Source organism: Streptomyces sp. WG7 (assembly GCF_049975785.1).
Classification (GTDB): Bacteria; Actinomycetota; Actinomycetes; order Streptomycetales; family Streptomycetaceae; genus Streptomyces.
In genome coordinates, this window is sequence record NZ_JBNGGE010000027.1 from 56,795 (window position 1) to 108,935 (window position 52,141).

Sequence of the window (52,141 nt, forward strand, 5' to 3'; positions counted from 1 at the left end):
TGGCGCAGCAGGACGAGGCGTCCGTTCCTGGCGATCTCGGTGGAGCCTCTGGTGACCGACTTGATCAGTGTCGACCCCGACTTGCCGATTCTGGCGGTGATGGCGCCGGTCGATATGTCGATGGTGCCGCCGCGCTGGTCGACGGTGATCTTCTTCGCGGGTGCGGCGGGGGTGCCGGCGGTCAGGGTGAGCTCGCCGTTGCCCGAGCCGACGGCGTGCGCGGTCCACTTCAGGGAGCCGTCCGGCCAGTAGGCGAGGGGCCAGGACTGCGAGGGCACGGCCTTGCCGTCCGCGTCCGTGACGGCGAACGTCTGGTCCTCCCGGTACGTGCCCTTGGGCCACGGGACGCCGACGGTGGAGCCGGGTGCGGCGCCGAGGCCGCCGTCCTCCAGCCAGGTCAGGGTGACCGGGTCGGCGTCGCCGTCCTTGGCGGCGGGTGCGGCCTGGGCGGACTTCGCGCCCAGTGCCCAGCTGAACTGGGCGGCGGCGCCGGCGACGGCCGCCGCCTTGAGGAGGGACCTGCGGGGGATGGGGGACATGGCCTTTCCTTTCCGTTCCGTGCGGATGCGGGGGGTGTCAAGGGCATGGCTCTGACGCGTGGCGGACTGTCACGGGCACGGCGCTGACGTGCGGCGCGCCGTCACGGGCACGGCGCTGACGTACGACGGGCTGCCATGGGCATGGCTCCGAATGCGTGGGCGGGCTCTCACGGACATGACTCAGAACTCGTCAGGTGCTCGTAAGGGCGCTGTCACGGGCATGACAGCCGAGCCCCCGACGCCGGCGTGCCGGCTCGGGCGGGTGGGCGGGCGGGCGCCGCCGTCAGCGGCGCCGGTAGCGCTCCTCCACGGCGACGGCCGCCGCCGCGACGGCGCCGAGGACGGCGACCGCCAGCGGCGCGCTGAACCAGGCGGAGCAGACCACGACGGCCAGCCCGCCGACGATGAGGAAGGAGCCGGCGGGGTCGAGCACGGTGCGGCGTCCTGCCTGCGCGAGCAGCGACCGCCAGGAGGCGCCGGGCCGCCAGGCCGCCGTCGCGCGCAGTCCGGCCACGGCCGCGCCGATCAGGGCGGACACTCCGACGGCGCCCACGAACGGGCCGCCCGGCAGACCGCTGCGTACGGCCTGTACGTCCACCCAGACCGCGGCCAGGGCGGCCCACCCGGCGAGCCCGACGAGCCACCCGCGGCGCACCGCCACCCGGAAGTCGGCGGTGAACTCCCGCCAGCCGCCGCGCTCATGGGCGAGCCGGCGCCCGAGGTGCCGCGCGCCGGCCGCGAACGCGGCGGGGTAGGTGACCAGCGGCAGCGAGGCCACCGCGATCCATACTCCGGTGAGCAGGCACTCGGCGAACAGGGCGAACCCCTCGGCGAACCGTGACTCCCCCCGCTCGGCGCGGGCCTCGGCGCGTGCCTCGGTCATGATCGGTTCACCTCAGCCCTTCAGACCGGACGTCGCCATGCCGTCGATCAGGTAGCGCTGGAAGGCGAGGAAGAAGGCGAGTACGGGCAGCAGGGCGACGAGCGACATGGCGATCATGCCGCCGTAGTTCGCCAGGCCTTCCTGGTCCACGAACATCTTCAGGCCCAGGGAGACCGTGTACTTACTGGGCTCGTTGAGGTAGATCAGCGGCCCCATGAAGTCGTTCCAGGAGTTGATGAAGGTGAAGATCGCGCTGGTGATCAGCGCCGGCCGGCACAGCGGAAGCACGATCGACCAGTAGATGCGGAAGTGCCCGCAGCCGTCGAGACGGGCCGCCTCGTCGAGTTCCTTGGGCAGGTTGCGCATGAACTGCACCATCAGGAAGACGAAGAACGCCTCCGTGGCCAGGTACTTCCCCAGCAGCAGCGGGGTGTACGTGTTGATCATGTCCAGGTTGCGGAACAGCACGTACTGCGGGATCAGCAGTACGTGGTACGGCAGCAGCAGCGTGCCGATCATCAGCGTGAACAGCAGATTGCGGCCCGTGAACCTGATCTTCGCGAAGGCGTAGGCGGTCAGGGAGCAGGACACCACGATCCCGACCACCGAACCGACGGCGAGGAAGAGCGAGTTGAAGAAGAACGTGGAGATCGAGATGTCCGCGATGCCGTCGGCGAGGCTCGTGTAGTTGGAGACGATCGGATCGGCCGGGAAGAGATCCAGGCTGCCGACGATGTCGCCGCTCTCCTTGAAGGAGCCGCCGATCACCCAGAGCACCGGGTAGAGGATCACCGCGAGGATCGCCAGCGACCCGAGATGCCAGGCGAGCGACCCGGGCAGCTTGCGCCGGAACGCGGCCGCCCTGGTGGACGGGGCCGGTGTGACATCGGTGGCCTGCGCGCTCATCGGCCGCCCTCCTCGTAGTGCACCCAGCGCTTCTGGGACCAGAACAGCACGGCGGTGACCAGGGCGACCGCGACCAGCAGCATCCACGCCATGGCGGAGGCGAGGCCCATCCGGCTGTTCTCGAAGCCCTGGACGTACAGGTAACAGGTGTAGACCATCGTGCCGTCCGCGGGACCGCAGGCGTTGCCTCCGGCGCCGCCGCCGACGATGTAGGCCGAGCTGAAGATCTGGAAGGAGTGGATGGTCTCCAGCAGGACGTTGAAGAAGAGGACCGGGGAGATCATCGGCAGCGTGATGTTCCAGAACTGCCGCAGCCTGCCCGCCCCGTCCACGTCGGCCGCCTCGTACAGCTCGCGCGGCACCTGCTTCAGACCGGCCAGGAAGATGACCATGGGGGCGCCGAACTGCCAGACGGTCAGGGCCACCAGGCTGTAGATGATCAGGTCGGGGTCACCGGTCCAGCCGCCGGCGTCGATCCCGAAGAGTTGCTGCGTACGGTCGACGACCGCGTCGTCCGAGAAGATCGCCTTCCACACGATGGCGATGGACACGCTCGCGCCGATCAGTGACGGCGCGTAGAAGGCGGCCCGGTAGAAGGCCTGTCCGCGCCGCTTCTGCGCCAGCAGCAGCGCGACTCCGAGCGCCGCGATCAGCTTGATCGGCGTGCCGACGGCGACGTACCACAGGGTCACCTCGACCGAGTGGCGCCAGCGCGGGTCGCCGAACATCTCGGAGAAGTTGTCCAGGCCGATCCACGTGGGGGCGTCGAAGAGGTTGTAGTCGGTGAACGCGAAGTAGAGCGAGGCGACCATCGGTCCTGCCGTCAGCAGCAGGAAACCGGCGATCCAGGGGGACATGAAGAGGTAGCCGGCCAGGTTCTCCCGGCGGCCCCGCCGCTTCAGCTCGGCGGGGCGCGGGGACTTCACCGGACCGTGCCGCGGCTCGGAGTCCTTGACCAGGTCCTCCGTCGCAGGGGCGTGTGTCACGGCGCTTCCCATCAGCCGGCGAGAGCCGTCTTCGACTCGGTGAAGAACTGCTTGACTGCGTCGTCGACGGACCGCTCTCCGAGCGCCATCTCCTCGGCGACGCGTAGGAACGCGGCCTCACAGATGTCGGCACCGTTCGGGTGCGGGGTGATGGTCTCCAGGACGCCCGCCTCGACGAGGGACTCCTCGTAGGCGGCGATCGCCTTGTTGACCGGGTCGGTCGGCTGGTACGCGTCGTACTGGGCCTGCGTCGTCGGGACGCCGCGGTCATAGCCCATGATCTTGGCGACCTCGGGGTCGTGGACCATGAAGTCGATGAACTGGGCGACCTCCTTGGGGTGCTGAGTGCGCTTGGAGGCGCTGAGCATCAGGGAGCCCAGGTACTGGCCGGTCTTCTTGCCGTCCGTGGTGGGGATGGGCGCGAGACCGTACTCGCTCTTGCCCTCGGAGGTGTAGCGGACGGTGAAGTTGTCCCAGGTGAATTCGCTGCCCGCGAGCTCCGCGGCGACCGCCGACTTGGGCTTGACCTGGACGACCTTCTTCGGGTCGGCGAACAGCCCGGACTTCAGCCCCTTCTCCGCCTTGGTCCACCACTGGGTCAGGTCCGCCTCGGTGAAGCCGAGTCCGTCCTCGGTGAAGAAGGCCTTGCCGTTCTGGCGCAGGTACAGGTCGTAGAGGTACATGACGCCGTACATGCCGCTGTCCCCGGCCCGGCCGGTCCTGTCACGGATCGCCTTCATCGCCTGGTCGAAGTCGTCCCAGGTCCAGCCCTGTTCGGGCTTGACGCCGGCCCGGGTGTAGACGGGCTTGTCGATGACGATGGCCATCGAGTTCGAACCCACCGGCACCCCGAGGAGCTTGCCGTCGATCTCACCGAACTTCTCCAGGCCCGCCCGGAATCCGTCCATGGACAGGTTTCCGGCCTCGACCTGCTCGCTCAGGTCGAGCAGGACATTCTTCGCGTCGTATTTGCGGAGGAATCCGATGGCATTCTGGAAGACGTCCGGCGGATTCCCCCCGGAGGCCTGAGTGTTGAACTTCTTCCAGAAGTCGGTGTACTGCTGGAAGTCGGTCTTGACCTTGATCTTCGGGTACTTCTTCTCGAAGAGCGCGATGGTCTTGTTGATGCGTTCGGCCCGGTCCTCGGCACCCCACCAGGAGTAACGGATCGTCACCGTTCCGTCCCCCGAGCCGCTGCCGCCGCCGCACGCGGTGGCCGTCGCCCCCAGCCCCGCGACGGCCAGCGAGGCCCCCGCCGCTTTGAGGATCGTCCGCCTCTCCACATTCCCGCCCTGCTGCATATGAGCCTCCCCGCGACGTCGCGTCCGCCTCATGAATCGTTTCAAGTAAGCGCTTGCTGGCACAAGTTACGGAGGGCCCCGGGGCGCGTCAATGATTCGGACAGGAATTCATGGGCGCCGGGCTCGCACGGCGGAGTCCGCGACTCCGGCCTCACCGCCGACAGCGAGGGGAAACGACCAGGTCGGCGGGGCGTGACCGACGGGCCGAACACCGGCCGTGCCGCCGGGGCGGGCGGGACGGAAGGTCACGGTTGGGTGAAGACGGGCGGAAGCGGAACAGCGGCACGCCCGGCCGGGGCGGGCGGCAGAGCCGGCCCGGAACGCCCCGCGCGGACACTCAGGAGCCACCGCGCGGGCACCGCAGGGCTCACCGCGCGGGCACCGCAGAGCTCACCGCGCGGGCATCCAGGACCTGCCGCGCGGGCACCCGGGAGGCGGCCGCCCGGACACGCGTCGCGGCCGCCCGGACACACCCGCACGACAAAGCGGCCCGGCTCACGATGGTGAGCCGGGCCGCCTGATGATCCGGTGGGCGATACTGGGTTCGAACCAGTGACCTCTTCGGTGTGAACGAAGCGCTCTCCCACTGAGCTAATCGCCCGGACGCAGGAAGAACATTACCCCATGTCAGGGGGTGCCCGTGACCAGCGGGGGCCGGGGCGCCGGACCCCCGCCCGGGATCACTGGTCCTCGATCTTCCAGGGCATCTGAAGGCCGAACTTCCACAGGTAGATCCCCGCCAACGCGGCCACGATCACCAGCCCGATCGAGGTCAGGATGATGTTCCGACGCCGCACCTTGGGATCGAGGGCGCGCTGCGCCGCCTCGGTGACCTTGCGCTTGGTCCAGCGCAGGACCAGCTGGGCCCAGACGAACTCGGTCGCCCAGATCGCCATGCCACCGAAGATCACGACCCAGCCCGGTCCGGGCAGCACCAGCATGGCCGCGCCGGCGATGACCACCGCCAGACCGACGATGAAGACGCCGACCTGCCAGCTCAGATGGAGGGCGCGGCGCGCCCTGATGAATTCCGGCGCCCGCGAGCCGAGCACGCGGTCGACCGTGGCCTCGTCCGTCCCCGTACGGTCCTCCGCCACGACTGCTTCGCCGTGTTTGTCACTCCCCGTGTTCATACGGCCAAACACTACCGGAGCGAAACCTGTCACCGGAATGGGCGCACGACCCGAACGACCTCTCGGCCGGAAGAGTTACGTAAACACACGCAAAACACTCAGAGGGGTTTACAACGGCACCGTAGGTGGCATGTCGATTTCGCCGACGTGCGAATCCCCGAGCGCACACTGAGCGAAAGGCCCTGGCGCTTATGAACACCACGGTCAGCTGCGAGCTGCACCTGCGCCTCGTTGTGTCGAGCGAGTCCTCCCTGCCTGTCCCCGCAGGCCTGCGGTACGACACGGCCGACCCCTACGCCGTGCACGCCACCTTCCACACCGGAGCCGAGGAGACCGTCGAGTGGGTGTTCGCCCGCGACCTCCTCGCCGAAGGCCTCCACCGCCCCACCGGTACCGGCGACGTCCGCGTCTGGCCGTCCCGCAGCCACGGCCAGGGCGTCGTGTGCATCGCCCTGAGCTCTCCGGAGGGCGAGGCGCTGCTCGAGGCCCCGGCACGGGCCCTGGAGTCCTTCCTGAAGCGCACAGACGCCGCCGTGCCGCCCGGCACGGAGCACCGGCACTTCGATCTCGATCAGGAGCTCTCGCACATCCTGGCGGAAAGCTAGGGCGAGGCCCCGTGAAGCCGCCCGTCGCCGTCGACTCGGGGTGACGGCACGGGCCCGGACAACCGCATACGGCACGCACCGGCGTCGTCGCCGCGATCCCCGCGGCGGCGGCGCCGGTGCGCGTGCGGGCGGGCGGGCTGAGCCCCGACCGGCCTCCCCACCGCCCCCACGGCCTCCCACGGCCCCTGCCGCCTCCCCGCCGGCTCCCGCCAGCTCCCGCCAGCTCCCGCCAGCTCCCGCCAGCTCCCGCCAGCTCCCGCCAGCTCCCGCCGGGGAACGAAGGCCGGCCAGCCACCGTTGTTACGTGCAGCCGACGGCGGGGACCGGCGTGCGAGCCGGGTTCGCCCGCCGCGGAAGCCACTACCATCGGCCAGCATCGGCGGGCGCCCGCCCGACCCCAGCCAGGGAGCGAAATGTGCTGATCACCCACGATGCCCGGTGCGCCCTCGACACCGTGGTGGATCTGGTGAACACCGTGCCGGAGGACGAATCGGCGCCGGACGGACTGCCGGATGTCGCGGCCCTCCAGGAATTTGTGGGAAAGCACGAAATCAGCGACGTCGGCGTGCTCTCGGAACTCGACCTCTCGGCGGTGCGCAAGATCCGCGGCCGGTTCGCGGCGGTCTTCGCGGCACCCGAGGCGCGGACCGCGGCGGGACTGATCAACGACTTGGTCGCCGCAGCCGGAACCACGCCCCGGCTCACCGACCACGACGGCTACGACTGGCACATCCACTACTTCGCGCCCGGCGCCTCCATCGCCGACCACCTGGCCGCCGACTGCGGAATGGCCCTGGCGTTCTTCGTCGTCGCCGGGGAGCAGGAGCGGCTCCGGCGGTGCGAGGCCCCCGACTGCCGCCGCGCCTTCGTCGACCTCTCCCGGAACCGCTCCCGGCGGTACTGCGACAGCCGCACATGCGGAAACCGCTTGCACGTGGCCGCCTACCGCGCCCGGCGCAAGGAAGCGGCCGGCTGACTCGCCGTTCCCGGTCCGGCACGGACATCCGGTGCTCGATGGCGACGCGTTCCCCGGCGGGTGGCGCCGGGGAACGCGGGTACGGCTCACAGCAACAGCAGGTCGTGCAACGCGGCCATGAGCAGCAGACACCCGATCACCGCAAGGAAGATCATGAGCGGTGGCTGGGAAAGGGCGAAGAGGCAGCCGCGCGGTTCGCTCTGCGTTGGCGCGGTTTCGCTCTGTCTCGTGTCCAGCTGGGCATCCAGCTGAGTGGTGTCCTGCATCTCGCCGCGATCATGACGCAGCGTCCAGGGCCCAAGCGATCAACACGCCCGTTTCGACCGGGGGTTCCCTGAATTCCGTGATGTCCGGTTCATGTTGTGACCGTTCCGGAGCGCGCGATGACGCGCTCGGACCACTATGCCGTGGAGAAGGGCAGCCGACGGCGCGGGGTCAAATACCGTGCTTCTTCAGAATCGCCTCGATGTCGCTGAAGTCGTCCTCGCCGCGGGACGTGTTCGCCGGACGGGACGCGGGCCGGGGCGTCGGCCGGGTCCCGGGGCCGAGGGAGGGTTCCGAGGCCGCCGGGGCGACGGCGTCGCGCCGTGCCGCGGCGCGGGCCTCCTTGCGTTCCTTGCGGGTGCCGCCGCGACGGCGTTCCACGGTGCGCGTGGTCGTGAAGAGGAGCCAGGACACACCCAGCACCGCGAAGCCGGCCCAGGCCACCGGGCTGAAGGCCGTGTCGGCCAGCCACTCGACGACCCCGGTCATCACCAGACCGATCGGCACGAGTGAGTAGGCGGCGATACGGGCCGCGGTGAGGAAACGCCTGCGGTACGCGGTGATCGCCGCGATGCCCAGGCCGGCCGCGGACACCGCGGAGCAGACGGTCTCGGCAATCATCCGGTCCTCCAGGCTGGGCTCGGGTCGGCATGAGTACTTCTGTCCCTTCCATCCTGCACCGTCCGAGCGCCGTGAGGCCATGCTCCGGCCCGAGATCAGGGAGATCTAGGGGTCGGCTCCTCCCCAGGTGCCGGTGACCGCCGCACGCCGGTGGTCGGGGCGCCCTCCCGTGGGCTGGGAGAATGGGGGCCATGAGCGACTCCTCCCCCGCCCGTCCCGCCCCGCCCGTCCTCGACGTCTGGTGCGAGCTGCAGTGCCCGGACTGCCACACCGCCCTGGACGACCTCCGCGCGCTGCGCGCCCGCTACGGCGACCGTCTGGAGCTGCGCCTGCGGCACTTCCCGCTGGAGAAGCACAGGCACTCCTTCGCCGCCGCCCAGGCCGCCGAGGAGGCCGTGGCCCAGGGGCTGGGATGGCCGTACGCGGAGGCCGTGCTGGAGCGGGTCGCGGAGCTGGACCGCAAGGGCGAAGCCCTCCTGGTCGAGGTGGCCCGGGAACTGGGACTGGACGCCGAGGAGTTCGACACGGCGCTGATCGACGGCCGGCACATCCTGATCGTCGACGCCGACCAGGCCGAGGGCAAGGCGATCGGCGTGACCGGCACCCCCACGTACGTGATCGGCGGCGAGCGCCTCGACGGCGGCAAGAGCCAGGAGGGGCTGCGCGAGCGCGTCGAGGAGATCGCGGACCGGCTGCTGGCCGGGCAGCCGGACTGACGGCGGCCGCCTCCGCCCGCCGCCGCTACAACGGTTTGTAGAAGCTGTACCGCGTGGTCCCGTAACCGAGCGACTCGTAGAGCCGTTCGGCCGCGGTGTTGCCCGCGAAGACGTTGAGGCCGATCAGTGGCCGGCCCGCGGCGATCGCCTGGGTCTCGGCCAGCAGCATCAGCGTACGGCCGTGCCCCCGGCCCCGGTGGGCGGCCTCGGCCTCGACGTCGAAGACGTAGGCCCGGTCCTCGCTCAGCGCCAGCCACAGGACGCCGACCCGCGTCCCCTCGTGCTCCAACACGCTGAACAGCATGTTCTCGGTGTCCAGCCCCTGTGGCAGCAGCGTCTCGTGATCGCTGCGTGCCTTGGCGTACGCCTCGGCCTCGGGCACTCCCCGCTCGATCCAGGTCCGGGCGTACTGCTCCGACTCGTAGACACGCCAGGCCTCGAACTCGTCCGGTCGCATGGGCCGTGCGCGGCTGCCCTCGGGCAGGGCGGGCGGGGTGTCGCCGAGCGGCTTGGTCATGCCGCGGGTGCGCAGGACGTAGCCGAGCGCCGAGGCGAGTCGCCGGCCCGCCTCGGCGTCGGGGGCGACGCTCGCCTCGATCTGCCGGCAGCCCCAGCCGCGCGCGATCTCCTCGGCCGCGAGGGCGGCCACCGTGCCCCGGCCGCGCCGGCGGTCCGGTTCGTCGATGCGCAGCTTGTGGATGACGGCCACCGAGCCGCCGAAGGCGCGCGAGGTGCCGAGGTGTATCGCGCCGGCGGGACGGCCGTTCACGCACACCTGGTAGCGGCGTGAACGCGTCCCGTCGGCGGCGCGCTGAAGCGGCTCGGTCGGCCGCAGGGTCGTGGTCATCACGGGTGTTCTACCCGCCGGGGATGCGAAGTGCAGCCGAATATCCGCGGTTACGGATCCAGGTCGTCCCCGGACCGCTCCTCGAAGATCCGCATGGCCTTGGCGGTCACCGGGCCCGGGGCGCCCGGGAGTTCGCGGTCGTCGACGCGGTGCACGGCCTGGACGTCGCGGAGTGTGGAGGTCAGGAAGACCTCGTCGGCGCGGTCCAGGACGTCCAGCGGGAGGTCGGTCTCCCGGGCGCCGGTCCACTCGACGGCCAGGGCGCGGGTGATTCCGGCGAGGCAGCCGGAGGCGACCGGCGGGGTGTGGATCTCGCCGTCGAGGACGACGAAGACGTTCGACCCGGTGCCCTCGCACAGCTGCCCCACCGTGTTGCCGAACAGTGCCTCGGTGGCGCCCCGTTCGCGGGCACGGGCGAGGGCGACGACGTTCTCGGCGTAGGAGGTGGTCTTCAGGCCGGTGAGGGCGCCGCGCTCGTTGCGGGTCCAGGGCACCGTGACGACGGCCGTGGAGTCGGGGCGGCGGCCGCTCTCACCGAGGGCGACGACGAGGGTCGGGCCGTGCTCGCCGCGGTCGGAGCCCAGCGGGCCGTGGCCGCCGGTGTAGGTGATGCGCAGCCTGCCCAGGGGCATGGGGTTGGCCTCGAGGACGGCGGCGCAGGCGCGGCGCACCTCGTCGAGGTCGGGGTCGGGCAGACCCAGGCCACGGGCCGAGCGGGTCAGCCGGTCGAGGTGCCGGGTCAGCGCGAACGGCCTGCCGTCCACCGCCTTCACCGTCTCGAAGATGCCGTCGCCCACGGTCAGCCCGTGGTCGAGGACGGAGACGCGGGCGGACTCGAGGTCCTGCAGCCCGCCGTCGAGCCAGATCTTCACGTCAGTAGCGCCTCTCCGCTTCCGTTCGCCTCGTACGCGCCCGACGCTACCGCGAGCAGCCGGGACGCCTTGAGTTCGGTCTCCCGCCACTCCCCCTCGGGGTCGGACCCCCAGGTGATGCCGGCGCCGGTGCCGAAGCGCAGCAGCCCCGCGGCGCGGTCGATCCAGAAGGTGCGGATGCCGACGGCCAGCTCCCCGGTTCCCCGGTCGGCGTCGACCCAGCCGATTCCCCCGCAGTACGGGCCCCGGGGCGCGGTCTCCAGCGCGTCGATGATCCGCAGGGCGCTCGACTTGGGTGCGCCGGTGACGGATCCCGGTGGGAAGGCCGCGTCGAGCAGCTCCGGCCAGCCGACGTCCGCGCGCAGCTCGCCGCGCACGGCCGACACCAGGTGCACGAGACCCGGGTGCTTCTCGACGGCGCACAGGTCGGGCACGGTCACGGTCCCCGTGGCGCAGACCCGCCCGATGTCGTTGCGGACCAGGTCCACGATCATCACGTTCTCGGCGTAGTCCTTCTCCAGCAGGTCCGCCTCGGTCCGCCCGGTGCCCTTGATCGGCCCGGACTCGACGGTCCGGCCGTCCCGGCGCAGGAACAGCTCGGGCGACGCGGTGGCGATCTCGACGCCGTGCCCGGGCAGCCGGATCGTTCCGGCGTACGGCGCCGGGTTGCCGCGGGCCAGCAGGGCGGTGAGGGCGTCCACGTCGGCGCCGGCGGCGACGGGCGCCGAGAGCACCCGGCAGAGGTTGGCCTGATAGACCTCGCCGGCGGCTATGTGCTCGCGGATGCGCCGTACGGCCGCCGTGTACGCGGCGCGGTCGAGGGAGGTCGTCCAGTCACCGGCGGCCGGTCCCCGCCACCCGCCCGGGACCGGTGCCGGTACCGGCTCCGTCCGCACCTCCGCGAAGCGTGCGCAGGTCAGGCGGGACTCGAAGTCCGCGCAGACGGCCCAGAAACCCCTCGAGTCGAGGGCGGCGGGGTCGCTCGTGACGTCGAGGAGGCCGGTGGCGAGCCGGTCGCCGAAGCGGGCGAGGGGAGGGAGGTCGAGCACGTGGTCGAGTCTAGGCCGGTGACTCCCAGGTGGCCCGAACGTGTCCTTCCGGGTGCCCTGACCAGGTCCGCGAGCGGAGGCACCGCAGCACGCTGCACAAACGCGTTTTTGTGCTGGCCCCGGAATCCGCTAGAGTTCATGACGTCGCCGGGACGCGGAAGCGGACCGAACCGACAGGCGGACGTAGCTCAGTTGGTAGAGCGCAACCTTGCCAAGGTTGAGGTCGCGAGTTCGAACCTCGTCGTCCGCTCGCAGGAACAGGGGGCCTCCCGGGCCTTCTGCACTCCTGGTGGAGTGGCCGAGAGGCGAGGCAACGGCCTGCAAAGCCGTCTACACGGGTTCAAATCCCGTCTCCACCTCCAAGGACGATTAGCTCAGCGGGAGAGCGCTTCCCTGACACGGAAGAGGTCACTGGTTCAATCCCAGTATCGTCCACTGATCCGCAAGGATCCCCGCGCGATTAGCTCAGCGGGAGAGCGCTTCCCTGACACGGAAGAGGTCACTGGTTCAATCCCAGTATCGCGCACGCAGCACTCCCAGGACGATTAGCTCAGCGGGAGAGCGCTTCCCTGACACGGAAGAGGTCACTGGTTCAATCCCAGTATCGTCCACATCCAGCGAAGCCCCCGGCCGTCTCGTACGGTCGGGGGCTTCGTCGTGCCGTGCTCGGGTCGTACCCGGGCTGAGCCGGCGATCCGGATCAGCCCGGATCAGCCTGTACCAGCCCGGCTCAGCCGGATCAGTCGGGTCTGCCGGCTCAGCTGGAGAAGAGCATGCGGCCGAAGCCCTTCTGACGGTGGTGACCGTGGTGGCCGTGGCCGGCGTGCGGGGCGCCCCAGGCGGGAGCCGGAGCGGCCGGGTAGGCCTGCGGGGCGGCGGGAGGGGGCGGCGGAGCGGGCTGGGACCACTGGGCCTCCAGGCGGGTCAGCGACTCCAGCTCGCCGTAGTCGAGAAAGATCCCGCGGCAGCCACTGCACTGCTCGATCTGAACGCCGTTGCGGTTGTAGGTGTGCATCGGTGCGTGGCACTTGGGGCACTGCATGCTCGGCTCAACTCCTCGCCGGTCGGTCCTGCTTCGCGTGTCGCCAGGACAGACTCTGCCCGGCTGCGGGTCGGTTGCACCCTACGTCGCGGAACTTCGACTCGACCGCGCGGGGCTCAGGGGCGGACGGAAGCCATCCGCGCGCACGCGTCGACCAGTGACTGTTCCACCTCGTCCAGGCCGCGGCCCGCCGCGACCGCCTTGGTGACGGCCCGGGCGGCGGTCTGCGCGGTGAGGGCGCGGGCCGGGACGTCCAGTGCGGTCCAGGGGTCCGCGTCGGGCGGCACGGCCGGGCCGCCGGCCGTGCGGTAGGCGGTCAGGAAGCGGTGCCACTCGTCGGGCGCGAGCAGCCCGCAGGCGTACCAGGCCGCCGGGCGGGCCAGATCCCAGGCCGGAACGCCGGTGCCGAGGTCGTCGACGTCGATCAGCAGCCAGGGGCCTTCGGGCGCGGGGTGGCGTATGAGCTGGCCGAGGTGGAGGTCGCCGTGGCAGAGGGTGGTGGTGTCCGGCATGGCGGACTCGCCCCGGGCCCAGTCGGGGAGAGCGGCCCAGGCGTGCAGTACGGGAGCGGTGGCGGGGTGGCGCGGGGCGACGGCCCGGAGGCGGGCGACGGCATCGGCCGCCTTCGCGGGGCCCCGCATGGGAGGTACGGCGGCGGGGGCCGGCGTCCGGTGGAGGCGGGCGAGCAGGGTGGCCGCGGCCTCCCAGGGCGCCGCGTCCGGGTCCTCCGGGTCCACGGGGGTGCCGTACGGCCAATAGGTGACGAGCCGCCCGTGCAGGGTGACGGGCGTCGGGCCGAGCGGGGGCAGCAGGATGCCGGGGAGCCGGGCGGCGACGGTGACACGGAGGGCCAGCTCCGCGGGGTCGGCGTCCACCGCATGGGCCTTGGCCACGGTGCCGGCGTGCCGGACGACGGTGGCGTCGGGGCGGTCGGCGAGGGTGGCGTCGGCGAGGGCCGCGTCGGGCGGAGCCGGGTCCGAGAGGGTGGTCGCACCGCAGGGGCAGGCCGGGGTACGGGCGTGGGCCGCCGCCCTGACGCGGGCGGCGAGAGCGGGCAGGAGGGCGTCCGTGGTCACCGGGTGAGAGTACGCAGGGGTCCGCCCGCCCCTCCGCCGTCGGCCTCGGCGGCAAAAGCAATGCCGGCGCAGCTCCCCAGCTGCGCCGGCATTTTGCCGTCCGCCGCACCCCCGTCCCCACGGGGTTTCATGGATGGATGTCCCCGCCCGGACCGCTCTTCCGGGCCTGGGGTCGCCGCTCAGCGCCCCAGCATCACACCCACGGACGACGCCTGTGTGGCCACCGTCTCCCACCCGTCGAAGACGAGGAGGAGCAGGGCCGCCAGGGGCAGGGCCATGAGCGTCGCCACCAAGGGGTGACGGCGTCCCTGACGGCGGCTTTCCCGTGTGCGGACCAGCGTCCGCGGTACCGTCTGGGCCATGGTCCCTCTCCTGACCGATTCCGTTGTCTTGGGCAGCGGCGGGCGTCCGACCTCGGGGGACGAGTGCTGCACCCGCCGCTTGACCTCAAATCTAGGCGTCCGGCGATCGCCCGACGTCATGCCCTCGTACCGAATGCCGGGCCTCCCGGAGGATGAGCCATGACCTGCGGTGTACTCCCCTGGGTGGAGACCGGGGCCCGGGTCTCGGGGTCTTCCCGGAGAGGGCGCCCGCCGTGCCCCGGTATCTCCGCGCCGTCCGGTGACATCGCTCACTTCCGCCGACTCCCCGCGCGCCCCCGCCCCCGCCCGGCGCGGGGCCGCGCCCGCCACCACGCCGCGGGTGCGGGGCGTCTCCACGGCGTCTTCGACCGTGTCCTCTTGGACGTCCCCTCCTGGTCCAATGCCCGTCCCACGGAGGCCGATTGGACGCCCCGACGGGTCGGGGCCGGCCCGCTCCCCCGTTCCCCGGCCGCATCTCAACTCTCCCGTCCCGCACTGACAATCCGTCGCTCCGAGAGGGCGCGGCCTCTGCGCGCGGACGGCCGTGGAAACGTAAGCTGTGGCACGTCACAGGGACCGGGCAGCGGGGATGAACATGGCGATGATGCGCCTGAGGCGCGAGGACCCGCGCGTCGTCGGCTCGTTCAGGCTTCACAGGCGGCTCGGCGCGGGTGGAATGGGCGTGGTCTACCTGGGCTCCGACAAGAAGGGGCAGCGGGTCGCGCTGAAGGTCATCCGGCCTGATCTGGCCGAGGACCAGGAGTTCCGCTCACGGTTCGCCCGCGAGGTCTCGGCCGCCCGGCGCATCCGCGGTGGCTGCACCGCGCGGCTGGTCGCCGCGGATCTGGACGCGGAGCGTCCCTGGTTCGCCACGCAGTACGTGCCCGGCCCCTCCCTGCACGACAAGGTCGTCGACGGGGGGCCGCTCGGCGCGGCGGACGTCGCCGCCGTGGGCGCCGCCCTGTCCGAGGGACTGGTCGCGGTGCACGAGGCCGGTGTGGTGCACCGGGACCTCAAACCGTCCAACATCCTGCTGTCCCCGAAGGGACCGCGGATCATCGACTTCGGCATCGCCTGGGCGACGGGCGCCTCGACACTCACACACGTCGGCACCGCGGTCGGCTCCCCCGGCTTCCTCGCGCCGGAGCAGGTGCGCGGGGCGGCGGTCACGCCGGCCACGGACGTGTTCTCGCTCGGCGCCACACTGGCGTACGCGTCGATGGGCGACTCGCCCTTCGGTCACGGCAGTTCCGAGGTGATGCTCTACCGCGTGGTGCACGAGGAGGCCCATCTGCAGGGTGTCCCCGACGCCATCGCCCCGCTGGTGCGGGCGTGCCTGGCCAAGGACCCCGAGGAGCGCCCCAGCACCCTGCAACTGTCGCTGCGGCTCAAGGAGATCGCCACCCGGGAAGCCCAGGGCCTGGCCGACGTGCGGCCGCCCGCGCCGCGCAGCTCGGAGGCCGACCGGCCCACGGGGCGGCTCGCCGACACCTATCCGGAGCGTGGTCAGCGGCGTCCGCAGGGCCGGCCGGGCGCACCGGGCACGCCCGCACCGCGGAACACGTCCGGGGCGGGCCGGGGGCCGGGGTCCGCGCGCGGTGGCGACCCGTCACGCGGTGGCGCCCCCTCGCGTGGTGGCACGCCGTCGCGCAACGGGTCCGCCGCCCGGGGCACGGGCGCCTCGCGCGGCGGCGGAGCGGGCGCACGGTCCGGGTCACGGCCCACGCCCGCCTCCCGCAACAACACCGGCCGGAACACCTCCCGCAACGACAGCGGCGGCCGGCCCGCGCCGCGCGGCGGAGCCGGCCGTACGGCGCCGAGGACCACCGGGACCGGATGGCGGCGGCCCGCCAACCCGCGGCTGCTGCGGCAGCGCCTGTTCGTGTTCGTGGTCGTGACACTGCTGGTCGCGCTGGGCATCGCCGCCGCACAGGGCTGCCAGGGGCCGTCGCAGGGGCTCGGCGACGACCGGAACGGCGTTCGGACGCAGCAGGTACAGGTGGACGTACGGGGTGACGCTCCCGGACGGCAGGCTCCCGGGCTGTAGGACCTTGGGCTGTAGGGCCTTGGGGAACGCCGGGGGGGGAAGCCGCAGCGGCCGAGCGCGTTGCGGCTCCTGTGCTCGGGCGGTCGGCGGCGGCCTTCTAGGCCGAGGGCCGGCCCGTCGCCACCGCGTAGAAGGCGACCGCTGCCGCCGCGCCCACGTTGAGGGAGTCGACGCCGTGGGACATCGGGATGCGGACCCACGTGTCGGACGCCGCCAGGGCCCGCCGGGACAGGCCGTCGCCCTCGGCGCCCAGCATGAGGGCCACCCGGTCCATCCGGTGCGGGGCGACCTCGTCGAGAGGCTCGGCCCGTTCGTCGGGGGTGAGGGCGAGGAGCGTGAAGCCCGCCTCACGGACCGTCTCCAGACCGGCCGGCCAGGTGTCCAGGCGGGCGTACGGTACGGAGAAGACGGCGCCCATCGACACCTTCACGCTGCGCCGGTACAGGGGGTCCGCACAGTCCGGGGAGAGCAGGACCGCGTCCATGCCGAGGGCAGCGGCGGAGCGGAAGACGGCGCCGATGTTGGTGTGGTCGTTGACCGACTCCATGACGACGACCCGGCGGGCGGTGGGCAGCAGGCCGGCCACCGCGGGCAGCGGCTTGCGCTGCATGGAGGCGAGCGCGCCGCGGTGCACGTGGTAGCCGGTGACCCGTTCGGCGAGCGCCGGGTCGACGACGTACACCGGGGCGGGCGCCTCGTCGATGATGTCGCGCATGGTGTCGACCCACTTGGCGGAGAGCAGCATCGACCGCATCGCGTAGCCGGCCTCGCCGGCCCGCCGGATGACCTTCTCGCCCTCGGCGATGAACAGGCCCTCGGCGGGTTCGCGCCGGCGGCGCAGTTCGACGTCGGTCAGGCCGGTGTAGTCGTGCAGGCGCGGGTCGTCGGGGTCGTCGATCGTGATCAGATCGGTCATGTCACGCCGTCCCGTGCGGGCCGACGCCGACGACCTCGCCGACGACGATGACGGCGGGCGGCCTGACCTCCTGCGCGACGACCGTCTCGGCGACCGTGGCGAGGGTGGCGTCCACGCGGCGCTGGGCGGCCGTCGTGCCCTCCTGGACGAGGGCGACCGGGGTCTCGGGGGACTTGCCGTGCGCGACGAGGGTTTCGGCGATCCTGCCGATCTTGTCGACGCCCATGAGGATCACGAGCGTGCCGGTGAGTTTGGCGAGGGACGGCCAGTCGACCAGGGAGCGCTCGTCGTCGGGGGCGACGTGCCCGCTGACCACGGTGAACTCGTGGGCGACGCCCCGGTGGGTGACCGGGATGCCGGCCGCGCCCGGGACCGAGACGGAGCTGGAGATGCCGGGGACGACGGTGCACGGGATGCCTGCCTCGGCCAGTGCCTGCGCCTCCTCCATGCCCCGGCCGAAGACGAACGGGTCGCCGCCCTTCAGCCGTACGACCGCCTTGCCCTGCTTGGCGTGCTCGATCAGCGCGTTGTTGATGGCCTCCTGGGCCATGAAACGGCCGTACGGGATCTTCGCCGCGTCGATGACCTCGACGTGCGGCGGCAGCTCGGCGAGCAGGTCGCGAGGGCCGAGCCGGTCGGCGATGACGACGTCGGCCCCGGCGAGCAGGCGGCGGCCCCGGACGGTGATCAGGTCCGGGTCACCGGGGCCGCCGCCGACCAGGGCGACTCCGGCGGTGCGCGTGCGGTGGTGCGGGGCGACGAGGGTGCCGTCGCGCAGGCCCTCCACCACCGCGTCGCGGATGGCGGCGGTGTGGCGGGGATCCCGGCCGCGCGCGTTCGTGGTGAGCACGGCGACGGTGACGCCCTCGCTGTGGCCGGTCGCCGGGGTCCAGGCCGTGGCCCGGTCCGCGTCGTCGGACCGGACGCACCACACGCGGTGGCGCTCGGCCTCGGCGGACGCGGCGGCGTTGGCCTCGGTGTCGCTGGTGGCGATCAGGGCGTACCAGGCGTCCGCGAGGTCGCCTTCCGCGTAGGCGCGACGCTCCCAGGCGATCTCGCCCGCGTCCGCCATGGCCTCGACCGACGGGGTCGCCTCGGGCGAGACGAGGCGGATGTCGGCTCCCGCGGCGATGAGGGCGGGCAGGCGGCGCTGGGCGACCTGACCGCCGCCGAGGACGACCACGCGACGGCCGGTGAGGCGGAGGCCTACGGGGTAGGCGGGGTGTTCGGCCATGAGGGAGGGCTCCTCGTCCTGGCGGTGCGGTGGGCGCTGCGGCTCTGGAGCGGCCCTGACGTGCGGATTCTATGAGACGTGTGGATGCGCGGGTATCCGTGAGGCGCGCGGACGCACAGTGGCCCGGGGACCCGCGGTGCGCGGTGGGGCGGTTCGCCGTACAGCGGGGGCGGGGCGGCGCCGGTTCTGCGCCGTGCCGCCCCTCCCCCGCCGCGGGGCTACTTCTCGGTGACGCCCGCCGAGTCGAACGTCGCGACCTCGTGCATCGCCCGCGCGGTGCTCTGCACCATCGGCAGGGCGAGCAGCGCCCCGGTGCCCTCGCCGAGGCGGAGGTCCAGGTCGACCAGCGGGCGCAGGCCGAGCTTGTTGAGGGCTGCGACGTGGCCGGGCTCGGCGCTGCGGTGGCCGGCGATGCAGGCCGCGAGGACCTCGGGGGCGATGGCGCGGGCCACCAGGGCGGCGGCGCCGGCGCTGACGCCGTCCAGGATCACCGGCGTGCGCAGGGAGGCGCCGCCGAGCAGCAGGCCGACCATGGCCGCGTGTTCGAAACCGCCGACCGCGGCGAGGACGCCGATCGGGTCGGCCGGGTCGGGCTGGTGCAGCTCGATCGCCCGGCGTACGACCTCGGTCTTGCGGACCAGGGTCTCGTCGTTGATGCCGGTGCCCCGGCCGGTGACCTCGGCCGGGTCCGCGCCGGTGAAGACGGAGATGAGCGCGGCGGACGCGGTGGTGTTGGCGATGCCCATCTCGCCGGTGAGCAGCGCCTTGTTGCCGGCCGCGACCAGGTCGCGGGCGGTCTCGATGCCGACCTCGATGGCCTGCTTGGCCTCCTCGCGGGTCATCGCGGGGCCGGCGGTCATGTCGGACGTGCCCGCGCGGACCTTGCGGGGCAGCAGGCCCGGCGTGGCGGGCAGGTCGGTGGCGACCCCGACGTCCACGACGCACACCTCGGCGCCGACCTGGGTGGCGAAGGCGTTGCAGACCGCTCCCCCGCCCAGGAAGTTGGCCACCATCTGGGCGGTGACCTCCTGCGGCCAGGGGGTGACGCCCTGGGCGTGCACCCCGTGGTCACCGGCGAAGACCGCGACGGCCGCGGGCTCCGGGATCGGCGGCGGGCACTGGCGGGACAGGCCGGAGAGCTGGGCGGAGATGATCTCCAGCATGCCGAGCGCGCCGGCCGGCTTGGTCATGCGCTTCTGCCGCTCCCAGGCCTCACCGAGCGCCTTGGCGTCGAGCGGGCGGATCTGTGCGACGGTCTCGGCAAGCAGGTCGTGGGGGTCCTCTCCGGGCAGGGCGCGTCGGCCGTACGTCTCTTCGTGCACGACCCACGACAGCGGGCGTCGCTTCGACCAGCCCGCCTGCATCAGCTCGGGCTCGTCCGGGAACTCGTCGACGTAGCCCACGCACAGGTACGCGACGACGTCCAGGTGCTCGGGCAGGCCGAGGGCGCGGACCATCTCGCGCTCGTCGAAGAAGCTGACCCAGCCGACGCCGAGGCCCTCGGCGCGGGCGGCGAGCCAGAGGTTCTCGACGGCGAGCGCGGAGGAGTACGGCGCCATCTGCGGCTGCGTGTGCCGGCCGAGGGTGTGCCGGCCGCCGCGGGTCTGGTCGGCGGTGACGACGATGTTGACCGGGGTGTCGAGGATGGCCTCGATCTTCAGTTCCTTGAACTGCTTGGCCCGGCCCTTGGGGAGGGACTTCGCGTACGCCTCCCGCTGACGCGTCGCCAGTTCGTGCATGGTGCGGCGCGTCTCGGCGGAGCGGATGACGACGAAGTCCCAGGGCTGCGAGTGGCCGACGGAGGGCGCGGTGTGGGCGGCCTCCAGGACGCGGAGCAGCACCTCGTGGGGGATGGGGTCGCTGCGGAAGCCGTTGCGGATGTCACGGCGTTCGCGCATGACCTTCAGGACGGCCGCCCGTTCGGCGTCGTCGTAGGCGGGTGCCGCCGGGCCGGCGGACCTCCGTGCTTCCGCTACCGCGGCCGTGCTCATGTCGTGCGGGACTTCCTGGTTCTCGCCGGTTTCCTGGTGCGCCTGGCCGGCCTGCGCCGCCTCGGCCGCGAGGTCTTCCTGGTCGGCGGCGGCGTGGGTGTCCAGGTCGTCGGCGGTCTGGAGGAGTTCCGGGTCGGCTTCGCGCGGGGCGGGGACCGTGGCGACGGGGCCCGGCGCCTGCGCGGCCGCCTGGGCTCGCGGAGGGTGGACGAGGGCTTCGGCCTGTGTCGGGGCGAGGCGCGGGGTGGTGGGTACCTGACCGCCGTCGACCGGTACGAACCGGCCTGCGGAGTCGTCGGGGTGCTGCCCCACGGGCCGGTCGGGGCGGACCGCCTCCGGCCGGCCGGTGCCCGCGGGCGCCGCGTCGGTTTCCGCGGGCACGGGCGCACTGTGGTGCGGGTCCGCTTCCTGGGGTACACCGGCGTTCATCAGGGACTGGGGGCCCTGAGCGTGCTGCGGGACGGGCGGGTGGGCGGCGGGCGGGACGTCCGGCTGGTCCTGGGCTGCGGACGGGACGCCCGGCTGATCCTGGGCTGCGGGCTCGGCGTCCGGGTGCGGTGCGGTGACGTCCTGCGGGGCCGAGGGGACGTCCGGCTGCGGGGCGGCGGCATCCTGCGGGGCCGACTGGACGTCCGGCTGCGGCACGGCGGCATCCTGCGGGGCCGACTGGACGTCCGGCTGCGGCACGGCGGCATCCTGCGGCGCGGACTGCGGGACGGCTGCCTCCTGCGGGGCCGACGACTGCGCGTCCGGCCGCGGCTGCACGGCCTCCGCCGGGGCGGGCTGTGCCTCCGGCCCGGGCTGCACGGCCGCATCCCCTGCCGGTGCCGGCTGCTCGGTGGCGGCCGGTACCTCCGGGGAGGGCTCGGGTTCCGCGGGCTCCGGGGCGGCCACGTCGGGTGCCTGGACGTCCGGGGCTACGGCTGCGTCGGCGGGCGGGGCTTCCTGCGGCTCGGGAGCCTCGGCCGGCTCCACCGCCTGGACGGGCTCGGGTCCGGGTGCCTCGGTGGCCTCCTCGGCCGCCGCCGGGGCTTCCTCCGGCACCGGCTGCTCTGCGGCCTCCTGGGCGGGTGGGGCAGCCTGGACGGACTCGGTCGCGGGCTCCGGCGTGCCCGCTCCGGGGGCCGGAACGGGTTCCTCCGCCGGGGCGGGCCCGGCGGCCTGCTCCGCTTCGGCCGCGGGGGCGGGCGGCGCGACGGAGGCCGGTGCGGGCCCCTCGCCCGCCACCGCCTCGGCCACGGCCACGGGCTCGTGCGCCTCGTCACTGGCGGTCGGTGACTTCGGGCCGTACGTCACGTCGTTGGCCGGCACGGCATCGGAGCCGTCGCCGCCGCCGTCGGCCACGGTCTCGGGCTGTGCCTCGGCAAGGGCAGGTGCGTCCCCGGCCCGGGCCTCGGCCTCGCCGGCCGCCCCGCCCGTCGCCGCCACGGCCTCGGTCGCCACGCGGGTCACGAGCGCCTGGGCCGCGCCCACCGGCTCGGGCACCTGTACCGACGCCGGTTCCGGTACCGGAGCAACCGTTTCCGCATGCACGGCCCCGGCGTTCACCGGAGCCTCCGCGGCCTGCGGAGCGGCCTGCGGAGCGGCCTGCGCGCCCCACGGAGCCGCCCCCTGCGGCGGCATCGCGGCGGCCTGTGGGGCGTCGAGGTACTCGGGACCGGCGGTCTGCGGCCCGGCATGCCGGACCGGCGCGTCGGCCGGGCCGCGGTCGGCGAGGGAGCGGACCGGGCTCGCGGAGGTGTCGGGGATCGGCGGGCCGAGGTGCAGGGGCCTGCGCGGCGGAACCGGGGCGGACGCCGGCGCCGGGTCGGGCAGGCGGACACCGCCGAGGTCGACCGAACCGCTGTCGCGGCCGGACATCTCGTGCGGGCCCGGCTGGTGCACGGTCTCGACGACCGGCTCCGGCGCGGGTGGCGCGACCTCGTTGCCCCAGGCACTCTGGGCTCCCGGCAGCAACAACAGGTCCTCGTCCTCGGCGGTGGTCTCGGAGAGGTAGGTGTACGCGCCGGGTGCGGGGACGCCCGGCTGCTCCACCATGCCTGCGTTCTCCGGCAGCCCCTCGCCCGGGATCTGGCCGGTGTCGGTCATGCGTAACCCCTCGCCCATCGGTTAGTGCTTCTACGACCAGCTACACCCGGGACGGCGCACCGACCGCCCCGCAGTGAAGAACGAGCGTGCGTGCCCAGCGGCACGAACGACCCGCCGGAAAAGACGACAAAGCCATTGAGTGGCATTGTCGCGGTCCTTCCCCCGTCACGACAGCTTGATCCGCGACGGCCCGCTGTGGACTGCGCCACGTTGCGCGTCCTCCGGTTCTGCCGTACCGCTCCCAGCCCGGAACGGACCGGTTTCTACGGACATTGACCGGCGAGTGGCCGGGTGTCCGAGTGCGGTACAACAATCCGCCAGCCTACCCCGCGCGGTACGACAACCCGATCACGGGGCGCGGTCCGGGAGGACCCCGCTGAGCAGGAACGCGACGCTCCGCTCCGTCTCCGTCCAGGCCCGGGTGTCGAGCCCGACGGACTGCAGCAGAGCGCACTCGACCCGGTAGCCGTGCTCCGTCAGGTCCCTGCCGACGAGTTCGGCCGCGTCACGGGTCGCGGCGTGCGCGACGATGCGCTGCGGCCGCCGGTCGGCGACCGCGGAGACCACGGCCGCGCCCCCGCCGCCGACGCGGACGACGTCGGGTTCGGGGAGGTCCTCCAGGACGTGCGGGGCCGTCCCGTGCACGATCTGGAGCTGGGTACCGAAGTGACGTGCGGTGGCCTCGGTGCGGGCGCAGGCGTCCGCGTCGCGGTCGACCGCGATGACGGCGGCGCCGCCGCGGGCGGCCTCGGTGGCGAAGGCGCCGCCGCCGCAGCCGATGTCCCACACGAGGTCGCCGAGGCGCGGCCCGAGCCGGGCGAGTTGGGCCGTGCGGAGCAGGTCGGTCTCGCCCTCGCCGAGTTCGCCGCCGTACGTCTTGGCCGGCAGGGCCCAGCCGCGCGGCCCGGCGGCGGGGTCGCGGCCGGCGATCCAGCCGGCGCCGTCGGTCGCGGTTCCGGGACCGACGCTCCCGCCGACGACGATGACGACGTTCGGGTCGCGCCAGGTGTGGTCGGCGGCCTTGTCGGAGGTGACGACGGTGACCCGTTCGCGGATGGTGCCGAGTTCCTCGCAGATGACGAACGTGCGGTGGACGCCGTCCATCAGCAGGCCGAGTTCGGCCGGCCCGGCGCCGGGGGAGGTGAGGACCGCGACCTTGGTGTGGGCCCGGCATACGTTCACCGCGCGTCGCAGGGTGCGGGGATGGGCGACGACCACATGGGCGTCGTCCCAGGGCATACCGGCGCGGGCGAAGGCGGTGGCCACGGAGGAGACCGCCGGGACGACCTCGACCTCCAGGCCGAACTCGGGGGCCCGCAGGGTGCGTACGACGCCGAAGAAGCCGGGGTCGCCGTCGGCGAGGACGACCGCCGTGCCGCGGTGGCCGGCGATGCGGCGGGCGGCGAGGGCGACGCTGCCGAGGCGGATGCGTTCGGCGGCGGGCGGTACCTCGGGAAGTGCCAGGTGGTGGGCCGCTCCGGCCACCAGTGTGGCGGCGCCCAGTGCGGAGCGTGCCGCGGCGGTCAGCGGCGAACCGTCCCAGCCGATCACCGTGACCCGGTCGGCCATCGTCGTCAGTCTCCAGGGTTTTCGCAGGTCGTGGTCGCGGAACCGTACGCGGCGCGCCCCGTGAGGGTACCTGGTGCGGCCTGGGAGCGGGGCGGTGGCGGAGTCGGCCCCCCGTGGATCAGTTCCAGATCAGTTCCAGATCAGTTCCAGTCGGTGAACGTGGTGAAACCATCTGTGTCGGTCAGGTGCCCGGCCGCGCCCTCGAGGTCCTCCGGCAGCAGGCTCCACACGATGAAGTCGGTGCGTATGTCCGTCCAGACACCGTCGTCGGTGCGGACGCGGGCTATGCAGGCGTTGCGCAGGACGCCCTCGCTGATGCAGCCGATCTTCTGGGCGACCTGCTGGGAGGCGGTGTTGTCGGCGGCGGTGCGCAGCTCGATACGTTCGAACTTCTGGTCGCCGAAGAGCCACTGGGCGGTGGCGAGCGCCGCCTCGGAGGCGTAGCCCTCGCCCCTGGCCCAGGGGGCGACGATGTACGACAGCTCGGTGGACCGTACGTGCCAGTTGGTCTTGGTCAGCTGGACGATGCCGACCAGCCGCTGGGTGAGGAACTCGGTGACCGCGAGGTCGAGTCCCCGGCCGGCCGTGCGCTCGGCGGGGGCGTACTCGCCGATCCAGGTGTGTGCGCCCTGCTCGGTGAAGGGCTGCGGGACGTGGGTCCAGGCGGCGACCTGCTCGTCGTTCATCATCGCGGTGAGGGCGGGGACGTCGTCCTCGTCGAGGGGGCGCAGCACCAACCGCTCCGTGCTGATGGAGATGTTGGGGAAGGTGCTCGTCATGCGCCGCTCCGTAACCTGTGTGACCGTCAGGGCCTGCTCGAACTGCCCAGCATGCAGCATGCGAGCACTCAACCACACCACGGGGTCCGCCCCGGTTCGGAGCGGACCCCGTACCGAGTGGACCCCGTGGGGCGCGGGCGGTGCGGTGCCGGCGGTGCGGTCAGAAGGAGGGCAGGACGGCGCCGTCGTACTTGTCCTCGATGAACTTCTTCACCTCGGGCGACGTGAGCAGCTCCGCGAGCTTCTTCACCCGCGGGTCGTCCTCCTGGCCCTCCTTGACGGCCAGCAGGTTGCTGTTCGGGTTGCCCTTGGCGGATTCCAGGAGGAGGGCGTCCTCGGCCGGCTTGAGGTCGGCCTCGATGGCGTAGTTGCCGTTGACGACCGCGGCGTCGACGTCGTTCAGGGAGCGCGGCGTGGTGGCCGCCTCCAGCTCCTTGAACTTGAGGTTCTTCGGGTTCTTGGTGATGTCCGCGGGGGTCGCCGTGGTGCCGACGCCGTCCTTGAGGGTGATGAGCCCGTTGGCGGCGAGGAGCTGGAGGGCGCGGCCCTCGTTGACGGTGTCGTTCGGGACGGCGACGGTCGCACCGTTCCTCAGGTCCGCGGCCTTGTCGACCTTGTTCGAGTAGAGGCCGAGGGGCTCCAGGTGCACGTCGACGACGGACACGATGTGCGTGCCGCGCTTCTGGTTGAAGTCGTCGAGGTAGGGCTTGGTCTGGAAGAAGTTGGCGCCCACCGAGCCGTCCTCCGTCGACGTGTTCGGCGTGACGTAGTCGGTGACCTCCTTCACCTCCAGGTCGAGGCCCGCCTCCGACGCCAGGTTGTCCTTGACGTAGTTGAGGATCTCGGCGTGCGGGACCGGGCTGGCGGCGACGACCAGCGGGCCGGAGGTGTCGGAGGCGGCGTCCTTGTCCGAGCCGCAGGCGGTGAGCCCGAGGGTGAGGGCTCCGGTGGCGAGGACGGCGGTGGTGAACTTGGCGGTGTTACGCACGAAAAGTGCCTTTCCTGAGGTGGTGCGACCCCGTCTCGGGTGGTACGGGGGGTGTGGGGGGACGTGGGTGGCGGCTTACGCGACCTTGCTCACGTCGGCCGCCGACGGCTCCTTGGCCTTCAGCAGCCGCAGCCGGGGCGCGGCGCCCGAGCGTCCGCCGCGGCGGTGCAGCGCGCGGGCCGCGGCGTCGCCGGCGAACTGGATCAGCGAGATGACGACGGCGAGGATCGCGACGGTGACCCACATCAGGCCGGACTCGAAGCGGTTGTATCCGTAGCGGACGGCGAGGTCGCCGAGTCCGCCGCCGCCGACGGTGCCGGCCATGGCGGAGTAGCCGATGAGGGCGATGATCGTGGTGGTGGTGCTGGCGATCAGTGACGGGAGCGCCTCGGGGACCAGGACCTTGCGTACGACGGTCCAGGTGTTGCCGCCCATGGCCTGGACGGCCTCGACGAGCCCTCCGTCGACCTCGCGCACGGCGGTCTCGACCAGGCGCGCGAAGAAGGGGATGCCGCCGATGGCCAGCGGCACGATCGCGGCCTCGCTGCCGATGGTGGTGCCGGTGATCCAGCGGGTGAAGTTCATCAGGGCGACCATGAGGATGATGAACGGCAGCGAGCGGCCGATGTTCACGACCTGGCCGATGACCTTGTTCACCACGGTGTTCTGCAGCAGGCCGCCCCTGTCGGTCAGCACCAGCAGGATGCCGAGCGGGAGTCCGCCGACCACGGCGATCAGGGTGGACCAGCCGACCATGATCAGGGTCTCCTGACAGGCCTGCTCCAGCAGGGGCCGCATCTCGGACCAGGTCACTTGGCACCTTCCTTCACCAGCGGGGACGGCTCGTCGTTGATCACGTCGATCTGGAGGCCCTGTTCGCGCAGGAAGCCGACGGGCACGACGTTGTCCTCGTAGCCGCCGGGCAGTTCGATGCGCATCCGGCCGACCTGGAGGCCGCCGACGGTGTCGATGGCGGCACCGAGGATCGATATGTCGATGTTGTAGGTACGGGACAGCTGGGAGATGACCGGCTGGGTGGCCGCCTCGCCGTGGAAGGTGACGTCGAGGACGGTGCGGTCGTCGCCGGACGCGTCGCCGCCGACCGGGAAGAGGGCGGCGGCCAGCTCGGAGCCCGGAGTGGCGAGCAGCTCGCCGACCGTGCCGGACTCGACGATGCGGCCCCGGTCCATGAGGGCGGCCGAGTCGCAGACGCTCTTGACGACGTCCATCTCGTGGGTGATCAGCAGGACGGTCAGGCCGAGCTCCCGGTTCAGGTCGCGCAGCAGCTGGAGGATGGAGCGGGTGGTCTCCGGGTCGAGGGCGCTGGTGGCCTCGTCGGAGAGCAGGACCTTGGGGTCGCCGGCCAGGGCGCGGGCGATGCCGACGCGCTGCTTCTGGCCGCCGGAGAGCTGGGCGGGGTAGGCCCCCGCCTTGTCGGCGAGACCGACGAGGTCGAGCAGTTCCAGCGCCTTGCGGGAACGTTCCTGCCCGGACTTGCCGAGGATCTCCAGCGGCAGTTCGACGTTGTCCCGCACCGTCCGTGAGGAGAGCAGGTTGAAGTGCTGGAAGACCATGCCGATACGGCTGCGCGCCTGCCGCAGCTCCTTGCCGGCGCGGGGGCCGCGGCCGGCGAGCGCGGTGAGGTCCTGCCCGGCGACGGTGACCGTGCCGGCGGTGGGACGCTCCAGGAGGTTGACGCAGCGGATGAGCGAGGACTTGCCGGCGCCGGACTGGCCGATGACGCCGTAGACCTCGCCCTCGCGGACGTGCAGATCGACGCCGTCCAGGGCGGTGACCTCGCGGCCGCCCGAGCGGTAGACCTTGGTGAGGCCCGATGTGGTGATCACGTGGGTTTCCGTCACTGTCGAGTGCGCGGCGCGGTGATGTGCGCCGGGCACGGGGCGTTGTTCTTCGGGGTCTTGGGTCCTTCGGAACGCGGCACGGTTCTCGCGGTGGCGATGCACGGTGGCGACGCGGTGGGGTGGTGATCCGGGGAGAAACGTGTGCGCGGGGCGTGACTCAGCCGCGGGCGCGGGGCGCGGGCGCGGACATGAGCGGGCGCTCGCTTCGGGGCGCGAGGCTCAGGTGGTGCAGGGGCCCTCTAGAAGGCGCACATTCGACACATACAACGAGCACCGGGCGTCATCGTCGCCTCGGTCGCAGGGGTGCGGTCGCTCGTCGTGCTCATGCGATCAGTAAAGCAGACGTACGGTCCGGACCGGACACCGCTGTCCGAATAGTGGACAGCGGTGGATGGTGGCCGGCCGGTGGCCGGCCACCGGGGGCGCGAATCAGCCCCGGACGGAGATCTCGACTCCCGCGTCGGTGACCAGGGCCGACAGGTCGGACAGGTCGGTGATCACCAGGTCGGCGTCGAGTTCGTCGGCCCGGTGGGTTGTGGCCAACGCCACGGTGGTCATGCCGGCGGCGCGACCGGTCCCCGCCGGACGGGGCCGGGGGCGGCGGGGCTTTTCGGGCGTAATAGGGTCGCTGCCATGCTTGACGTCCTGACGCTGGTGACCGGCGTCGCCGCGCTGCTGCTCGCCGCCTGGTGCGGCTGGGCGGCCTACCGTGACCAGCCGACCAAGGACTGGCACTTCATCGGCATGGCTGTGGTCTCGGCGCTGGCGCTGGTCCAGCTGGTGGTCGGGATCGTGCGGCTGGCGGGGGGCGCGGAGCCGGAGCAGGGCACGACGATCTTCGTGGCGTATCTGCTGGGCGCCTTCGCCTGTGTTCCGGCGGCGGGGTTCATGTCGCTGGCCGAGCGCACCCGCTGGGGCTCGGTGACGGTCGCCGCCGGCGGTGTCGTCCTCGCCGTCCTGGAGGTGCGGCTGTATGACATCTGGGGAGGCTGAGACGGTGGCCGCGCGGGAGAGGCCGGACCGGACGCGCCTGATCGGCGGGCCCGGCATCCTGCTGGTGTGGCTGTACGGGGTGATGGTCGTGGGCGCCGTGTCCCGGTCCGTGTACCAGATCGCGACCGAGTTCGACCGGGCGCCGATCCCCTACACCTTGTCGGCCGTCGCGGGCGTCGTCTACGGCTTCATCACGTACACGCTGGTGCGCGGCGGCGAGACGGCCCGCAGGGCGGCGCGGGTCTGCTGCGCGGCCGAGCTGGTGGGCGTGCTGGCCGTCGGTACGTGGTCCATGGCCGAGCCGTCGGCGTTCTCCGACGCGACGGTCTGGTCCGACTTCGGCATGGGCTACGTCTTCATCCCGGTGCTGCTGCCGCTGTCCGCGCTGTACTGGCTGCGGAAGGGTGCGCGGGACGGGGAAGCCGCCTGAGGCCGTCAGGCGGCTGCTGCTCCTCCGCGGCCGTTCGCACCCACGCGGCGGGGACCGCGTCTCGGCACGGTCCCCGCGCCCCGGGAGCGCCCGGCCCTCACGCCGTCGCCGCGTACGCCCCCGCCTGCTTCTCCAGGACGATCATCGGGACGCCGTCCGCGCCCTCGGCCGTTCCCACCGTCTCGTAGCCGACCCGCCGGTACAGCCGCAGGTTGCCTTCGCTGCGGTGCCCGGTGTGCAGACGGAAGCGCTTGGCGCCCCGGCCCTCGGCGAGCGCCGACTCGGCGGCCCGCAGCAGGCGGGCGCCGATGCCGTGCCCCTGGAGCCGCGGATGGACGCACAGCTTTCCGATGGACGCCGCCCCGTCCTCGGTCAGCCGGCCGCGCACCGAGCCGACGACCTCCTCGCCGAGCCGCGCCACGAAGACGCAGTCGGCCGCGACCTCCTCGCGCACGGAGTCGAGGGTCTGGACGAGCGGGTCGATGCGGTAGTTGCCGTACAGCGCCGCCTCGCTCTGGAAGCAGAGGTACTGCAACCGGAAGATCTGCTCGGCATCCTGCTCGGCCGCCGCCGAGATGGTCACGCTCATGCCCATGTGCGCATGCCTCCCGCTCACCTGATCAGCTGTGGTCCCCCACTCCTATCCCCGTCCTCAGCACGCCGCAACCTCCGGTGACAGCAATCGCCGCAGACATTCCAGACATCGGGAACGTTCCGGGCCAAGACTGCCCTGTGAGATACCCAACTCCCCCGCGATCTCCCGGTATGTGAGGTCCTTCGGCGACAACAGGGCCTCCATCAGCCGGGGGCAGCGGCCGGGCAGCCGGTGCACGGCGTCCCGCAGGGTGCGGCGGCGGGCCGCGGCGAGCGCGAGCTGCTCGGGCTCGTGCTCGGCGGCGCCGGCGGGTTCGGTCTCGTACGGCTGCTCGTCGCGGCTCGTACGGCGGGTGCGGCGGGCCTCGACGCGGACGGCGCTGCGCAGCCAGCGGTGCGGGTCGCGGGGCGGGCCGTCGGCCTCCAGGCGCTCCAGCAGGCGCAGCCAGACCGCCTGTTCGAGATCGCCGGGTTCGACTCCGGACGCATATGCCTCGGCCGAGGCCTCGGCGGTGAGCAGTGGGTGCAGGGAGGTGACCAGGTCATGGGTCATATGCGGGTCGACGCGGCCGCCCGGACGGCGGTTGCCCGGGCGGCCGAAGGTCACCCCAACCGGGGGTGGTGGCTCAGCTGTTGACGAAGTCCTCGCGGGCCAGCACGCCGGTGTCCGGGTGGTCGGTGAAGACGCCGTCGATGCCGGTGGCGAAGTAGGCCCGGAACGCGCCGAACACGTCGCCGTAGGCGTCGGGGTCGCTGCCCTTGCGGAAGTCGGCGGGCAGGAAGGGGTTCTCGTTGCGCATCGTGTACGGGTGCAGGATCAGGCCCGCGCGGTGCGCGTCGCGGACGAGCCTGGTCGGCTCGGTGAGCCGGCCGGCGGAGTCCCGCGGGATGATCAGGTCCAGGGTCGGGCCGATGCCCTGCGCGTAGGAGGCGATCTCCTTCAGGCCCTTCGGCGTGATGAGGTCGGCGGTCGTGCGCGGGTCCCCGGTCTCGACGAAGTCCCAGGGGCGGCTCTTGGCGCCGGACAGCAGGACGGCGAGGGGGTTGCCGACGAGCCGGTTCATCCGCTGGATGCTGGTGGGCTCGAAGGACTGGATGATGACGGGCGAGTTCTTCCGGTCCTTGCCGTACTTGCGCAGGAGCCGCGCGAGGCGTTCCTCCGTACCCAGGCCCAGCTTGCGGAAGTAGGTCGGGTGCTTGAGTTCGGGGTAGATCCAGACCTGCTTGCCGCGCCTGCGCGTCTGCTCGTTCTGCCAGCGGAGCACCTCTTCGAAGGTGGGGATCTCCCAGCGGCCGTCGTAGAGGGTGTTGTGCGGGCGGTTGGCCGGGATGCGCTCGGTGGCGCGGAGGGTCTTGAGCTCGGCGAGCGTGAAGTCCTCGGTGAACCAGCCGGTGACCGAGACGCCGTCGAGCAGCTTGGTGCGCTTGCGGTCGGCGAACTCGGGGTGGTCGGCGACGTCCGTGGTGCCGCCGATCTCCGGCTCGTGCCGGCAGACGAGGTGACCGTCCCTGGTCGGGACCAGGTCGCCCGCCTCGACGATGTCGGCGCCCATGTCGAGGGCGAGTTCGTAGGCGCCGAAGGTGTGCTCGGGGCGGTAGCCGCTGGCGCCGCGGTGGCCGATGACCGTGGGGACGGGCAGGCTCTCGACGCCGCCGCCGCGTCCGCCGCCGTGCCGCGGGTCGGCGGCTCTCGCCGTGCCGGACAGGCCGAGCACGGCTCCGCCCGCACCGAGCACCGCTGCTCCGAGGAGCGCCCGCCGTCCGGTGCCGCCCGCCTGCTCGTCCGACTCCTGCGTTCCCATCAGGGCCTCCTGCCGTTGACCGTCGGTGCGGGCCGATCGTAGGGGCGCGTACATGACGAGCGGGAGACCGCGACCGGAACACGCGGGTGCCGGGGCATGTCGTATGAGTCGTACGGGCCTGGAGGGGCCGTCGGGACGGGACGTCTGACGTGCCGTCGGCTTCGTGTCGGCCGGGCGGGGTACGCGGTCGGTGGCCGCGTTCGTCGTGGCGGTGCCCGACGAGCCCCGTGGCCACGGAGAAGGGGTCGCGGCACGGCTCCAGCGGCGCGCCTCGCGCGGTCCGCTCGTCGTCCGTGTTTCGATCCGGTCGGTGTCCCGGTCCCCCGGACCGACGACGCCGGTCCCTGCGGACCAGGACGGTGACGGCGGCGGCCATGACGGCACGGAGCACGGCGAGTACGGCGAGGACCGGCACGCGTCGCCTTCCCCGGTGGACGCGACCTGCCTCACATCCTCGTGCGGGCGTCACGGCCCCGCGACACCCTGCACCGCAGGTGAACGCGCGTCAACACCGCGTAGGACCCGGACGGCCCGACGTGCGTGATCCCGTCGGCCGCGAGTAATGTCCTCACCTGCACAGACTCATACCGCATCCCCGACACCGGAGGACCCGTTGTCCCGCTTCGCGCTCATCAAGGCAGTGCTCGGCCCGATCATGCGCCTGATGTTCCGCCCACGGGTGGAGGGCGTGGAGAACATCCCGGGCGACGGCCCGGTGATCCTGGCCGGCAACCACCTCACCTTCATCGACTCGGTGATCATGCCCCTGAAGTGCGACCGGCAGGTCTTCTTCATCGGCAAGGACGAGTACGTCACCGGCAAGGGTCTCAAGGGCCGGCTGATGGCCTGGTTCTTCACCGGCGTCGGCATGATCCCGGTCGACCGGGACGGCGGCCGGGGCGGGGTCGCGGCCCTGATGACCGGCCGCCGCGTGCTGGACGAGGGCAAGGTCTTCGCCATCTACCCGGAGGGCACCCGCTCCCCCGACGGCCGCCTCTACCGCGGCCGCACCGGCATCGCCCGGCTCACCCTGATGACCGGCGCTCCCGTCGTCCCGTTCGCCGTGATCGGCACCGACAAGCTCCAGCCGGGCGGCGCCGGCCTGCCCCGGCCGGGCAAGGTCACGGTGCGCTTCGGCGAGGCGATGGAGTTCTCCCGCTACGAGGGCATGGACCGCGACCGCTACGTCCTGCGGGCCGTGACCGACTCCGTGATGACCGAGGTCATGCGGCTGTCCGGCCAGGAGTACGTGGACATGTACGCGAGCAAGGCGAAGGCGGCGTAGGGCCGCGACGACGGAGAAGGACGGCGGGCCGCTCGGTGAGCGGCCCGCCGTCCGTACGTGGTGGGCGCCTGACGGCGTCCCTGTCGCACCGGTGTCTCGAAGGACGCGGTGATGAGCGGAAGCATCGGCGCCGGCGCGCAGCCGACGGTCACGGCGGGTGTTCCCGCGCAGCCGGTCCGGCCGGCCGGAGGGCACGCCCCGGCCGCTCCCTACGGGTGCTCCGCCCCGTCCTCCAGGCGCTGGCCCCGCAGCAGGAACCAGGAGGCCACGGCGGCGGCCAGGAGGACGGTGGCGCCGACGCCCGCCGCGAGGGCCAGGCCGTCGACGAAGGCCTGGCGGGCGGCGTCCAGCAGGGCCTCGGCCGACGGGGCCGGGAGGCCGGAGGCCGCCTCCACCGCGCCGCCCAGCGACTCGTGCGCCGCGGCGGGGGTGCCGTCAGGGCCGGTGAAGTCGCGGTAGACGCCGGTCACGATGGAGCCGAGCACCGCGATGCCGAGGGCGGCACCGAGTTCGTACGCCGTCTCGGAGACCGCGGAGGCGGCTCCCGCCTGCTCGCCCGGCACGCTGGACAGGATCACGTCGGCGGTGACGGTGAACGAGAACCCGGCGCCCACGCCGACGACGAGCAGGACCGCACCGAGCAGCGGGTAGCCGGTGTTCTGGCCGATGACGGTCAGCGCGGCCAGCGCGAGGCCGACGGCGGCGAGTCCGCCGCTGACCACGGCACGCACCGAGAAGCGCCGGGCCGCGCGGCCGGCGATCAGGCCCGCCACCACCGCGCCGACGGCGGCGGGAAGTTCGGCCAGGCCCGCCTCGAACGGCCGCCTGCCCTGCACGAGTTGCAGGTACTGGGAGAGGAAGAACACCAGCCCCGACAGGCCCAGGATGGTCAGCAGGTCGGCCAGCACCGCGCCGCTGAAGCCGCGGCTGCGGAACAGCCGCATGTCGAGCAGCGGTGTCGGCATGGTCAGCTGGCGGCGGACGAACCCGTACAGCGCGGCGGCGCCCAGCAGCCCCGCGGCGAGGGTGGCCCACGCGAAGCCGTGCGCGGCGGCCTCCTTGACGGCGTACACGAGACCGACCATGCCGATCAGTGAGAGCACGACGCTGAGCAGGTCCCACGGCCCCGGGTTCGGGTTGCGGGACTCGGGCAGCAGCTTGATGCCGACGACGACCAGGACGGCCATCACGGGCAGGTTGATCAGGAAGACCGAGCCCCACCAGAAGTGCTCCAGCAGGAAGCCTCCGACGACCGGGCCGACCGCCGCGCCGGCCGAGGCCGTGGCGCCCCAGATGCCGACGGCGAGGCTGCGTTCGCGCGGGTCGTGGAAGAGGTTGCGGATCAGGGCGAGGGTGGCGGGCATCAGGGTGGCGCCCGCGACGCCGAGCAGGGCCCGGGCGACGATCATCAGCTCGGGCGTGGACGCGTAGGCGTTGAACACCGATATCGCGCCGAACGCCGTGGCGCCCACGAGCAGGATCCGCTTGCGGCCGATGCGGTCGCCGAGGCTGCCCATGGAGACGAGCAGACCGGCGATGACGAAGGAGTAGACGTCGCCGATCCAGAGCAACTGGGTGCCGGAGGGGGCGAGATCCTCACTGATGTAGGGGGTCGCGAGACCGAGCACGGTCGCGTCGACGGCCACCAGCAGCACGGCCAGTACGAGGACGGACAGCGCCAGCCAGCGGCCGGGGCGCTTCACCGCCTCGGTCGACCGGGCCGGCTGCAGGGTGCGGGTCATGGTTCACTCTCTCCGAAGTGCGCCGCCGAGCAGCAGCTCGACGATCATGTGGGTCAGGTCGTTGCGGGCCACGCGGCCCTCGGTCACCGCCCAGGCGCCGGAGGCCAGCAGCCCGTAGAGCGCCTCGGTGAGCCAGGCCGGGGTGAGGTCGATGCGGAACTCGCCGCTCTCCTGGCCGCGGCGGAACACCGCGGCCATCCGGGCATCGATGCGGGCCCAGCCCGCGTTCTGCTCCTCGCCCTCGAACAGCTGGTTCTCGGTGTAGAGGAAGGCGAGCAGACCGGCGGAGGGCTCGATCTCGCGCACGAGGCGGCGCACCGCGTCGGCCGCCGGCCCGTCGTCCAGACGGGCCGCGTCGAGGGCGGCCTCGCACTCGGCGATGCCGAGCGACTCCAGCGCCCGGACGAGGGCGTCGCGCCCGGCGAAGTGCCGGTGCAGCGTGGCACGGCTCAGCCCGGCCGCCCTGGCGACCTCGTCCATGGTCGCGGTGGCTCTGCGGGTCAGCAGGGCCGCCGCACTGCGCAGTACCTGGTCTCGATCAACAGCCATGAGACAACGATAGCCCGCATGAGACATGTTTGTCTCATGCGGGGCATGCGTGACTCACCCCACAAGGCAGTGCGTCACGGTTCGCCGACGTCGGTACGGAGCAGTTGCCCGCCCCCCGCGGTGGGGGCTCAGTGCCAGGGCAGCCGCCCGCGCCGCTCCCAGTAGGCGTGCGGGTCCTCGACGAGTGCGTCGAGGCGGGCCACCTGGTCGTCGTCGAGGTCGACGACGGCGGCGTGCAGGTTCGAGCCGAGCTGGTTCACGGTCGCGGCGCCGGAGAGGACGACGCCCGCCCAGGGCCGGCGCAGAACCATGGCGAGGGCGACCGCGTCACAGCCCAGGGCCGTCTCCTCCGCGACGGCCGCCAGGGCACTGGGCGCGTGGGGCTCCGCGAGACGGCCGTTGGCCATGCCCTCCTTGACGATCACGGTGAGCCCGGCCTCGTGCGCCTCGGCCAGCGCGGGCCCGGCGGAGGTCTCCAGCACGTTGTACGTCGACTGCACGGTACGGAAGAGGGGTTCGCCGTCGACGGTCACCGCGAGCGCGGCGCGGATGGTGTCGGCCTGGGCGGGGCCGCTGGTGGAGAAGCCGACGGTGACACCGCCCGCGGCGGCTTCGGCGAGCTTCGCGTGCAGTTCCTTGTCGGTGAGCGCCGGGCTGTCGGGGGTGAGGGAGTGGATCTGGTAGAGGTCGAGCCGGTCGCCGAGCAGGGCGCCGGTCTCGGCGTGCTGGCGCTCGTACGTCGCGACGCCGTGGTCCTTGACCTCGTGCCGCTCGGCGTCGGCCGACCAGTCGGCCGTGTAGGTGTAGCCCCATTTGCTGCCGACGACCACGTCGTCGACGTCCGGGCGGCCCCTGAGCCAGTCGGCGAGGAACTCCTCCGAGCGCCCGTAGGAGCGGGCCGCGTCGAAGTACCGGACACCCTGCGCGTAGGCGGCGTCGAGCAGGTCGTGGGTGCGCTCGCGCATCACCTCGACGCCGCGGTCGGCCGGCAGGTCCCGGTCGCGGCCGAGGTTGATGTAGCCGGGGCGGCCTACGGCGGCGAGCCCCAGGCCGATGTGGCAGGTGGGGGTGGTCGCCGCGGCCAGGCGGGCGAAGGGCATCGCGGGCTCCGTTCGGTCGGGTGCTGAAGCCGGGGTCCGTCGGGCGGACAGGCCCCGGCGACCAACGTAACCGCGATGCCCTGCCGGCACACCGGCGGCTATCGCTCGGCGTCCGCCCACGCGTGCTGGCCGGCCACGTCGGCCTTCACCTCGGCGAGCTGGACGGCGACCGCGCTGGGCGCCGTACCGCCACGGCCGCTGCGGGAGGCCAGGGCTCCGGGGACGTTGAGGACGGTACGCACCTCGGGGGTGAGATGGGCGGAGATCTTCGCGAACTGCTCGTCGGTGAGCTCGTCCAGCTCCTTGCCCTCGGCCTCGGCCGCCTTCACGCACTCGCCGGCCACCTCGTGCGCAACGCGGAACGGCACGCCCTGCTTGACGAGCCACTCGGCGATGTCGGTGGCGAGGGAGAACCCGGCCGGGGCCAGTTCCTCCATGCGCTCGCGGTGCACGGTGAGGGTGGCCATCATGCCGGTGAAGGCGGGGAGCAGGACCTCCAGCTGGTCGATGGAGTCGAAGACCGGCTCCTTGTCCTCCTGGAGGTCGCGGTTGTACGCGAGCGGGAGGGCCTTGAGGGTGGCCATCAGGCCGGTGAGGTTGCCGATCAGGCGGCCGGACTTGCCGCGCGCCAGCTCGGCGATGTCGGGGTTCTTCTTCTGCGGCATGATCGACGAGCCGGTGGAGAAGGCGTCGTGCAGGGTCACGAAGGAGAACTCCTTCGTGTTCCAGATGATGATCTCCTCGGCGATCCGGGAGACGTTCACGCCGATCATCGCGGTGATGAAGGCGAACTCGGCGACGAAGTCGCGGGAGGCCGTGCCGTCGATGGAGTTGCCGGCGCTGCCGTGCTCGAAGCCGAGGTCCTTGGCGACCGCCTCCGGGTCCAGGCCGAGGGAGGAACCGGCCAGGGCGCCCGAGCCGTACGGCGACACCGCCGTGCGCCGGTCCCACTGGCGCAGCCGCTCCGCGTCCCGGGACAGCGCCTGGACGTGGGCGAGGACGTGGTGGGCGAAGAGCACCGGCTGGGCGTGCTGGAGATGGGTGCGGCCGGGCATCGCCACGTCCGGGTGGGCCTCGGCGAGGCCGATCAGCGCGTCCTGGAGGTCGGCGATCAGACCGCCGACGGTCCGGGCGTGGTCGCGCAGGTACATGCGGAAGAGGGTCGCCACCTGGTCGTTGCGGGACCGCCCGGCGCGCAGTTTGCCGCCGAGGTCGGGGCCGAGCCGCTCCAGCAGGCCGCGCTCGAGGGCGGTGTGGACGTCCTCGTCGGCGATGGTGCCGGTGAAGGAGCCGTCGGCGACGTCCGCTTCGAGCCGGTCGAGGCCGGCGGTCATCCGGGTCAGCTCGTCCTCGGTGAGCAGCCCGGCCGCGTGCAGCACGCGCGCGTGGGCCCGCGAGCCGGCGATGTCATAGGGGGCGAGCCGCCAGTCGAAGTGGACGGACGCGGACAGCTTCGCCAGGGCCTCGGCGGGGCCGTCGGCGAAACGGCCGCCCCAGAGCCGGACGTCACCGCTGTTGCTGCTCACTTGGGTCGCTCCTCAGGGCCGTTGATGTGCCACCGCCTCCGCACGGTTACCTCCGGCGGCATGCATGAGTATGCAGAGCTATGCATGATTCGTCAATTCGACGGGGCCGTGAACGCACGGACCCTCTTCCCCGTACCCCCGGCCGGGCGCAGGCGCCGTGGCCGCCCCGCGAAACGCCGGCCGGGGCGGCCACGGCTTCGTCCGGCGGAGGCGCGGCGGCGGCGTCCGGATGACGGGAACGTCAGAGCTTCTTCGGACAAGCGCACGAACAGCACCCATAATCGTTAGACATGGGAAAGACTTACGAGCGCATAGACGGCAGACTCCGCTCCTTCATCGAGGCACAGCCCCTTTTCTTCACCGCCACCGCGCCCTTGTCCGGCGACGGCACGGTCAACCTGTCCCCGAAGGGTCTCACCGGCAGCTTCGCCGTGCTCGACGAACTCACCGTGGCCTACCTCGACTTCGCCGGCTCCACCGCCGAGACCGTCGCCCACCTGCGCGAGAACGGACGGATCACGCTGATGTGGTGCGCCTTCCAGGGGCCGCCGAACATCGTCCGGGTGCACGGCCGCGGCGAGCCGGTCTTCCGCGACGACCCCCGCTTCCCGGAGCTGCTCACCCACTTCCCGGACATCGACACCAGCGCGCACGGGCTGCGCGCGATCATCGTCGTGACCGCCGAACTGGTCCGCGACTCCTGCGGCTACGCCGTCCCCTTCATGGCGTACGAGTCCGACCGGGACCTGCACGGCAAGCGTTTCGCGCGCGAGGACGACGCCTCGCTCAGCGCGTACTTCACCAAGAAGGAGCACATCGCCACCAGCCTGGACGGCCTCCCCGGGCTGCCGTTGCCGCTGCCCCCGTCTACCGTCTGAGCCATGCGCCCCGGTGTCGTCGCCGCCCTCGTCTCCGCCTCCCTCCTCGTGCCCGGTGCCGCGCCCCCCGGCGGGCCCCCGCCCCGGCCGCTGCCGGCCCGGATGGCGGACACCGGCGGCGGCAGCCAGCTGATCACCGCGGTGGCACCGGGGACCGGCTCGACCGAGGGCCGGGTCACCTGGTGGGACCGCAGGGACGGTGGCCGGGGCGGCGGCCGGTGGGTGAAGGCCGGTTCCGCGCCCGCCCGCTTCGGCGCCGGCGGGCCGGCCGACGGAGCGACGCGCGAACAGGGCACGAACACCACACCGACCGGGCTGTACGACCTGCCGTACGCCTTCGGTGTCGCGGCGGCGCCGCGCGGGACGTCGTACCCGTACCGCCCGGTGCGCCAGGACTCCTGGTGGTGCCAGGACACCGCCTCCCGCTCCTACAACCGCTGGGCCGAACCGCGCCCCGCGGACTGCCGCGCCGCCGAGGCCGAGCACCTGATCACCTACCCGGCGCAGTACGCGCACGCCCTGGTCGTCGGCTTCAACTACCACCGCCCGGTGCGCGGACGCGGCGCCGGGATCTTCCTGCACGTCAACGGGCGTGGGGCGACGGCCGGTTGCGTGTCGGTGCCGGCGGAGGCGATGCGCCGCATCCTGCGGTGGTCCGACCCGGCCGCCCGGCCGCACATCGCGATCGGCACGGCCGGCGGGGCGACGGCGATCACGCGCTACTGAGCGGCGGCAGGAGTACCGGGAGCACCGAGCGGCGGCAGGAGTACCGGGAGCCGGCTGAACGCCGGGGCGGTGCGGCGCGTATCCGTGGGTCAAGGGCCGAGTCCCCACGGAGGAACCGTGACCACCACGCTCGCCGGCGGCCGTGCCGCCCGCCGCCAGACCATGCGGCGCATCCGTCCGCGCCGCTCCCCCGCCGTCCCCCTGCTGCTCGCCGTGTGGGCGGGCGCGGCGGGCGTGTTGTGGCTGTGGTGGCACAACACGCCCGCCGTCTCCGACCGGACCGGCATGATCCTGAACGCGGGCCGGATCACCGGCCTGCTCGCCGGGTACCTGATGGCGCTCGTGGTGCTCCAGATGGCGCGGGTGCCCGCGCTGGAGCGGCGGGTGGGCTCCGACCGGGTCGCCCGCTGGCACGCCATGACCGGCCGCTACACCCTCTGCCTGGTCCTCGCCCACGTCGTCCTGATCATGTGGGGCTACGCCGCCCAGGCAGGCAGGGGCCTGGGCGGCATCGTGCAGCAGACGATCGACTCCGTGAACCAGCTGCCGGACATGGGCAAGGCGGCCCTCGGCACCGGGCTGCTGGTCCTCATCGGCCTGTCGTCCATCGGCCCGCTCCGGCGCCGGATCCCGTACGACGCCTGGTACCACGTGCACCTGCTCACCTACGTGGCGGTGTTCCTGACCTTCTGGCACCAGCTGACCACCGGCAACGACTTCGCCGTCGAACCGGTCGCCAGGACCGTCTGGTACGCGCTGTACGGGTCGGTGACCGCGCTCGTGCTCTGGTACCGCGTCCTGACCCCCGTCCGCCTCAACCTGCGGCACCGGATGCGGGTCGAGGCGGTGATCGAGGAGACGCCCGGGATCGTGTCGGTGCTGATCGGCGGGCGCCGGCTGCACCGGATGGGCGCGGAGGCCGGGCAGTTCTTCCGCTGGCGGTTCCTGGCGCCCGGGATGCGGTTCAGCTCCCACCCGTACTCGCTGTCGGCGGCGCCGCGCCCGGACATGCTGCGGATCACCGTGAAGGCGATCGGCGACCACAGCGCCCGGCTGCGCGAGCTCGCGCCCGGCACCCGGGTGTGGGCGGAGGGCCCGTACGGCGCCCTGACCGCGCGGCGCCGCAGCCGCGGCAAGGTGCTGCTGGTGGCGGGCGGGGTGGGGATCACCCCGATGCGGGCGCTGTTCGAGACGCTGCCCGGGGCACCCGGTGACATCACCCTGCTCTACCGGGCCAACAGCACCCAGGACCTGGCGCTGTGGGACGAGCTCGCCGGGATCGCCGACGAGCGCGGGGCCCGGCTGATGTACGCCGTCAACAGCCCGGACGGGGAGCGTCCCGACATCTCCGCCCAGACCCTGAGCCGCAAGATCCCGGACGTCGAGCGTCACGACGTCTTCCTGTGCGGGCCGCCCGGCTTCGCCCGGTCGGTGTACGAGGCACTGCGCGCGGCGGGGGTCCCCGCCCGCCGTATCCATCACGAGTCGTTCGAGATGTGAGCGACGGACGTCAGGAGTCCAGGACAGATGAGGAAGAGCCACCCCGTCCGGCGTGCCGTGCTCGCCGGCGCCGCGACCGTGTCCGGCATCGTGCTGCTGCTGTCGCTGAAACCGGCGTCCGACCCGGGTTCCGCCTCGGCGGCGGGCGGCGCGGCCCCGCCGGTGGCCGCGCGGTCGCCGCAGGGCGGCCGGGACGCGGGGGCCGGCACGGTCACGGGGGACGCGGCCGGCACCCCGTACGGGCCCGTGCAGGTCCGGCTCACGGTGAACGGCGGGAAGATCACCCGCGCCGAGGCCGTGCGGGCACCCGAGGGCGGGAAGAGCGGCCGGATCACCGCCGACGCCGTACCCAGACTCAACCGGGCCGCCGTCACCGCCGGCAGCGCCGACATCGACACCGTCTCCGGCGCCACCTACACCAGCGCCGGATACAGGCAGTCGTTGCAGTCGGCACTGGACCGGGCCGGCGGCTGACACCGTGGCCGGATCCGCGCGGGCTCCCGCCCCGGTGCGTCACGTGGAGGAGACGATGGGGACCGTCTTCTCCTTCGACGTCCGCGGCGGGGAACCCGCGTCCGTACGGACGGCACTGGACGAGGCGGTCGCGGGGCTGCGCCGGGCCGACGAGGTGTTCAGCACCTACCGGGAGGACAGCCAGGTCTCCCGTCTGGCGCGCGGTGAACTGACCGTCGACGCGTGCGCGCCCGAGGTCGGCGAGGTGCTGGAGCTGGCGGCCGAGGCGGAGCGGGTGAGCGGCGGCTGGTTCAGCACGTCGTACCGGGGCCCGCCGGACCCGACCGGGATCGTCAAGGGCTGGGCCGTGGAGCGTGCCGCCCGGCGGATCGCGGCGGCCGGTGCGCTCGGCGTCAGCGTCAACGGGGGCGGGGACGTGCAGGTGCTCGGGACGCCGGGGGCGGGGCGGCCGTGGCGGGTCGGTGTGTCGGACCCCCTGCGTCCGGGCGGACTGGCGGCCGTCGTCTCCGCCGCGGGGGCGGCCGAGCTGGCCGTGGCGACGTCCGGCAGCGCGGAGCGGGGCGCGCACGTCGTCGATCCGCGCACCGGGCGCTCCGCGGTGACCGACCTGGTGTCCGTGACGGTGGTGGCGCCCCGGCTGACCTGGGCGGACTGCTGGGCGACGGCGGCGTTCGCGATGGGGTCGAGGGAGGGGCTGCGGTGGCTGGAGTCCCTCGGCGGGGTCGAGGCCCTGTTGGTCACGGCGGGGGACGAGGCGCTGTGCACGAGGGGTCTGGCGGGGTGGCTGGGATGAGTGGCGTCGGCGAGCGACCGGCGGTGCCGCCCGGCCGGACGCCTTCGCCCGCGGCCGCGCCCGCGGCGGCACCCGACGGCCCCGGCCGGGGCGCCCTGGAGGGCCGCGGGGAACCGCGCGACCAGCCGCGCACGGTCCGCGGCCGACGGACAGGAGAAGCCGCCGCGGCGCTCAGTGCCCGTTCTGAGCCAGCCGCAGCAGATGGTCCGCCAGTGCCTGACCGCCCGTCGGCTCCCTGCTGATCAGCAGCAGCGTGTCGTCACCCGCGATGGTGCCCAGGATGTCGTGCAGCTCCGCCTGGTCGATCGCCGAGGCGAGGAACTGCGCCGCACCCGGAGGGGTGCGCAGGACCACGAGGTTCGCCGACGCCTCCGCGGAGATCAGCAGCTCCGCGGAGAGCCGCCGCATCCGCTCCTCCTTCGCCGACCCCCCGAGCGGGGCCCGCGGGGTGCGGAAGCCGCCCTCGCTGGGCACCGCGTAGATGAGGTCGCCGTCGGTGTTGCGGATCTTCACCGCGTTCAGCTCGTCCAGATCCCGGGAGAGCGTCGCCTGGGTGACGGTCAGCCCGTCGTCGGCGAGCAGCTTCGCCAGCTGGCTCTGCGAGCGCACCGCCTGCCGGTTGAGGATGTCCACGATCCGGCGGTGGCGTGCGGTGCGGGTCTGCGGAAGGGCGGGCCCGGCCGTCTGCTCGTGCTCCTGCGCATGGCTCATCGTCGTCTCATTCTCCGGATCGTCCGTCCCCGTGGGCCGCGTGGGCCTGGTCAAGGATGCCGGGAAGCGCCCCGAGGAACGCGTCCACCACGTCGTCGCCGAGGTTCAGCGCGGGCATCAGCCGTACGACATCGGGTGCGGGCGCGTTCACCAGGATTCCGGCGTCCTGAGCCGCCTGCTGCACCCGGGGTGCGAGCGGCTCGGTGAGCACGATACCCAGAAGGAGTCCCGCGCCCCGGACGTGGCCGACCAAGGGGTGGCCGAGCGCCTCGACCGCACCGCGGATCTTCTCGCTCTGCCGCTTGACGTTGTCCAGCAGTCCCTCGTCCGCGATGGTGTCGAGGACGGCGAGTCCGGCGGCGCAGGCGACCGGGTTGCCGCCGAAGGTCGTGCCGTGCTGGCCGGGCCGGAGGAGTTCGGCGGCGCGTCCGAAGGCGACCGTGGCGCCCAGCGGCAGTCCGCCGCCGAGGCCCTTGGCGAGGGTGACGACGTCCGGCAGGACGCCCTCGTGGGCCTGGTACTCGAACCAGTGCCCGGTCCGGCCGATCCCGGTCTGCACCTCGTCGAGCACCAGCAGCGCCCCGGTGGCGGCGGTGATGGCCCGGGCCGCCTTCAGGTAGCCGGGCGGCGGGACGACGACGCCGTTCTCGCCCTGGATCGGCTCGATGACGACGAGGGCGGTGTCCTCGGTGACCGCGGCGGCCAGCGCCTGCGGGTCGCCGTACGGTACGTGGGTGACGTCGCCGGGCAGCGGCCGGAACGGTTCCTGCTTGCCGGGCTGGCCGGTCAGCGCCAGGGCGCCCATGGTCCGGCCGTGGAAGCCGCCGTCGGTGGCGACCATGTGCGGCCGCCCGGTCAGCCGGCCGATCTTGAAGGCGCCCTCGTTGGCCTCGGCACCGGAGTTGCAGAAGAAGACCCTGCCGTCGCGGCCGAAGCGCTGGAGGAGCCGTTCGGCGAGCACGACGGGCGGCTCGGCGATGAAGAGGTTGGAGACGTGGCCGAGGGAGGCGATCTGCCGGCTCACCGCCTCGACCACCGCCGGGTGGGCGTGGCCGAGCGCGTTGACCGCGATGCCGCCGACGAAGTCCAGGTACTCCTTGCCGTCGGCGTCCCAGAGCCGGGAACCCGCACCGCGCACCAGGGGCAGGCGCGGGGTGCCGTAGTTGTTCATGAGCGCGCCCTGCCACCGCTCGGTCAGCTGTTCGTTGCTCACGGTCGCCCCTGTGCTGCTCACGACTCCCCCTGTTCGTCCGGCACGACCATCGTGCCGATGCCTTCGTCGGTGAAGATCTCCAGCAGGATCGAGTGCTGGACCCGGCCGTCGATGACCCGGGCGGTGGTGACGCCGCCCCGTACGGCGTGCAGGCAGCCCTCCATCTTCGGCACCATGCCGCTGGACAGCTCGGGCAGCAGTTTCTCCAGCTGGGACGCGGTGAGGCGGCTGATCACCTCGTCCGAGTCCGGCCAGTCCTCGTAGAGGCCCTCGACGTCGGTGAGGACCATGAGAGTCTCGGCGCCGAGCGCCGCAGCGAGTGCCGCAGCCGCCGTATCAGCATTGACGTTGTAGACATGTCCATCGTCCTGGGAACGGGCGATCGACGAGACGACCGGGATACGGCCGTCGGCGAGCAGCGCCTCGATGGCGCCGGTGTCGATCTCGGTGATCTCACCCACCCTCCCGATGTCGACGAGCTCGCCGTCTATCTCGGGCCGGTGCCTGGTGGCGGTGATGGTGTGCGCGTCCTCGCCGGTGAGGCCGACGGCGAACGGGCCGTGCTGGTTGAGCAGTCCGACCAGCTCGCGCTGCACCTGCCCGGCCAGCACCATCCGTACGACGTCCATGGCGTCCTCGGTGGTGACGCGCAGGCCGGCCTTGAACTCGCTGACGATGCCGTGCTTGTCGAGGGCGGCGCTGATCTGCGGGCCGCCGCCGTGCACGACGACGGGCTTGAGGCCGGCGTGGCGCAGGAAGACGACGTCCTGGGCGAAGGCGGCCTTCAGGTCCTCGTCGATCATGGCGTTGCCGCCGAACTTGATGACGACGGTCTTCCCGTGGTGCCGGGTCAGCCAGGGCAGTGCCTCGATGAGGATCTGGGCCTTGGGGAGCGCGGTGTGTTTCCTCGTCGTGCTCATGAGCTGTACGCGCTGTTCTCGTGGACGTAGTCGGCGGTGAGGTCGTTGGTCCAGATCATGGCGGTGGCGTCACCGGCGGCCAGGTCGGCGACGATGTGGACCTCGCGGTAGCGCATGTCGACCAGGTCGCGGTCCTCGCCGACGCCGCCGTCCTTGCAGACCCAGACGCCGTTGATGGCGACGTTCAGGCGGTCGGGCTCGAAGGCGGCGGAGGTCGTGCCGATCGCGGAGAGCACGCGGCCCCAGTTGGGGTCCTCGCCGTGGATGGCGCACTTGAGGAGGTTGTTGCGGGCGATGGTGCGGCCGACCTGGACGGCGTCGTCCTCGGTCGCGGCGTTCACGACCTCGACCCTGATGTCCTTGCTGGCGCCCTCGGCGTCCCGGATGAGCTGCTGCCCGAGGTCGTCGCAGACGGTGCGTACGGCCTCGGCGAAGTCTGCGTACTCCGGGGTGACGCCCGCGGCGCCCGAGGCGAGCAGCAGCACCGTGTCGTTGGTGGACATGCAGCCGTCGGAGTCGACGCGGTCGAAGGTGACCCGGGTGGCGTCGCGCAGGGCGCGGTCGAGCACCCCGGTCTCCAGGTCGGCGTCGGTGGTGAGGACGACGAGCATGGTGGCGAGGCCCGGCGCGAGCATGCCGGCGCCCTTGGCCATGCCGCCGACGGTCCAGCCGCCCTTGGTGACGACGGAGGTCTTGTGCACGGTGTCGGTGGTCTTGATGGCGATGGCGGCCTTCTCGCCGCCGTGCTCGGAGAGCCGGCCGGCGGCGGTCTCGACGCCCGGGAGCAGCTTGTCCATGGGCAGCGGTACGCCGATCAGTCCCGTCGAGCAGACGGCGACCTCGCCCGCGCCCACGCCGAGCACCTCGGCGGCCTTCTCGGCGGTGGCGTGGGTGTCCTGGAAGCCCTTGGGGCCGGTGCAGGCGTTGGCGCCGCCGGAGTTGAGGACGACCGCGGACAGCTGCCCGCTCTTGAGCACCTGCTCGGACCACAGGACCGGCGCGGCCTTGACGCGGTTGGAGGTGAAGACGCCCGCGGCGGCGCGGCGGGGGCCGGTGTTGACCACGAGGGCCAGGTCGGGATTGCCGCTCTCCTTGATTCCGGCGGCGATACCGGCCGCCGTGAACCCCTTTGCTGCCGTCACACTCACGGCGCGACTCCGATCGTCGTCAGTCCGGTGGTCTCGTCGAGACCGAGGGCGATGTTCATGCTCTGGACGGCACCGCCCGCGGTGCCCTTGGCCAGGTTGTCGATGGCGCTGATGGCGATGATGCGGCCCGCGGCGGCGTCGTACGCGACCTGCACCTGAACGGCGTTGGAACCGTAGACGGACGCGGTCGCCGGCCACTGGCCCTCGGGCAGGAGGTGCACGAAGGGCTCGTCGGCGAAGGCCTTCTCGTAGGCGGCGCGGACGGACTCGGCGGTGACACCGGGCTTCGCCTTGGCGGTGCACGTGGCGAGGATGCCCCGGGGCATCGGCGCGAGGGTGGGGGTGAAGGAGACGGAGACCGGCTCGCCGGCGACCGCGCCGAGGTTCTGGATCATCTCGGGGGTGTGCCGGTGGCCGCCGCCGACGCCGTACGGCGACATGGAGCCCATGACCTCGCTGCCGAGCAGGTGCGGCTTGGCCGCCTTGCCCGCGCCGGAGGTGCCGGAGGCGGCGACGATCACGGCCTCGGGCTCGGCGAGCGCCGCGGCGTAGGCCGGGAAGAGGGCCAGCGACACGGCGGTCGGGTAGCAACCGGGCACCGCGACGCGCTTGGCCCCCTCCAGCGCCGCGCGGGCGCCCGGCAGCTCGGGCAGGCCGTAGGGCCAGGTACCGGCGTGCGGGGAGCCGTAGAACTTCTCCCAGTCGGCGGCGTCCCTCAGCCGGAAGTCGGCGCCCATGTCCACGACCAGCACGTCCGGTCCGAGCTGCTCGGCGACGGCGGCGGACTGTCCGTGCGGCAGCGCGAGGAAGACCACGTCATGCCGTCGGCCCTGCCCGGCGAGCACCTCGGGCGTCGTCGCCTCCAGGACGCGGTCGGCCAGCGGCAGCAGGTGCGGCTGGAGCGCGCCGAGCCGCTGACCGGCGTTGGAGTTGCCGGTCAGGGCACCGATCTCGATCTCGGGGTGCGCGAGGAGCAGGCGCAGCAGCTCTCCGCCCGCGTACCCACTCGCTCCGGCCACCGCCACACGTACAGCCATGGAAAACCCTCCTCCTGGATGGCATGACTATACGTATGGCCGCACGTTTATGCAATCCTGGCCGGGTCCGCCTTCGGCAGCATGATCCAGCGGGAGATGACGAAGGTCACCGGGATCGCCGCCGCGGACGCGAGCAGCGGGGCGAACCGGCTCCCCGCGTGCAGCACGTCGACGATCAGGTACACGCCCGCCGTGGTGATCAGGAAATTGGCGGCGTTCGTCAGCGGGAACAGGAGGAATTTCCGCCAGGTCGGCCGGGTCCGGTAGGTGAAACGCGCGTTCAGGAAGAAGGAGCCGATCATGCTGAGGAAGAAGGCGAGCACATGCGCGAGGAGATACGGCATACGCGTGAGGAACAACAGGTAAAGAACGTAGTACGTCGCCGTGTTGAGAACGCCGACCACGGCGAAGGTGACGATCTGCCTCGTCATCGGGTTACGCATCAGGTAATGAGATCTTTCGTTCGCTCGACGTTGCTCTCCTTCACCAGGAAGTGCGGGCGTCCCTTCACCTCGTAGTAGATCCGGCCCGTGTACTCCCCGATGACGCCGATCATGACCATCTGCACGCCGGCGAGGGCGGTGACGGCCGTGATGATCGTGACATAACCGGGGGTCTGCACGCCGTTGACGAGGGCGGCGCCCACGATCCACGCCGTGTACGCCCCGGCGCACAGCAGCAGCCACATGCCCAGGTGGAGGGCGGCGCGCAGCGGCCTGTTGTTGAACGAGAGCAGCCCGTCGAGGCCGTAGTTGAGCAGGGACTTCAGGGTCCAGGAGCTGCTGCCGTGCTCGCGCACGGCGTTCTCGTACTCGAAGGTGGTGGTGGGGAAGCCCACCCACGCGAACAGGCCCTTGGAGAAGCGGTTGTACTCGGTCAACGCCAGGACCGCGTCGACCACGCGGCGCGACAGCAGCCGGAAGTCGCCCACGCCGTCCTTGAGTTCCACGTCGACGAGCCTGTTGACGAGCCGGTAGTACAGGCGGGCGGTGAGGGTGCGGGTGAACCGGTCGCCGCTCCGGCTGCGCCGCGCCAGCACCTGGTCGTAGCCCTCGCCGCTCAGCTCGACCATGCGCCGGATCAGCTCCGGCGGGTGCTGGAGATCGGCGTCCATGACGATCACGGATTCGCCCGTGGCGTGGCGCAGGCCGGCGAGCAGGGCCGCCTCCTTGCCGAAGTTGCGACTGAAGGAAACGTAGCGCACGCGCGCGTCGGCGGCGGCCAGTTTCTGGAGCAGCGTCAGCGTGCGGTCGCGGCTGCCGTCGTCGACGTACACGAACTCCATGTCGTGGCCGAGCGGCAGGAGGTCTTCGGCGACCTTCTGGACGGCCTCGTGGAAGCGTTCGATGACGTCTTCCTCGTTGTAGCAGGGCGCGACGATCGATATGAGCATGGGTTCTCCCCCGGGGGGCGCGGTCAGAGAGCGCTGGTCGTGCGCTCACGCGGGCGTGTGGGTGTGGGGTGCGGGGCGGGGCGTTCGGCGGTCCGCCGTCGGCGGCGCACGACGCCGAGGGCGCCCAGCAGGGTCAGGGTCAGGAGCGAGGCACCGCCGACGGCGGTGCCCAGGCGCAGGCCCGGTGGATGGAAGGAGCAGGTGAGGCTGGTCGACGAACCGTCCAGGGGCACGGCGATCAGGCCGTAGTACTGCTCGGCGGGGACGGCGGAGGCGTTGCCCGCGGCACACCGCCAGCCGGCGATCCGGGGCGCGGCGACGACGGCGGTGCCGGTGCTGCCGGCCGGGAGCCGGGCGTGCAGCGTGCCGTCGGAGACGGTCACCTCGCTCGCGCCGGTGGCCTTGAGGTGCTCGACGGCGGTGTGCAGACGGGCGGTGTCCAGGCAGCCGACCGCGCCGTCCGGGACGGTGCCGGCCCTGGTGGGGGCCAGCTCGATCCGCAGCCGCCCGTCGGCCGGGACCCGGCCGAGCCGCTGCATGGCGGCGATCTTGGCCGCGTCGGACGTGAACCGCCCGGTCGGACCGTATGCGGTACCCGTTCCCGTCCCGCCCGCGGAGGCGGCGGTGAGCCGGGCGGTGCCGGAGAAGTGCGGCGCCCACAGGTAGACCTCGCTGCCGGCCGGGCACCGGGCGGTGATCGACGGCTTCGGTGCGGGGCCCGTCCCGGCGGTGCGGCGGGTGGCGTCGATGCGCAGACCGGGACGGGCCGCGTCGTCGCTGCGGTCCGGCTGCTTCCCGGCGGGCGTGCGCACGGTGAGGCGGGGCACGGTGTACACGCGGGCGCCGAGCACCGTCTCCTGGTTGCGGTACGGCGACGGCCCGAGGGCGGCGACACCCGCGCGCGCGGGTGTCGCGGCGCCGGACGGCCGTACGGTCACCAGCGCGGGCACGTCCTGGCGGGACACGGTCAGCGGGCTGCGGTCGCGTGGGTTCCAGCGCTGGTGCTGGTCCGGCGGGGAGTGCACGCGGGCGCCCACGGAGAAGATCACGTCCGTGACGGCGTTGTCCAGGCTCTGGACGTTCCGGCCGCGGGAGGTCCAGCCGCCGCCCAGGGCGGTGAGCATGCGGCTGAAGACGTCGGCGGTGAGGCTGCTGTAGTACTGGGCCCCCTGGCCGCCCACCACCATCGGGTCGTTGCCCACGGTCTGCTCCCGGCCCGGGTCGGTGCGGTGGCGGGGCCAGTCCTCGGCCCCCGCGATCGCGTCCGCCTGCCGCTGCTGCCGCGTTCCCCAGGGCGCGTAGTCGTCCAGGTGGTCCAGCCGCAGCCGGGTCGCCACGGCGGAGGTGGCGGCGGACTCCCCCAACTGGGCTCCGACGAGCAGTACCACGGCCAGACCGACGAGGACGGGCCGCCGCGTCCGGCCGTCCGGCCGCACACCGCCGGAGCCGGACCACCGCGCGCCGGTGGACGGGCGCGTGGCGGCGGTGGGCGGCCGTGCGCCGCCGGTGGTCGGCTGGAGGTCCCCGGGGGCCGGTTTTCCGCCGTCGGCGGCCGGCGGCTCGCCGACACCCGCGCCGGGGGCGCCGCTGCCGGCCGCACGGGCGCCGCGAGGTGCGGCATCCTCACCGGCGTCCCCGCCCGCGTCCGCGGTCCGCTCCGCGCGGCCGAGCAGCAGCAGTCCGCCCAGGGCGCCCGCCGCGGCCACGAGCAGCACCGGCCAGAGGAACGAACGCACCAGGCCGCTGCCGCTCGCGACGGCGGCGATCAGGGCGAGCAGCGCGCCCGCCGCGCCCAGCGCGCGCGGCCCCGGGGTGCCGTACGAGAGGGCGTGCCAGGCCGCGATCACCAGCAGCGCGCAGAGCACGAAGCCCTGGCGGTAGGGGCTGCCGTTCGGGGTGGCGAAGGCGTGCCAGGCCAGATGGGTCGGCGTCCACTGCAGGGACAGCAGCACGACGGCCACCAGCAGGGGCCACCCGGCGCGCACCCGCATCGGGGCCGCCCGGTGGAAGGGCAGCGCCAGGGCGAGCAGCAGCGCCGTGGTGCCCACGAAGAGAGCCGGGCTGCCGAAGCCGTACGTCGTGGGCAGCATGCGGGCCAGGACGTCCTCGGTGGGCACCGGCGAGAACTGCGTGACCCGGCCCGGGTAGGCGTGCTTGGTGCCGAAGTAGATCACCGTCACCAGTGGCGCGGCCAGGCCCACGCCCAGGGCGACGGTGGTGGCGGCCCGGCCCGCGACAGCCAGTGCGCGCCCGCGCGGCAGCCCGCTGAGCCACAGCCGCAGCAGCAGCACCAGTCCGGCGCCGAGGGTGGCCATGTAGGCGGTGTAGAAGTTGGCGATCCAGGCGAGCGCCACGATCACCACGCCGAGCAGCGGACGCCGCCCGGTCAGCGCCCACTCGCCGACCAGACAGAGCAGGGGCAGCGCGACGAGGCCGTCCAGCCACATCGGGTTGTAGGAAGCGTCCGCCAGGGACCACCCGCACAGGGCGTAGGCGGCGCCCAGCAGCCCCGCCGCCCACCAGCGGCCCGGGCGCAGGCGGAGCAGCAGCCACGCCATGGCGGCGCCGGCGGCCATGGTCTTCAGTACGGTGACGGCGTAGACCGCGAGGTCGATCTCGTCCCGCGGGAAGAACGCGACCAGCAGGGCGAACGGGCTGCTGAGGTACGTGCCGAGGTCGGGCAGGAAGCTGGATCCGTACCCCGACTGCCAGTTGACCAGCAGACCGCCGTCGGCGCGTCCGTGCAGCAGGTCCCACAGGTGGGCGTGGAAGGGCACGTACTGGTTGCCCAGGTCGTTGACGGCGCGGGTGCGGGAACCTAAGGGGTAGCTGCCGGCGATGACGTCGGCGGCGCAGAAGGCGGTGGCGGTGAGCAGCGCGGCCAGCAGGGCGGCGGACTGTCCCGGCCGCCGCCACCAGGGTATGGCGGGCGGGCCGTCGTCCCGGGCGCCGCCACCTCCGTCCGATCTTCGTCGCACGACTCCCAGAACGGCCCTCGGCAGGCTTGAACGTTCCATTTTCGGCAGGCTCCCAGGAAGTTCGGGACGGGACGGCGTCTCGTGGGGGGAGAGGGGAGGTCACTCCCCACGCGTTGCTGATTCGCCGACCCGGACGGCAGACTTCCCGACGGTTGCGTTGTCGCCCGGTAGGGGTGCCGCGAATTCGAATGCGCAGCAGTATTCTCCGGCACCCTGTTTCCGTCAGGGAAACTCGAACCGTCCCGTAAATGATCCAGGGGTTAATTGAATTGCCGTCAGGTTTCGGGACGGTGACCGAGGATCCGGGAGCGGCTCGCGGGGCCCCGCCGCGGGCTGTCCGGCCCCGGAGCTCGACCTGGAGCGCGCGCCGCAGGTCATACGGTCTTTCCGTGACGGCGGACGGCCAATCCCCGGTCGGGGCAGAGTCTCTGACCGGCGTTCAGGCCGACGAGCGCACCGGCCTGACGCACGGCACCCCGCGCCACCGCGAACCGGCCGTCCTGATCGAACAGGCCGGCCCGGCCCGGCCGGAGTTCCCGCTGCGGCTGCGCGGGGCGGGCCTGCCGATCGCCCGCCTGCGGGACTTCGCGCGCCTGCGGGCGGGAGCGGCGCGACGGTCGCCGACCGGCCGGCGTCGCTCCGTGAGCACCGGGCCGAACCGGCCGCGCGGACGCGAGCGCTGGGGCGCGGCGCGGGC

49 protein-coding genes, 6 tRNA genes and 2 pseudogenes (1 of these 57 only partly in view) are annotated in these 52,141 nt (G+C 72.7%); 18 read left to right on the forward strand and 39 right to left on the reverse strand.

Annotated elements, in window-relative coordinates; genetic code table 11:
- The 7 genes from ACP4J0_RS24415 to ACP4J0_RS24445 form a co-directional block, all read right to left on the reverse strand.
- Nucleotides 1–539, reverse strand: the beginning of a protein-coding gene (locus ACP4J0_RS24415) for a Tat pathway signal sequence domain protein (RefSeq protein WP_426600813.1). The gene continues 2,197 nt to the left of window position 1, outside the view; only the first 539 of its 2,736 coding nucleotides appear in the window; it begins with the start codon at nucleotides 537–539; its stop codon lies beyond the left edge, outside the window.
- 283 nt (nucleotides 540–822) lie between these two features.
- Nucleotides 823–1,422, reverse strand: coding sequence for a hypothetical protein (locus tag ACP4J0_RS24420; RefSeq protein WP_426600814.1), 600 nt, complete (start codon nucleotides 1,420–1,422; stop codon nucleotides 823–825).
- A 12-nt stretch (nucleotides 1,423–1,434) separates the two neighbouring features.
- Nucleotides 1,435–2,328 (reverse strand): carbohydrate ABC transporter permease, encoded by an 894-nt coding sequence (locus ACP4J0_RS24425; protein WP_426600815.1) that lies wholly within the window; start codon nucleotides 2,326–2,328, stop codon nucleotides 1,435–1,437.
- The gene (locus ACP4J0_RS24430; protein ID WP_426600816.1) at nucleotides 2,325–3,326 is read right to left on the reverse strand and encodes a carbohydrate ABC transporter permease; all 1,002 of its coding nucleotides are present in this window, start codon (nucleotides 3,324–3,326) and stop codon (nucleotides 2,325–2,327) included. Before ACP4J0_RS24430 ends, ACP4J0_RS24425 begins: the two co-directional genes overlap by 4 nt.
- A complete protein-coding gene (locus ACP4J0_RS24435) occupies nucleotides 3,326–4,615 on the reverse strand; it encodes an ABC transporter substrate-binding protein (RefSeq protein WP_426600817.1) in 1,290 nt (429 codons plus the stop codon). Before ACP4J0_RS24435 ends, ACP4J0_RS24430 begins: the two co-directional genes overlap by 1 nt.
- A 529-nt stretch (nucleotides 4,616–5,144) precedes the next feature.
- Nucleotides 5,145–5,216 (reverse strand) — tRNA-Val (locus ACP4J0_RS24440).
- A gap of 79 nt (nucleotides 5,217–5,295) precedes the next feature.
- A complete protein-coding gene (locus ACP4J0_RS24445) occupies nucleotides 5,296–5,748 on the reverse strand; it encodes a TIGR02611 family protein (RefSeq protein WP_426600818.1) in 453 nt (150 codons plus the stop codon).
- Between the two features lie 191 nt (nucleotides 5,749–5,939).
- Between ACP4J0_RS24445 and ACP4J0_RS24450 the strand changes: the two genes are divergently transcribed.
- Nucleotides 5,940–6,353, forward strand: coding sequence for an SsgA family sporulation/cell division regulator (locus ACP4J0_RS24450; protein WP_004002642.1), 414 nt, complete (start codon nucleotides 5,940–5,942; stop codon nucleotides 6,351–6,353).
- A 415-nt stretch (nucleotides 6,354–6,768) separates the two neighbouring features.
- Nucleotides 6,769–7,329, forward strand: coding sequence for a CGNR zinc finger domain-containing protein (locus tag ACP4J0_RS24455; RefSeq protein WP_426600819.1), 561 nt, complete (start codon nucleotides 6,769–6,771; stop codon nucleotides 7,327–7,329).
- Between the two features lie 86 nt (nucleotides 7,330–7,415).
- On the opposite strand, the gene ACP4J0_RS24460 is transcribed toward ACP4J0_RS24455, so the two are convergent.
- Nucleotides 7,416–7,595, reverse strand: a complete 180-nt coding sequence (locus tag ACP4J0_RS24460) for a hypothetical protein (protein WP_426600820.1) — start codon at nucleotides 7,593–7,595, stop codon at nucleotides 7,416–7,418.
- Nucleotides 7,596–7,764: 169 nt separating this feature from the next.
- The gene (locus ACP4J0_RS24465) at nucleotides 7,765–8,214 is read right to left on the reverse strand and encodes a hypothetical protein (protein WP_426600821.1); all 450 of its coding nucleotides are present in this window, start codon (nucleotides 8,212–8,214) and stop codon (nucleotides 7,765–7,767) included.
- 191 nt (nucleotides 8,215–8,405) lie between these two features.
- On the opposite strand from ACP4J0_RS24465, the gene ACP4J0_RS24470 reads away from it, so the two are divergent.
- The gene (locus ACP4J0_RS24470) at nucleotides 8,406–8,930 is read left to right on the forward strand and encodes a DsbA family protein (RefSeq protein ID WP_426600822.1); all 525 of its coding nucleotides are present in this window, start codon (nucleotides 8,406–8,408) and stop codon (nucleotides 8,928–8,930) included.
- A 25-nt stretch (nucleotides 8,931–8,955) separates the two neighbouring features.
- On the opposite strand, the gene ACP4J0_RS24475 is transcribed toward ACP4J0_RS24470, so the two are convergent.
- The 3 genes from ACP4J0_RS24475 to ACP4J0_RS24485 are packed head-to-tail and all read right to left on the reverse strand — an operon-like array spanning nucleotide 8,956 to nucleotide 11,698.
- Nucleotides 8,956–9,777: a GNAT family N-acetyltransferase gene (locus ACP4J0_RS24475; RefSeq protein ID WP_426600823.1), complete on the reverse strand. Its 822-nt coding sequence runs from the start codon at nucleotides 9,775–9,777 to the stop codon at nucleotides 8,956–8,958.
- Between the two features lie 50 nt (nucleotides 9,778–9,827).
- Nucleotides 9,828–10,649: an aminotransferase class IV gene (locus ACP4J0_RS24480; RefSeq protein ID WP_426600824.1), complete on the reverse strand. Its 822-nt coding sequence runs from the start codon at nucleotides 10,647–10,649 to the stop codon at nucleotides 9,828–9,830.
- Nucleotides 10,646–11,698 (reverse strand): chorismate-binding protein, encoded by a 1,053-nt coding sequence (locus ACP4J0_RS24485; RefSeq protein WP_426600825.1) that lies wholly within the window; start codon nucleotides 11,696–11,698, stop codon nucleotides 10,646–10,648. The genes ACP4J0_RS24480 and ACP4J0_RS24485 overlap by 4 nt, the downstream gene beginning before the upstream one ends.
- 177 nt (nucleotides 11,699–11,875) lie before the next feature.
- Here ACP4J0_RS24485 and ACP4J0_RS24490 point away from each other — a divergent pair.
- From ACP4J0_RS24490 to ACP4J0_RS24510, 5 genes are all read left to right on the forward strand, one after another.
- Nucleotides 11,876–11,948: transfer RNA gene (locus ACP4J0_RS24490), tRNA-Gly, on the forward strand.
- A 38-nt stretch (nucleotides 11,949–11,986) separates the two neighbouring features.
- Nucleotides 11,987–12,060: transfer RNA gene (locus tag ACP4J0_RS24495), tRNA-Cys, on the forward strand.
- 1 nt (nucleotide 12,061) lies between these two features.
- Nucleotides 12,062–12,133, forward strand: a tRNA-Val gene (locus ACP4J0_RS24500).
- A gap of 19 nt (nucleotides 12,134–12,152) precedes the next feature.
- A tRNA-Val gene (locus ACP4J0_RS24505) sits at nucleotides 12,153–12,224 on the forward strand.
- A gap of 13 nt (nucleotides 12,225–12,237) precedes the next feature.
- Nucleotides 12,238–12,309, forward strand: a tRNA-Val gene (locus tag ACP4J0_RS24510).
- Nucleotides 12,310–12,455: 146 nt separating this feature from the next.
- Here the strand turns inward: ACP4J0_RS24510 and ACP4J0_RS24515 are convergent.
- The 3 genes from ACP4J0_RS24515 to ACP4J0_RS24525 form a co-directional block, all read right to left on the reverse strand.
- Entirely contained in the window at nucleotides 12,456–12,740 is a 285-nt protein-coding gene (locus ACP4J0_RS24515; RefSeq protein WP_426518768.1) for a zf-TFIIB domain-containing protein, read from the reverse strand.
- A gap of 116 nt (nucleotides 12,741–12,856) precedes the next feature.
- Nucleotides 12,857–13,816, reverse strand: a complete 960-nt coding sequence (locus tag ACP4J0_RS24520; RefSeq protein WP_426600826.1) for a phosphotransferase family protein — start codon at nucleotides 13,814–13,816, stop codon at nucleotides 12,857–12,859.
- Between the two features lie 179 nt (nucleotides 13,817–13,995).
- Nucleotides 13,996–14,178 carry a hypothetical protein gene (locus tag ACP4J0_RS24525; RefSeq protein ID WP_279565064.1) on the reverse strand — a complete coding sequence of 61 codons (183 nt, stop codon included), beginning with the start codon at nucleotides 14,176–14,178 and terminating at the stop codon, nucleotides 13,996–13,998.
- A 589-nt stretch (nucleotides 14,179–14,767) separates the two neighbouring features.
- On the opposite strand from ACP4J0_RS24525, the gene ACP4J0_RS24530 reads away from it, so the two are divergent.
- A complete protein-coding gene (locus tag ACP4J0_RS24530; RefSeq protein ID WP_426600857.1) occupies nucleotides 14,768–16,225 on the forward strand; it encodes a protein kinase domain-containing protein in 1,458 nt (485 codons plus the stop codon).
- A 97-nt stretch (nucleotides 16,226–16,322) separates the two neighbouring features.
- Here ACP4J0_RS24530 and ACP4J0_RS24535 read toward each other — a convergent pair whose 3' ends face one another.
- The 9 genes and pseudogenes from ACP4J0_RS24535 to ACP4J0_RS24575 form a co-directional block, all read right to left on the reverse strand.
- Nucleotides 16,323–17,141 carry a TrmH family RNA methyltransferase gene (locus ACP4J0_RS24535; protein ID WP_426600827.1) on the reverse strand — a complete coding sequence of 273 codons (819 nt, stop codon included), beginning with the start codon at nucleotides 17,139–17,141 and terminating at the stop codon, nucleotides 16,323–16,325.
- Between the two features lies 1 nt (nucleotide 17,142).
- Nucleotides 17,143–18,375: a uroporphyrinogen-III C-methyltransferase gene (gene cobA, locus ACP4J0_RS24540; RefSeq protein ID WP_426600828.1), complete on the reverse strand. Its 1,233-nt coding sequence runs from the start codon at nucleotides 18,373–18,375 to the stop codon at nucleotides 17,143–17,145.
- A gap of 218 nt (nucleotides 18,376–18,593) precedes the next feature.
- Nucleotides 18,594–22,454 carry a nicotinate-nucleotide--dimethylbenzimidazole phosphoribosyltransferase gene (cobT, locus tag ACP4J0_RS24545; RefSeq protein ID WP_426600829.1) on the reverse strand — a complete coding sequence of 1,287 codons (3,861 nt, stop codon included), beginning with the start codon at nucleotides 22,452–22,454 and terminating at the stop codon, nucleotides 18,594–18,596.
- A gap of 348 nt (nucleotides 22,455–22,802) precedes the next feature.
- The gene (gene cbiE, locus ACP4J0_RS24550) at nucleotides 22,803–24,023 is read right to left on the reverse strand and encodes a precorrin-6y C5,15-methyltransferase (decarboxylating) subunit CbiE (RefSeq protein WP_426600830.1); all 1,221 of its coding nucleotides are present in this window, start codon (nucleotides 24,021–24,023) and stop codon (nucleotides 22,803–22,805) included.
- Nucleotides 24,024–24,163: 140 nt separating this feature from the next.
- Nucleotides 24,164–24,802 (reverse strand): GNAT family N-acetyltransferase, encoded by a 639-nt coding sequence (locus ACP4J0_RS24555; protein ID WP_426600831.1) that lies wholly within the window; start codon nucleotides 24,800–24,802, stop codon nucleotides 24,164–24,166.
- Nucleotides 24,803–24,962: 160 nt separating this feature from the next.
- The gene (locus ACP4J0_RS24560) at nucleotides 24,963–25,790 is read right to left on the reverse strand and encodes a MetQ/NlpA family ABC transporter substrate-binding protein (RefSeq protein ID WP_426600832.1); all 828 of its coding nucleotides are present in this window, start codon (nucleotides 25,788–25,790) and stop codon (nucleotides 24,963–24,965) included.
- Nucleotides 25,791–25,865: 75 nt separating this feature from the next.
- Complete coding sequence (locus ACP4J0_RS24565) at nucleotides 25,866–26,603, reverse strand: methionine ABC transporter permease (protein ID WP_426600833.1); 738 nt, start codon at nucleotides 26,601–26,603, stop codon at nucleotides 25,866–25,868.
- Nucleotides 26,600–27,637, reverse strand: coding sequence for a methionine ABC transporter ATP-binding protein (locus ACP4J0_RS24570; RefSeq protein ID WP_426600834.1), 1,038 nt, complete (start codon nucleotides 27,635–27,637; stop codon nucleotides 26,600–26,602). Before ACP4J0_RS24570 ends, ACP4J0_RS24565 begins: the two co-directional genes overlap by 4 nt.
- 444 nt (nucleotides 27,638–28,081) lie before the next feature.
- Nucleotides 28,082–28,237, reverse strand: a pseudogene (locus ACP4J0_RS24575) (HAD family hydrolase); the annotation flags it as partial.
- Nucleotides 28,238–28,285: 48 nt separating this feature from the next.
- Between ACP4J0_RS24575 and ACP4J0_RS24580 the strand changes: the two are divergent.
- Both ACP4J0_RS24580 and ACP4J0_RS24585 read left to right on the forward strand, forming a co-directional pair.
- A complete protein-coding gene (locus tag ACP4J0_RS24580; RefSeq protein ID WP_426600835.1) occupies nucleotides 28,286–28,645 on the forward strand; it encodes a hypothetical protein in 360 nt (119 codons plus the stop codon).
- Complete coding sequence (locus ACP4J0_RS24585) at nucleotides 28,626–29,075, forward strand: hypothetical protein (RefSeq protein WP_426600836.1); 450 nt, start codon at nucleotides 28,626–28,628, stop codon at nucleotides 29,073–29,075. Before ACP4J0_RS24580 ends, ACP4J0_RS24585 begins: the two co-directional genes overlap by 20 nt.
- A gap of 97 nt (nucleotides 29,076–29,172) precedes the next feature.
- On the opposite strand, the gene ACP4J0_RS24590 is transcribed toward ACP4J0_RS24585, so the two are convergent.
- The 3 genes from ACP4J0_RS24590 to ACP4J0_RS24600 all read right to left on the reverse strand — a co-directional run bounded on the left by ACP4J0_RS24590 (nucleotide 29,173) and on the right by ACP4J0_RS24600 (nucleotide 31,471).
- The gene (locus ACP4J0_RS24590; protein WP_426600837.1) at nucleotides 29,173–29,670 is read right to left on the reverse strand and encodes a GNAT family N-acetyltransferase; all 498 of its coding nucleotides are present in this window, start codon (nucleotides 29,668–29,670) and stop codon (nucleotides 29,173–29,175) included.
- Between the two features lie 57 nt (nucleotides 29,671–29,727).
- Entirely contained in the window at nucleotides 29,728–30,222 is a 495-nt protein-coding gene (locus ACP4J0_RS24595; protein WP_426600838.1) for an RNA polymerase sigma factor, read from the reverse strand.
- A gap of 73 nt (nucleotides 30,223–30,295) precedes the next feature.
- Complete coding sequence (locus ACP4J0_RS24600) at nucleotides 30,296–31,471, reverse strand: glycerophosphodiester phosphodiesterase (RefSeq protein WP_426600839.1); 1,176 nt, start codon at nucleotides 31,469–31,471, stop codon at nucleotides 30,296–30,298.
- Between the two features lie 540 nt (nucleotides 31,472–32,011).
- Between ACP4J0_RS24600 and ACP4J0_RS24605 the strand changes: the two are divergent.
- A pseudogene (locus ACP4J0_RS24605) lies at nucleotides 32,012–32,756 on the forward strand (lysophospholipid acyltransferase family protein).
- A gap of 209 nt (nucleotides 32,757–32,965) precedes the next feature.
- Here ACP4J0_RS24605 and ACP4J0_RS24610 read toward each other — a convergent pair.
- From ACP4J0_RS24610 to argH, 4 genes are all read right to left on the reverse strand, one after another.
- On the reverse strand, nucleotides 32,966–34,498 hold the full coding sequence (locus ACP4J0_RS24610; RefSeq protein WP_426600840.1) for an MFS transporter: 1,533 nt from the start codon (nucleotides 34,496–34,498) through the stop codon (nucleotides 32,966–32,968).
- A 3-nt stretch (nucleotides 34,499–34,501) separates the two neighbouring features.
- A complete protein-coding gene (locus ACP4J0_RS24615) occupies nucleotides 34,502–35,047 on the reverse strand; it encodes a TetR/AcrR family transcriptional regulator (RefSeq protein ID WP_426600841.1) in 546 nt (181 codons plus the stop codon).
- A 128-nt stretch (nucleotides 35,048–35,175) separates the two neighbouring features.
- Nucleotides 35,176–36,147, reverse strand: a complete 972-nt coding sequence (locus ACP4J0_RS24620) for an aldo/keto reductase (protein WP_426600842.1) — start codon at nucleotides 36,145–36,147, stop codon at nucleotides 35,176–35,178.
- Between the two features lie 98 nt (nucleotides 36,148–36,245).
- The gene (gene argH / locus ACP4J0_RS24625) at nucleotides 36,246–37,673 is read right to left on the reverse strand and encodes an argininosuccinate lyase (protein WP_426600843.1); all 1,428 of its coding nucleotides are present in this window, start codon (nucleotides 37,671–37,673) and stop codon (nucleotides 36,246–36,248) included.
- 290 nt (nucleotides 37,674–37,963) lie between these two features.
- On the opposite strand from argH, the gene ACP4J0_RS24630 reads away from it, so the two are divergent.
- The 5 genes from ACP4J0_RS24630 to ACP4J0_RS24650 all read left to right on the forward strand — a co-directional run bounded on the left by ACP4J0_RS24630 (nucleotide 37,964) and on the right by ACP4J0_RS24650 (nucleotide 42,044).
- Nucleotides 37,964–38,551, forward strand: a complete 588-nt coding sequence (locus tag ACP4J0_RS24630; protein WP_426600844.1) for a pyridoxamine 5'-phosphate oxidase family protein — start codon at nucleotides 37,964–37,966, stop codon at nucleotides 38,549–38,551.
- Nucleotides 38,552–38,554: 3 nt separating this feature from the next.
- A complete protein-coding gene (locus tag ACP4J0_RS24635) occupies nucleotides 38,555–39,277 on the forward strand; it encodes a L,D-transpeptidase family protein (protein WP_426600845.1) in 723 nt (240 codons plus the stop codon).
- Between the two features lie 117 nt (nucleotides 39,278–39,394).
- Complete coding sequence (locus ACP4J0_RS24640; protein ID WP_426600846.1) at nucleotides 39,395–40,777, forward strand: ferredoxin reductase family protein; 1,383 nt, start codon at nucleotides 39,395–39,397, stop codon at nucleotides 40,775–40,777.
- Between the two features lie 27 nt (nucleotides 40,778–40,804).
- Nucleotides 40,805–41,251 carry an FMN-binding protein gene (locus ACP4J0_RS24645; RefSeq protein ID WP_426600847.1) on the forward strand — a complete coding sequence of 149 codons (447 nt, stop codon included), beginning with the start codon at nucleotides 40,805–40,807 and terminating at the stop codon, nucleotides 41,249–41,251.
- A 55-nt stretch (nucleotides 41,252–41,306) separates the two neighbouring features.
- Nucleotides 41,307–42,044: an FAD:protein FMN transferase gene (locus ACP4J0_RS24650; protein ID WP_426600848.1), complete on the forward strand. Its 738-nt coding sequence runs from the start codon at nucleotides 41,307–41,309 to the stop codon at nucleotides 42,042–42,044.
- 171 nt (nucleotides 42,045–42,215) lie between these two features.
- On the opposite strand, the gene ACP4J0_RS24655 is transcribed toward ACP4J0_RS24650, so the two are convergent.
- The 8 genes from ACP4J0_RS24655 to ACP4J0_RS24690 are packed head-to-tail and all read right to left on the reverse strand — an operon-like array spanning nucleotide 42,216 to nucleotide 51,483.
- A complete protein-coding gene (locus ACP4J0_RS24655) occupies nucleotides 42,216–42,755 on the reverse strand; it encodes an arginine repressor (protein ID WP_426518722.1) in 540 nt (179 codons plus the stop codon).
- A gap of 7 nt (nucleotides 42,756–42,762) precedes the next feature.
- Entirely contained in the window at nucleotides 42,763–43,968 is a 1,206-nt protein-coding gene (locus ACP4J0_RS24660; protein ID WP_426600849.1) for an acetylornithine transaminase, read from the reverse strand.
- A gap of 17 nt (nucleotides 43,969–43,985) precedes the next feature.
- Complete coding sequence (argB, locus tag ACP4J0_RS24665) at nucleotides 43,986–44,888, reverse strand: acetylglutamate kinase (RefSeq protein ID WP_426600850.1); 903 nt, start codon at nucleotides 44,886–44,888, stop codon at nucleotides 43,986–43,988.
- On the reverse strand, nucleotides 44,885–46,036 hold the full coding sequence (argJ, locus tag ACP4J0_RS24670) for a bifunctional glutamate N-acetyltransferase/amino-acid acetyltransferase ArgJ (protein ID WP_426600851.1): 1,152 nt from the start codon (nucleotides 46,034–46,036) through the stop codon (nucleotides 44,885–44,887). The genes argB and argJ overlap by 4 nt, the downstream gene beginning before the upstream one ends.
- On the reverse strand, nucleotides 46,033–47,073 hold the full coding sequence (argC, locus tag ACP4J0_RS24675; RefSeq protein WP_426600852.1) for an N-acetyl-gamma-glutamyl-phosphate reductase: 1,041 nt from the start codon (nucleotides 47,071–47,073) through the stop codon (nucleotides 46,033–46,035). Before argC ends, argJ begins: the two co-directional genes overlap by 4 nt.
- 47 nt (nucleotides 47,074–47,120) lie before the next feature.
- On the reverse strand, nucleotides 47,121–47,516 hold the full coding sequence (locus tag ACP4J0_RS24680; protein WP_426518712.1) for a GtrA family protein: 396 nt from the start codon (nucleotides 47,514–47,516) through the stop codon (nucleotides 47,121–47,123).
- A complete protein-coding gene (locus tag ACP4J0_RS24685) occupies nucleotides 47,516–48,466 on the reverse strand; it encodes a glycosyltransferase family 2 protein (protein WP_426600853.1) in 951 nt (316 codons plus the stop codon). The genes ACP4J0_RS24680 and ACP4J0_RS24685 overlap by 1 nt, the downstream gene beginning before the upstream one ends.
- Before the next feature lie 23 nt (nucleotides 48,467–48,489).
- Complete coding sequence (locus tag ACP4J0_RS24690; RefSeq protein ID WP_426600854.1) at nucleotides 48,490–51,483, reverse strand: YfhO family protein; 2,994 nt, start codon at nucleotides 51,481–51,483, stop codon at nucleotides 48,490–48,492.
- Nucleotides 51,484–51,833: 350 nt separating this feature from the next.
- On the opposite strand from ACP4J0_RS24690, the gene ACP4J0_RS24695 reads away from it, so the two are divergent.
- Nucleotides 51,834–52,141: hypothetical protein (locus tag ACP4J0_RS24695; protein WP_426600855.1), on the forward strand; the 308-nt coding region annotated here is incomplete at its 3' end.

What these genes read in the sequence shown, in the direction of transcription:
- ACP4J0_RS24445 (WP_426600818.1), bottom strand. Translation starts at nt 5,748, where the DNA reads ATGAACACGGGGAGTGACAAACACGGCGAAGCAGTCGTGGCGGAGGAC.
- ACP4J0_RS24475 (WP_426600823.1), bottom strand. Translation starts at nt 9,777, where the DNA reads ATGACCACGACCCTGCGGCCGACCGAGCCGCTTCAGCGCGCCGCCGAC.
- ACP4J0_RS24645 (WP_426600847.1), top strand. Translation starts at nt 40,805, where the DNA reads ATGAGGAAGAGCCACCCCGTCCGGCGTGCCGTGCTCGCCGGCGCCGCG.
- ACP4J0_RS24650 (WP_426600848.1), top strand. Translation starts at nt 41,307, where the DNA reads ATGGGGACCGTCTTCTCCTTCGACGTCCGCGGCGGGGAACCCGCGTCC.
- ACP4J0_RS24515 (WP_426518768.1), bottom strand. Translation starts at nt 12,740, where the DNA reads ATGCAGTGCCCCAAGTGCCACGCACCGATGCACACCTACAACCGCAAC.
- ACP4J0_RS24690 (WP_426600854.1), bottom strand. Translation starts at nt 51,483, where the DNA reads ATGGAACGTTCAAGCCTGCCGAGGGCCGTTCTGGGAGTCGTGCGACGA.
- ACP4J0_RS24600 (WP_426600839.1), bottom strand. Translation starts at nt 31,471, where the DNA reads ATGGGAACGCAGGAGTCGGACGAGCAGGCGGGCGGCACCGGACGGCGG.
- ACP4J0_RS24585 (WP_426600836.1), top strand. Translation starts at nt 28,626, where the DNA reads ATGACATCTGGGGAGGCTGAGACGGTGGCCGCGCGGGAGAGGCCGGAC.
- ACP4J0_RS24420 (WP_426600814.1), bottom strand. Translation starts at nt 1,422, where the DNA reads ATGACCGAGGCACGCGCCGAGGCCCGCGCCGAGCGGGGGGAGTCACGG.
- ACP4J0_RS24535 (WP_426600827.1), bottom strand. Translation starts at nt 17,141, where the DNA reads ATGACCGATCTGATCACGATCGACGACCCCGACGACCCGCGCCTGCAC.
- ACP4J0_RS24555 (WP_426600831.1), bottom strand. Translation starts at nt 24,802, where the DNA reads ATGACGAGCACCTTCCCCAACATCTCCATCAGCACGGAGCGGTTGGTG.
- ACP4J0_RS24615 (WP_426600841.1), bottom strand. Translation starts at nt 35,047, where the DNA reads ATGGCTGTTGATCGAGACCAGGTACTGCGCAGTGCGGCGGCCCTGCTG.
- ACP4J0_RS24430 (WP_426600816.1), bottom strand. Translation starts at nt 3,326, where the DNA reads ATGGGAAGCGCCGTGACACACGCCCCTGCGACGGAGGACCTGGTCAAG.
- cobA (WP_426600828.1), bottom strand. Translation starts at nt 18,375, where the DNA reads ATGGCCGAACACCCCGCCTACCCCGTAGGCCTCCGCCTCACCGGCCGT.
- ACP4J0_RS24610 (WP_426600840.1), bottom strand. Translation starts at nt 34,498, where the DNA reads ATGACCCGCACCCTGCAGCCGGCCCGGTCGACCGAGGCGGTGAAGCGC.
- ACP4J0_RS24530 (WP_426600857.1), top strand. Translation starts at nt 14,768, where the DNA reads ATGAACATGGCGATGATGCGCCTGAGGCGCGAGGACCCGCGCGTCGTC.
- ACP4J0_RS24630 (WP_426600844.1), top strand. Translation starts at nt 37,964, where the DNA reads ATGGGAAAGACTTACGAGCGCATAGACGGCAGACTCCGCTCCTTCATC.
- cobT (WP_426600829.1), bottom strand. Translation starts at nt 22,454, where the DNA reads ATGACCGACACCGGCCAGATCCCGGGCGAGGGGCTGCCGGAGAACGCA.
- ACP4J0_RS24595 (WP_426600838.1), bottom strand. Translation starts at nt 30,222, where the DNA reads ATGACCCATGACCTGGTCACCTCCCTGCACCCACTGCTCACCGCCGAG.
- ACP4J0_RS24620 (WP_426600842.1), bottom strand. Translation starts at nt 36,147, where the DNA reads ATGCCCTTCGCCCGCCTGGCCGCGGCGACCACCCCCACCTGCCACATC.
- ACP4J0_RS24580 (WP_426600835.1), top strand. Translation starts at nt 28,286, where the DNA reads ATGCTTGACGTCCTGACGCTGGTGACCGGCGTCGCCGCGCTGCTGCTC.
- ACP4J0_RS24465 (WP_426600821.1), bottom strand. Translation starts at nt 8,214, where the DNA reads ATGATTGCCGAGACCGTCTGCTCCGCGGTGTCCGCGGCCGGCCTGGGC.
- ACP4J0_RS24470 (WP_426600822.1), top strand. Translation starts at nt 8,406, where the DNA reads ATGAGCGACTCCTCCCCCGCCCGTCCCGCCCCGCCCGTCCTCGACGTC.
- ACP4J0_RS24655 (WP_426518722.1), bottom strand. Translation starts at nt 42,755, where the DNA reads ATGAGCCATGCGCAGGAGCACGAGCAGACGGCCGGGCCCGCCCTTCCG.
- ACP4J0_RS24460 (WP_426600820.1), bottom strand. Translation starts at nt 7,595, where the DNA reads ATGCAGGACACCACTCAGCTGGATGCCCAGCTGGACACGAGACAGAGC.
- ACP4J0_RS24685 (WP_426600853.1), bottom strand. Translation starts at nt 48,466, where the DNA reads ATGCTCATATCGATCGTCGCGCCCTGCTACAACGAGGAAGACGTCATC.
- ACP4J0_RS24525 (WP_279565064.1), bottom strand. Translation starts at nt 14,178, where the DNA reads ATGGCCCAGACGGTACCGCGGACGCTGGTCCGCACACGGGAAAGCCGC.
- ACP4J0_RS24590 (WP_426600837.1), bottom strand. Translation starts at nt 29,670, where the DNA reads ATGGGCATGAGCGTGACCATCTCGGCGGCGGCCGAGCAGGATGCCGAG.
- ACP4J0_RS24425 (WP_426600815.1), bottom strand. Translation starts at nt 2,328, where the DNA reads ATGAGCGCGCAGGCCACCGATGTCACACCGGCCCCGTCCACCAGGGCG.
- ACP4J0_RS24635 (WP_426600845.1), top strand. Translation starts at nt 38,555, where the DNA reads ATGCGCCCCGGTGTCGTCGCCGCCCTCGTCTCCGCCTCCCTCCTCGTG.
- ACP4J0_RS24435 (WP_426600817.1), bottom strand. Translation starts at nt 4,615, where the DNA reads ATGCAGCAGGGCGGGAATGTGGAGAGGCGGACGATCCTCAAAGCGGCG.
- argB (WP_426600850.1), bottom strand. Translation starts at nt 44,888, where the DNA reads ATGAGCACGACGAGGAAACACACCGCGCTCCCCAAGGCCCAGATCCTC.
- cbiE (WP_426600830.1), bottom strand. Translation starts at nt 24,023, where the DNA reads ATGGCCGACCGGGTCACGGTGATCGGCTGGGACGGTTCGCCGCTGACC.
- ACP4J0_RS24680 (WP_426518712.1), bottom strand. Translation starts at nt 47,516, where the DNA reads ATGCGTAACCCGATGACGAGGCAGATCGTCACCTTCGCCGTGGTCGGC.
- argC (WP_426600852.1), bottom strand. Translation starts at nt 47,073, where the DNA reads ATGGCTGTACGTGTGGCGGTGGCCGGAGCGAGTGGGTACGCGGGCGGA.
- ACP4J0_RS24450 (WP_004002642.1), top strand. Translation starts at nt 5,940, where the DNA reads ATGAACACCACGGTCAGCTGCGAGCTGCACCTGCGCCTCGTTGTGTCG.